General features: G+C 65.3%; 56 protein-coding genes (2 of these 56 cut by a window edge). 21 read left to right on the forward strand and 35 right to left on the reverse strand.

What is annotated here, in order from left to right:
* The 3 genes from NYR97_RS13620 to NYR97_RS13630 form a co-directional block, all read left to right on the forward strand.
* Positions 1-826, forward strand: the 3' portion of a protein-coding gene (locus NYR97_RS13620; protein ID WP_316693850.1) for a gallate dioxygenase. Its footprint begins 71 nt before the window's first position; only the last 826 of its 897 coding nucleotides appear in the window; its start codon lies off the left edge, out of view; its stop codon occupies positions 824-826.
* A gap of 10 nt (positions 827-836) precedes the next feature.
* Entirely contained in the window at positions 837-1196 is a 360-nt protein-coding gene (locus tag NYR97_RS13625; protein WP_023902950.1) for a protocatechuate 4,5-dioxygenase alpha chain, read from the forward strand.
* 66 nt (positions 1197-1262) lie between these two features.
* The gene (locus tag NYR97_RS13630; protein ID WP_316693855.1) at positions 1263-2264 is read left to right on the forward strand and encodes a LysR substrate-binding domain-containing protein; all 1002 of its coding nucleotides are present in this window, start codon (positions 1263-1265) and stop codon (positions 2262-2264) included.
* A 183-nt stretch (positions 2265-2447) separates the two neighbouring features.
* Here NYR97_RS13630 and NYR97_RS13635 read toward each other — a convergent pair whose 3' ends face one another.
* The 7 genes from NYR97_RS13635 to NYR97_RS13665 all read right to left on the reverse strand — a co-directional run bounded on the left by NYR97_RS13635 (position 2448) and on the right by NYR97_RS13665 (position 9814).
* Positions 2448-3926: an AMP-binding protein gene (locus tag NYR97_RS13635; RefSeq protein WP_316693857.1), complete on the reverse strand. Its 1479-nt coding sequence runs from the start codon at positions 3924-3926 to the stop codon at positions 2448-2450.
* Positions 3927-4073: 147 nt separating this feature from the next.
* Positions 4074-5543 (reverse strand): aldehyde dehydrogenase, encoded by a 1470-nt coding sequence (locus NYR97_RS13640; protein ID WP_316693859.1) that lies wholly within the window; start codon positions 5541-5543, stop codon positions 4074-4076.
* Between the two features lie 82 nt (positions 5544-5625).
* Positions 5626-6453 (reverse strand): p-hydroxycinnamoyl CoA hydratase/lyase, encoded by an 828-nt coding sequence (locus NYR97_RS13645; RefSeq protein WP_316693861.1) that lies wholly within the window; start codon positions 6451-6453, stop codon positions 5626-5628.
* A gap of 34 nt (positions 6454-6487) precedes the next feature.
* Positions 6488-6961 (reverse strand): MarR family winged helix-turn-helix transcriptional regulator, encoded by a 474-nt coding sequence (locus tag NYR97_RS13650; RefSeq protein ID WP_006449019.1) that lies wholly within the window; start codon positions 6959-6961, stop codon positions 6488-6490.
* A 602-nt stretch (positions 6962-7563) separates the two neighbouring features.
* Positions 7564-7962: an EF-hand domain-containing protein gene (locus tag NYR97_RS13655; protein ID WP_316693864.1), complete on the reverse strand. Its 399-nt coding sequence runs from the start codon at positions 7960-7962 to the stop codon at positions 7564-7566.
* Between the two features lie 144 nt (positions 7963-8106).
* Positions 8107-8829 (reverse strand): hypothetical protein, encoded by a 723-nt coding sequence (locus NYR97_RS13660; protein ID WP_316693866.1) that lies wholly within the window; start codon positions 8827-8829, stop codon positions 8107-8109.
* Positions 8830-8911: 82 nt separating this feature from the next.
* The gene (locus tag NYR97_RS13665) at positions 8912-9814 is read right to left on the reverse strand and encodes an SMP-30/gluconolactonase/LRE family protein (protein WP_316693868.1); all 903 of its coding nucleotides are present in this window, start codon (positions 9812-9814) and stop codon (positions 8912-8914) included.
* Between the two features lie 261 nt (positions 9815-10075).
* On the opposite strand from NYR97_RS13665, the gene NYR97_RS13670 reads away from it, so the two are divergent.
* On the forward strand, positions 10076-11185 hold the full coding sequence (locus NYR97_RS13670) for a Gfo/Idh/MocA family protein (protein WP_316693871.1): 1110 nt from the start codon (positions 10076-10078) through the stop codon (positions 11183-11185).
* 339 nt (positions 11186-11524) lie between these two features.
* On the opposite strand, the gene rlmM is transcribed toward NYR97_RS13670, so the two are convergent.
* From rlmM to NYR97_RS13695, 5 genes are all read right to left on the reverse strand, one after another.
* Positions 11525-12568: a 23S rRNA (cytidine(2498)-2'-O)-methyltransferase RlmM gene (rlmM, locus tag NYR97_RS13675; protein WP_316693873.1), complete on the reverse strand. Its 1044-nt coding sequence runs from the start codon at positions 12566-12568 to the stop codon at positions 11525-11527.
* Between the two features lie 36 nt (positions 12569-12604).
* A complete protein-coding gene (locus tag NYR97_RS13680) occupies positions 12605-13165 on the reverse strand; it encodes a nucleoside deaminase (RefSeq protein ID WP_316693875.1) in 561 nt (186 codons plus the stop codon).
* Positions 13165-13581, reverse strand: coding sequence for a hypothetical protein (locus NYR97_RS13685; RefSeq protein ID WP_316693878.1), 417 nt, complete (start codon positions 13579-13581; stop codon positions 13165-13167). The genes NYR97_RS13680 and NYR97_RS13685 overlap by 1 nt, the downstream gene beginning before the upstream one ends.
* Positions 13582-14066: 485 nt before the next feature.
* Positions 14067-14996, reverse strand: a complete 930-nt coding sequence (locus tag NYR97_RS13690; RefSeq protein ID WP_316693879.1) for a DMT family transporter — start codon at positions 14994-14996, stop codon at positions 14067-14069.
* 232 nt (positions 14997-15228) lie between these two features.
* Complete coding sequence (locus NYR97_RS13695; RefSeq protein ID WP_316693881.1) at positions 15229-16968, reverse strand: glutamine--tRNA ligase/YqeY domain fusion protein; 1740 nt, start codon at positions 16966-16968, stop codon at positions 15229-15231.
* A gap of 247 nt (positions 16969-17215) precedes the next feature.
* Here NYR97_RS13695 and NYR97_RS13700 point away from each other — a divergent pair, with 247 nt between their 5' ends.
* Both NYR97_RS13700 and NYR97_RS13705 read left to right on the forward strand, forming a co-directional pair.
* Positions 17216-17857 carry a glutathione S-transferase family protein gene (locus NYR97_RS13700; protein WP_205392329.1) on the forward strand — a complete coding sequence of 214 codons (642 nt, stop codon included), beginning with the start codon at positions 17216-17218 and terminating at the stop codon, positions 17855-17857.
* 1 nt (position 17858) lies between these two features.
* Positions 17859-18089, forward strand: coding sequence for a putative signal transducing protein (locus tag NYR97_RS13705; protein ID WP_006449566.1), 231 nt, complete (start codon positions 17859-17861; stop codon positions 18087-18089).
* A 334-nt stretch (positions 18090-18423) separates the two neighbouring features.
* Here the strand turns inward: NYR97_RS13705 and NYR97_RS13710 are convergent, their stop codons facing one another.
* Genes NYR97_RS13710 through NYR97_RS13720 form a run of 3 tightly spaced genes read right to left on the reverse strand, consistent with a single transcriptional unit; the run spans position 18424 to position 21499 of the window.
* Positions 18424-18888, reverse strand: a complete 465-nt coding sequence (locus NYR97_RS13710) for a response regulator (protein ID WP_006452452.1) — start codon at positions 18886-18888, stop codon at positions 18424-18426.
* Positions 18885-20795 carry an ATP-binding protein gene (locus NYR97_RS13715; RefSeq protein ID WP_316693888.1) on the reverse strand — a complete coding sequence of 637 codons (1911 nt, stop codon included), beginning with the start codon at positions 20793-20795 and terminating at the stop codon, positions 18885-18887. Before NYR97_RS13715 ends, NYR97_RS13710 begins: the two co-directional genes overlap by 4 nt.
* On the reverse strand, positions 20792-21499 hold the full coding sequence (locus NYR97_RS13720; RefSeq protein ID WP_316693890.1) for a helix-turn-helix transcriptional regulator: 708 nt from the start codon (positions 21497-21499) through the stop codon (positions 20792-20794). The genes NYR97_RS13715 and NYR97_RS13720 overlap by 4 nt, the downstream gene beginning before the upstream one ends.
* A 123-nt stretch (positions 21500-21622) precedes the next feature.
* Between NYR97_RS13720 and NYR97_RS13725 the strand changes: the two genes are divergently transcribed.
* Together NYR97_RS13725 and msrA are read left to right on the forward strand one after the other, a co-directional pair.
* Positions 21623-22138, forward strand: a complete 516-nt coding sequence (locus NYR97_RS13725; RefSeq protein ID WP_104550462.1) for an SgcJ/EcaC family oxidoreductase — start codon at positions 21623-21625, stop codon at positions 22136-22138.
* 83 nt (positions 22139-22221) lie between these two features.
* Positions 22222-22872, forward strand: a complete 651-nt coding sequence (gene msrA, locus NYR97_RS13730) for a peptide-methionine (S)-S-oxide reductase MsrA (protein ID WP_023902772.1) — start codon at positions 22222-22224, stop codon at positions 22870-22872.
* A gap of 262 nt (positions 22873-23134) precedes the next feature.
* On the opposite strand, the gene NYR97_RS13735 is transcribed toward msrA, so the two are convergent.
* The 6 genes from NYR97_RS13735 to ahpC form a co-directional block, all read right to left on the reverse strand.
* The gene (locus NYR97_RS13735; protein ID WP_210762169.1) at positions 23135-23704 is read right to left on the reverse strand and encodes a type 1 glutamine amidotransferase family protein; all 570 of its coding nucleotides are present in this window, start codon (positions 23702-23704) and stop codon (positions 23135-23137) included.
* Positions 23705-23861: 157 nt separating this feature from the next.
* The gene (gene tal / locus NYR97_RS13740; protein ID WP_316693895.1) at positions 23862-24830 is read right to left on the reverse strand and encodes a transaldolase; all 969 of its coding nucleotides are present in this window, start codon (positions 24828-24830) and stop codon (positions 23862-23864) included.
* 61 nt (positions 24831-24891) lie between these two features.
* Positions 24892-25323, reverse strand: coding sequence for a nucleoside diphosphate kinase regulator (rnk, locus tag NYR97_RS13745; protein ID WP_023902775.1), 432 nt, complete (start codon positions 25321-25323; stop codon positions 24892-24894).
* A 394-nt stretch (positions 25324-25717) separates the two neighbouring features.
* Positions 25718-26659 (reverse strand): LysR substrate-binding domain-containing protein, encoded by a 942-nt coding sequence (locus NYR97_RS13750; protein WP_168957007.1) that lies wholly within the window; start codon positions 26657-26659, stop codon positions 25718-25720.
* A gap of 91 nt (positions 26660-26750) precedes the next feature.
* Positions 26751-28343: an alkyl hydroperoxide reductase subunit F gene (gene ahpF, locus NYR97_RS13755; RefSeq protein WP_316693898.1), complete on the reverse strand. Its 1593-nt coding sequence runs from the start codon at positions 28341-28343 to the stop codon at positions 26751-26753.
* Between the two features lie 221 nt (positions 28344-28564).
* Positions 28565-29128, reverse strand: a complete 564-nt coding sequence (gene ahpC / locus NYR97_RS13760) for an alkyl hydroperoxide reductase subunit C (protein ID WP_055822789.1) — start codon at positions 29126-29128, stop codon at positions 28565-28567.
* 202 nt (positions 29129-29330) lie between these two features.
* On the opposite strand from ahpC, the gene prmC reads away from it, so the two are divergent.
* The gene (gene prmC / locus NYR97_RS13765) at positions 29331-30182 is read left to right on the forward strand and encodes a peptide chain release factor N(5)-glutamine methyltransferase (RefSeq protein ID WP_316693904.1); all 852 of its coding nucleotides are present in this window, start codon (positions 29331-29333) and stop codon (positions 30180-30182) included.
* A 90-nt stretch (positions 30183-30272) separates the two neighbouring features.
* Positions 30273-31214, forward strand: a complete 942-nt coding sequence (pip, locus tag NYR97_RS13770) for a prolyl aminopeptidase (protein WP_316693906.1) — start codon at positions 30273-30275, stop codon at positions 31212-31214.
* A gap of 137 nt (positions 31215-31351) precedes the next feature.
* Here pip and NYR97_RS13775 read toward each other — a convergent pair whose 3' ends face one another.
* The 4 genes from NYR97_RS13775 to NYR97_RS13790 are packed head-to-tail and all read right to left on the reverse strand — an operon-like array spanning position 31352 to position 34248.
* Entirely contained in the window at positions 31352-32149 is a 798-nt protein-coding gene (locus tag NYR97_RS13775) for an N-formylglutamate amidohydrolase (protein WP_316693908.1), read from the reverse strand.
* Positions 32142-32693, reverse strand: coding sequence for an NUDIX hydrolase (locus NYR97_RS13780; protein WP_205392319.1), 552 nt, complete (start codon positions 32691-32693; stop codon positions 32142-32144). The genes NYR97_RS13775 and NYR97_RS13780 overlap by 8 nt, the downstream gene beginning before the upstream one ends.
* Entirely contained in the window at positions 32690-33676 is a 987-nt protein-coding gene (locus NYR97_RS13785; RefSeq protein ID WP_316693912.1) for a 5'-3' exonuclease, read from the reverse strand. The genes NYR97_RS13780 and NYR97_RS13785 overlap by 4 nt, the downstream gene beginning before the upstream one ends.
* Positions 33673-34248, reverse strand: coding sequence for a nitroreductase family protein (locus NYR97_RS13790; protein ID WP_205392317.1), 576 nt, complete (start codon positions 34246-34248; stop codon positions 33673-33675). Before NYR97_RS13790 ends, NYR97_RS13785 begins: the two co-directional genes overlap by 4 nt.
* Positions 34249-34609: 361 nt before the next feature.
* Between NYR97_RS13790 and NYR97_RS13795 the strand changes: the two genes are divergently transcribed.
* Positions 34610-36973 (forward strand): DUF1631 domain-containing protein, encoded by a 2364-nt coding sequence (locus NYR97_RS13795; protein ID WP_316693915.1) that lies wholly within the window; start codon positions 34610-34612, stop codon positions 36971-36973.
* Between the two features lie 186 nt (positions 36974-37159).
* Here the strand turns inward: NYR97_RS13795 and NYR97_RS13800 are convergent, their stop codons facing one another.
* Positions 37160-38026, reverse strand: coding sequence for an alpha/beta hydrolase (locus NYR97_RS13800; protein WP_316693917.1), 867 nt, complete (start codon positions 38024-38026; stop codon positions 37160-37162).
* Between the two features lie 131 nt (positions 38027-38157).
* Here NYR97_RS13800 and NYR97_RS13805 point away from each other — a divergent pair, with 131 nt between their 5' ends.
* Entirely contained in the window at positions 38158-38757 is a 600-nt protein-coding gene (locus tag NYR97_RS13805) for a TetR/AcrR family transcriptional regulator (RefSeq protein WP_210762164.1), read from the forward strand.
* Between the two features lie 108 nt (positions 38758-38865).
* Here the strand turns inward: NYR97_RS13805 and NYR97_RS13810 are convergent, their stop codons facing one another.
* The 4 genes from NYR97_RS13810 to NYR97_RS13825 form a co-directional block, all read right to left on the reverse strand.
* Positions 38866-39357 carry a DUF3106 domain-containing protein gene (locus NYR97_RS13810; protein WP_205392313.1) on the reverse strand — a complete coding sequence of 164 codons (492 nt, stop codon included), beginning with the start codon at positions 39355-39357 and terminating at the stop codon, positions 38866-38868.
* A gap of 5 nt (positions 39358-39362) precedes the next feature.
* The gene (locus NYR97_RS13815; RefSeq protein WP_316693921.1) at positions 39363-39704 is read right to left on the reverse strand and encodes a hypothetical protein; all 342 of its coding nucleotides are present in this window, start codon (positions 39702-39704) and stop codon (positions 39363-39365) included.
* The gene (locus NYR97_RS13820; protein WP_316693923.1) at positions 39701-40264 is read right to left on the reverse strand and encodes an RNA polymerase sigma factor; all 564 of its coding nucleotides are present in this window, start codon (positions 40262-40264) and stop codon (positions 39701-39703) included. Before NYR97_RS13820 ends, NYR97_RS13815 begins: the two co-directional genes overlap by 4 nt.
* A gap of 245 nt (positions 40265-40509) precedes the next feature.
* Positions 40510-40929, reverse strand: a complete 420-nt coding sequence (locus tag NYR97_RS13825) for a hypothetical protein (RefSeq protein WP_316693925.1) — start codon at positions 40927-40929, stop codon at positions 40510-40512.
* A gap of 195 nt (positions 40930-41124) precedes the next feature.
* On the opposite strand from NYR97_RS13825, the gene sufT reads away from it, so the two are divergent.
* From sufT to NYR97_RS13850, 5 genes are all read left to right on the forward strand, one after another.
* Entirely contained in the window at positions 41125-41679 is a 555-nt protein-coding gene (gene sufT / locus NYR97_RS13830) for a putative Fe-S cluster assembly protein SufT (protein ID WP_316693927.1), read from the forward strand.
* Positions 41680-41743: 64 nt separating this feature from the next.
* The gene (locus NYR97_RS13835; protein WP_316693929.1) at positions 41744-42829 is read left to right on the forward strand and encodes a branched-chain amino acid aminotransferase; all 1086 of its coding nucleotides are present in this window, start codon (positions 41744-41746) and stop codon (positions 42827-42829) included.
* Positions 42830-43135: 306 nt separating this feature from the next.
* On the forward strand, positions 43136-44881 hold the full coding sequence (locus NYR97_RS13840) for a S8 family peptidase (RefSeq protein WP_316693932.1): 1746 nt from the start codon (positions 43136-43138) through the stop codon (positions 44879-44881).
* Between the two features lie 263 nt (positions 44882-45144).
* Entirely contained in the window at positions 45145-46554 is a 1410-nt protein-coding gene (locus NYR97_RS13845; protein ID WP_316693934.1) for a S8 family peptidase, read from the forward strand.
* A 340-nt stretch (positions 46555-46894) separates the two neighbouring features.
* Complete coding sequence (locus NYR97_RS13850) at positions 46895-48592, forward strand: S8 family peptidase (RefSeq protein WP_316693936.1); 1698 nt, start codon at positions 46895-46897, stop codon at positions 48590-48592.
* 199 nt (positions 48593-48791) lie between these two features.
* Here the strand turns inward: NYR97_RS13850 and ybaK are convergent, their stop codons facing one another.
* The 4 genes from ybaK to wrbA form a co-directional block, all read right to left on the reverse strand.
* Positions 48792-49265: a Cys-tRNA(Pro) deacylase gene (ybaK, locus tag NYR97_RS13855; RefSeq protein WP_316693938.1), complete on the reverse strand. Its 474-nt coding sequence runs from the start codon at positions 49263-49265 to the stop codon at positions 48792-48794.
* Between the two features lie 4 nt (positions 49266-49269).
* The gene (locus tag NYR97_RS13860) at positions 49270-49755 is read right to left on the reverse strand and encodes an asparaginase domain-containing protein (RefSeq protein WP_316693940.1); all 486 of its coding nucleotides are present in this window, start codon (positions 49753-49755) and stop codon (positions 49270-49272) included.
* A gap of 88 nt (positions 49756-49843) precedes the next feature.
* A complete protein-coding gene (locus NYR97_RS13865) occupies positions 49844-50188 on the reverse strand; it encodes a DUF2069 domain-containing protein (RefSeq protein WP_316693941.1) in 345 nt (114 codons plus the stop codon).
* The gene (gene wrbA, locus NYR97_RS13870; protein ID WP_316693943.1) at positions 50185-50781 is read right to left on the reverse strand and encodes an NAD(P)H:quinone oxidoreductase; all 597 of its coding nucleotides are present in this window, start codon (positions 50779-50781) and stop codon (positions 50185-50187) included. Before wrbA ends, NYR97_RS13865 begins: the two co-directional genes overlap by 4 nt.
* A gap of 111 nt (positions 50782-50892) precedes the next feature.
* Between wrbA and NYR97_RS13875 the strand changes: the two genes are divergently transcribed.
* The 4 genes from NYR97_RS13875 to NYR97_RS13890 all read left to right on the forward strand — a co-directional run bounded on the left by NYR97_RS13875 (position 50893) and on the right by NYR97_RS13890 (position 54362).
* The gene (locus NYR97_RS13875) at positions 50893-52170 is read left to right on the forward strand and encodes a YihY family inner membrane protein (RefSeq protein WP_115039888.1); all 1278 of its coding nucleotides are present in this window, start codon (positions 50893-50895) and stop codon (positions 52168-52170) included.
* Positions 52167-52778: a TlpA family protein disulfide reductase gene (locus NYR97_RS13880; RefSeq protein WP_316693948.1), complete on the forward strand. Its 612-nt coding sequence runs from the start codon at positions 52167-52169 to the stop codon at positions 52776-52778. Before NYR97_RS13875 ends, NYR97_RS13880 begins: the two co-directional genes overlap by 4 nt.
* On the forward strand, positions 52778-53044 hold the full coding sequence (locus tag NYR97_RS13885) for an acylphosphatase (RefSeq protein ID WP_316693950.1): 267 nt from the start codon (positions 52778-52780) through the stop codon (positions 53042-53044). Before NYR97_RS13880 ends, NYR97_RS13885 begins: the two co-directional genes overlap by 1 nt.
* An 85-nt stretch (positions 53045-53129) precedes the next feature.
* A complete protein-coding gene (locus NYR97_RS13890) occupies positions 53130-54362 on the forward strand; it encodes a hypothetical protein (RefSeq protein ID WP_316693952.1) in 1233 nt (410 codons plus the stop codon).
* Here the strand turns inward: NYR97_RS13890 and ppk2 are convergent.
* Positions 54344-55040, reverse strand: the 3' portion of a protein-coding gene (gene ppk2 / locus NYR97_RS13895) for a polyphosphate kinase 2 (protein WP_205392299.1). It continues 86 nt past the right edge of the window; only the last 697 of its 783 coding nucleotides appear in the window; the start codon falls outside the window, past its right edge; the stop codon is at positions 54344-54346. The genes NYR97_RS13890 and ppk2 overlap by 19 nt on opposite strands.

A 55040-nucleotide genomic window follows, 5' to 3' on the forward strand; every position in this document is an offset into this window, starting at 1 on the left:
GCAGCAGGATCCGCTCTGGAAGCCGCTGTTCGACGGTTACACACCGGTGGCCGCCTGGTTGGCCGAACAACAGGCCGACGTGCTGGTGTTCTTCTACAACGACCATTGCACGACCTTCTTCTTCGATCTGTACCCGACCTTCGCACTGGGCATCGGCGAGCGCTTTCCGGTCGCCGACGAAGGTGCGGGGCTGCGCAATCTGCCGCCGATCCGCGGCGATGTGCAGCTGCAGGCGCATATCGCCGAATGCCTGGTCAACGACGAATTCGACCTGGCCGTGTTCCAGGACAAGCCGATCGACCACGGCTGCGCGGCGCCATTGCCGCTGCTGTGGCCGCACGTGCCGGACTGGCCGGGCACGGTGGTGCCGATCGCCATCAACGTGCTGCAGTACCCGCTGCCGACCGCGCGCCGCTGCTACCGCCTGGGTCAGGCCGTGCGTCGCGCGATCGAATCCTATCCGCAAGATCTCAAGGTGGTGGTGGTGGGCACCGGCGGGCTCTCGCACCAGATCCATGGCGAACGCACCGGCTTCAACAACACCGAGTGGGACATGGAATTTCTGGATTGCTTCCAGCATGCGCCGGAAACGCTGACCGAGTTGACCCACACCGATTACGTGCGCCTGGGCGGTGCCGAGAGCGTGGAGCAGATCATGTGGCTGGCGATGCGCGGTGCTCTGGACGGGCCGATCCGCAAGCTGCATCAGAACTACTACCTGATGACCACCACCGCGATGACCGTGGTGCTGTACGAGCCTGGCGAAGAAGCCGCCGGCGCGCTGCGCTCGGCAGAGTTGCTCGCGCGCACCGCGAACGCGGCATGAGGACCTGACGATGAATCCGCAAGTACAGGGCATGGAGCAGATCGGCGGCACCTACGTGTTCGATCTGCGCACCAGCAACCGCGCGCTACGCATCAATCGTTTTTTCTGGCACATGATCCGCGCCCCTTGGCGCGATCGTTTTTTGCAGGATGCCGAAACGCTGATGCAGGAAGCCGAGCTCACCGAACAGGAAAAAGCGCTGATCCGTGCGCGCGACTGGCTAGGCCTGGTGCAGTATGGTGCCAATTTTTTTGTGATCGAGAAATTTGCACGCGTGGTGCGCATGACCAATCTGCAGGTTTACGCCATCATGCGCGGCGAATCTTTCGAAGACTTCATGCAGACGCGGCGTGTGCCCGATGCACGCTGATCTGCACGCGTCGGCCCTGTGCCGCAGCGCGGCTTCACCCGACTTCCCAAACGTAAGGTCCTCCCCATGACCATGTCCTCTGTGTTCTTCGAACACCGCATCAAGGTCCGGCATCTACGTGTCATCGAGGCGCTGGACCGGCAAAAAAGCCTGTTGCGCGCCTCACGCGTATTGAACGTCACCCAGCCCGCATTGACGCGCGCCCTGCAGGAGATCGAAGAGATCGTCGGCGCGCCGTTGTTCGAGCGCCATTCGCGCGGTGTGCGCCCCAATCCGATGGGCGAGGTGCTGGTACAGACCGCACATGTCGTTCTTGGCCAGCTACGGCGTGCGCAAGATACCTTCGAGGGTCTGTTGCAGGACGATGCGCTCACCATCACGGTGGGCGCGTTGCCGGTGGCGGCAAGCGGATTGTTGCCGGCCGTGCTGGCCGCGTTGTACCGCGCCGAGCCAACGTTGCGGGTGCGCCTGCTGCACGGCCGTACCGATGAGTTGCTGCCCAAGCTGGCCGGCAACGAGATCGACCTGGTCGTGGGTCGGCTGTATCCGCTGGCCCGTTACGATGCGCTGATCCGCAAGGTGCTGTACCAGGATCCGATCGCCTTGGTCGCACGCAGCGATCATCCCTTGTTTGCCAACGGCCCGGTGCGCATTGCCGAAGCCGCGGCCTACCGGCAGGTGTTGCCGACGTTGAGCCAGCATGTGGAGCGCGACGTGGCCCAGGTGATGCGCGAACACGGCCTGGCCACGCGCGATCAGTTGCGTTCCAGCTCGGCCAGTTTCACCCGCGAGATCTTGCTCGGCACCGACAGCATTGCGGTGATGCCGAGCATGATGGTGGCCGGCGATATCGCACGTGGCGAGCTGCGCGCGTTCCAGCTGCAGCAGCCCTCGCAGGCGCGGGCCGGCGGGGTGATCTATCGCGATGGCGCCGCGATCCATAAACCCGGCGTGCGCTTGCTGATGCGCGAGCTGGAGCACCAGTTGGGGGTGATGGCCGAGCAGGGTGCGGTGTGGGTGGATGAGCAGATCGACGAAGACGACATGCTGCTGGACGCGTCTGCGTAATCGACTGGTGGTGTCACGATAAGGGCTTGATGCCTGCTGTCGATCACTGCCGTGTGTGCCTGATGCAAGCGAACAACGGGTAGCCCAGGCTGCCCGTTTTGTTGTGTGCGGCCAAGTCGTCCGCGTCCGGCCGCTGAATTGATGGCTTGAAGATGGCTGGGCGCAGCACGCACCCAAGGCATGTCACGCCTCATTCGCCAATGCCTCTTTCAAACGCGCCTTCTGCAATTTGCCGGTGGCGGTGCGTGGCAGCGTCTCGACCACGCGCAGGTGCTTGGGCACCTTGTACTTGGCCAGGCGTTCGACCAGATAGGCGCGGATCTGTTCCAGATCCGGTGCCTCATCGGTGGGCACGATTGCCAGATAACCGACTTCGCCCCACTGCTGGTCGGCGATGCCCACCACCGCGCATTCGCGCACTTGCGGATGCTCGGCGAGCACGGCTTCGATTTCTGCCGGATAGACGTTCTCGCCGCCGGAAATGAACATGTCTTTCTTGCGGTCGACGACCCAGAAAAAACCATCCGCATCGCGTTGCACGATGTCGCCGCTGCGGAACCAACCCTGCTCATCGAGCGCTTCGGCGCTTGCCTGCGGGTCGCGCCAATAGCCGGGGCTGAGATTGGGCCCGCGCAGCAACAGCTCGCCGGGGACACCGGCCGGGCAGTCGTTGCCATCGCCATCGACCACGCGCGTTTGCACCGCCGGTGTCGAAATGCCGACCGCGCCGAGCTTGTTGCGGATCACTGCGCAGTCCACCGACATACCGAATACCGTGCCGGCCTCGCTCATGCCGAAACCGCACACCATCGGGATGCCGTCGTCCAACCAGCCGAGCAGATCCTCGCTGGCATGTGGCGCGCCGCCGCTGACCAGCGCGGTCAGGTGACGCAGCGAGGCCGCATCGAAACCGGGCTGGCTGCGGAAGGCCTGCATCATCTGCGGCACGCCGACGTAATGCGTGATTCCCAGCGATTGATCGCTCAGCCAGCCCAGGGTACGTTTTGGTTCGAAGCCGCTGGACACCTGGATCGAGCCGCCGACGGCCAATACCGGGCGCACATTGGTGACCAGACCGATGATATGGAACATCGGCGCCTCGCACAGAAAGCTGCTGGTCGCATCCACGCGGGTGGTGACGCCGAAGTTGTGCGCCACCTGCTGCAGATTCTGCTCGCTCAGCATCACGCCCTTGGGCTGGCCCGAGGTGCCGGAGGTGAACAAGATCAGGCTGACGCGATCGGGCGGAATCGGCGCTGTATCGGCGGGTTCGCGTGCGTTGGCCTCTTCGATGAAGTCGGTCAGCGGCACGACACCGGCGCGCCCGGCGGCGACGTCATCGCCTAAAAACAGACGCGGCTCCGCACGTTGTAACAAGGCATCCAACTCGCCCGCACTCAATCGCCAGTTGAGCGGCACATAGATCGCGCCGACCCGTCCGCAGGCAAAATGCAGCGCCACCTGCCAGACCGAATTGCGTGCCAGCACCGCCACGCGTTCGCCATCCACACAGCCGCGCGCTTGCAGCAACGCGGCGAAGCGGCCGATCAACGCATCGAGCTCGGCGTAGGTCCATTGCGCGCCGAGCAACAGGTCGCGTGCGGCGAGCGTGTGTGGCGCAAGACGGGCGTGAAAAGCGATCGAGTCGGTCGGCATGGTCATGGCGCGGTCTTCCGGAGTGCGGAGTTGGGGAGTGACTGGCGTGAGTGCGACTGCTGAGAGCTGAAGGTTGAACGTGGCTGACAGAGGTGGCCAACAGAACGTAACGAGCGTTTATGTAGCGGACGCGTCGTTGTGTCGATGGACGCTCTAACTGAGATAAATGGTCCTGGTTTCAAGAAATGCGTGCAGGCCTTCGATACCGCCTTCGCGGCCGATACCGGAATTTTTGAACCCACCGAATGGCATCTCGATATCCACCCACATGCCATTGATGCAATGGCTGCCGCTGCGCACACGGCGTGCGATGCGATACGCGCGCTCGGGATCTTCGCTGTAGACCGTGCCGTGCAGACCGAAGTCGCTGGCATTGACCTTGGCGATCAGGTCGGCGTCGTCGTGATAATCGATAAAGCTGACCACCGGGCCGAAGATCTCTTCGCGAGCGATGGTCATGTCCGGTGTCACCTCGGCAAATACCGTTGGCTCGATAAAGAAGCCGCGCGGCAAGTGCGCCGGACGACCGCCACCCATGACCAGGCGCGCACCCTCGGCGCTGCCTTGCGCGATGTAGGACTGCACGCGCTCGAGCTGGCGGCCAAGCGCCAACGGGCCCATGCCGGTATCGGCGGCGAACGGGTCGCCGAGCTTGAGCGCACTCAATGCCGCGCAATAGGCCTGCAGGATCTCTTCGCGCCGCTGCGCCGGCACCAGCACGCGAGTGAGCGCGAAGCACACCTGGCCGGTGATCGGCATGGAGTAGGGCACCAGGCTGGGCAGCACCTTGGCCAGATTGGCATCGTCGAGCACGATCGCTGCGGATTTGCCGCCCAGTTCCAGCCCGACCCGCGCTAACCGCTGCGCACAGGCAACGCCGATCGCTCGGCCGGCCTGGGTGGAACCGGTAAAGCTCACCTTGTCCACCTGCGGATGACCGATCAGTTGTTCGCCGACCTCGCGACCGGCCGGCAACAGATTGAACACGCCATCGGGGACACCGGCGGCGCTGATGCATTCGGCCAGGATGTAGGCATCGATCGGTGTTTCCGGGGAGGGCTTGGCCACCACCGTGCAACCGGCGGCCAATGCGGCGGCGACCTTGTAGCAGAGCAGCACCAATGGGGCGTTCCATGGCGTGATCGCTGCGACCACGCCGACCGGTTCCTGCACGACGTGCACGCGGCCACCGTTGGCGCGTGTACGCGGCTCCACGAACGGATGGGTGGCGATCAGGTCGCCGTAGTAATCGAACAGGCCGGGCGCTTGCTGCGAGGCGCGGCGGCTGAAGCCGATGGTGGCGCCGACCTGGCCGGTCCAGGCCTCAGCCAGTTCCGGCATGCGTGCACGCAGGTGTTCGGCAACGCGCTTGAGCACCATGCCACGTTCGGGCGGCGACAGTTGCGGCCAGGGGCCGGTGTCGAACGCGGCCCGCGCAGCAGCGACTGCCGCATCGGTATCGGCAGAGGAGGGTTCGGTGTAACGCAGCAGGCGCTCTTCGGTGTGCGGCGCGATCACATCGACATGGCGATCGCCGGTGCTGGCGCGCCACTGACCATCGATGAACAGACCCAACGGCCCACGCGCGGCGATCCCGCGCAGGGTTGCGGACAAGGCTTCCATACTGCCTCCTCGGTGCGAAAAACCACTGGCAGCGCCAGCGATGCGGTGCTGCACGCATCGCGTCAGACGCCGTAGGCGTTACTCAGGCGCTGTTTTTAGTGAGGTCGTATTCGCCCAGGCCGGGCTTGTAGCTCTTCTCGTCGATGAACTGACGGATGCCTTCCTTGCGGGCGTTGTTGTCGAACGAATTGGCTGCTTCCTGCATGCGCACCAGATAATCTTCGGCTTCGTCGTAGGTCATGGTGCCGACGCGACGGACCGCATCTTTTGCGTATTTCAGTGCGACCGGGTTTTTCTTGAGCAGCAGCTCGGCCACTTCGCGCGTACGCGTTTCCAACCGTTCCAGTGGCACGCTTTCGTTGACCAGGCGCCATTCGGCAGCTTTCTTGCCGTCCACCATTTCGCCGGTCAGCGTCATCCACATCGCATCGCGCATGGACAGCAATTCCACCGCGACCTTGGTGACGCCACCGCCGGGCAGGATGCCCCAGTTGATTTCCGACAGGCCGAACTGCGCCTCGTCGGCGGCAATCGCCAGATCGCAGGCGAACAGCGGGCCGAAACCGCCACCGAAGCACCAGCCGTTGACCATGGCGATGGTCGGCTTCTGGTACCAGCGTAGGCGGCGGAACCAGCCGTAGGATTCGCGCTGCGAGCGGCGTACGCCACGCAGGCCCTGGGCTTCGGTTTCGCGGAAGTATTCCTTCAGATCCATGCCGGCCGACCAGGCGGTGCCTTCGCCACCGAGCACCAGTACGCCGATGTTGTAGTCGAATTCCAGCTCGTCCAGCACATCCATCATGCGGCGATTGAGCGCCGGGCTCATCGCATTGCGCTTGTCGGGGCGTGCAAACTTCACCCAGGCAATGCGGTTTTCGATGCGGACCGATACCACGTCATGCTCGTTCAAGCGGCGTCTCCTTGGAGTCGTAATGGTGCGGGGATCAGAGTTCTTCGGTCAGCGCGGTGTCTGCCACGCCGGCCCGTTCCAGTGCGGCGCTGGCGTTCAATTTGCACAGCAGGCGCAGCAGTGTTTGTCGCTCGGAGGCCTGCAGATCGCTGCAGGTGCGCTCGACCGCGCGGGCCAGGCATGCCTGCGCCATGGCAAGCGTGCGTTCGCCCGATGGCGTGAGGTACAGGCCCTTGCTGCGCCGATCGCGACCGGCCAGACGTTCGATCAGGCCTTGCTCGGCCAGGAGGTTGGCGATCTTCATACCGGCGGCGCGATTGACCAGCAGGCGGTTACCGAGTTCGGTCTGGTCGCAGCCGGGCTGGTCGCGGATATGGATCAACGCGGTGACGCGCGCCGGGGTGAGCTGCAGCTCGGCCAGCTCCTGGCGCGCGGCATGGCTGGATGCCAATGCGGCCAGTTGCAGTTGGTAGCCAAGGTCAGCGGCAAGTGCCAGGCGAGCGGTCATCGATCCATCCAGATTGTATCCGTTAAATACAATCTAGCCGACTGAAGCGGGCGCCGCAAGAGCCAAATGCGACGACAAACTGAAGCGCGGTGCGCGATGGCGTAGCGCCGGTGTGTTGACACGTGTAGAGAAACTGATCTGCAGCTGCGGGCCCTTGCCCGCCCACCATCGCGGGACATGCTGCAGGTACGTCCATCTAGGCAAATGCGATGACAAACGAAGCGTGGTGCGCGCTCGCGTAGCCCCCGGGTGCGTTGACACGTGTAGAGCAGTCGATCTGCGGCCTGGCTGCAGGAGCCTTGCCCGCCCACCATCGCGGGACACGCCGCAAGTACGTCCTTGTAGGCTCTTACGCGGCATCCATGCCGCGTAAGGTCCAGCGATGGTGGGCGGGCAAGGACCAGTGGAGATGGTCGGTGGGCGTGGTTGCGAGCAGTGTGCGCTGTGCTTCCGTTCGATGAGGTACGGTCGATCGGCTCCTTTCGATCCGAAGAATGTCACTTCCGTGTCCGACAACGGGCCAGGCGTCAACGAAGGCGCGTGTGGCCAAACATTTGCAGCTATCGCTACGGCCTTTGGCAGGTTTTGTTGGTCGCTCTTGGTTACTGGATCAACCAGCCGGCAAGCTGTTCGCGGGTCAGGTGGCCGCTATGGCGCGTGTCTAGCGCATCGAATTCGTCGGCCAGCGCGGGGTTGGCCTGCGCTTCGGCGCGGCTGATGCTGCCGTCGCCATCGGCATCCATCGCCTGAAAGTCGATGCGGTAGCTGCCGACCACGCTGCTGGGTTGAATCGAACGCACGATCACGCTGGATTCGCCGCGCGGGCGCTCCAACTGAGTCTGGTGGGTCACGTCGCCGCTGGACAGCGGCTGGGTGCGAATGACGTTGGGAACGTCGACCAGCGGCATGCTGCTGGCGGGTGTGGGCGTCTGTTGCGCGAAAGCGTTGCTGCCTAAAAGCAGCAAGATGGTCGTTACGGCGATGCGGGTGGTGATGGTCATCAGATCCCCCTGATGTGGAACAGCCCGCAAGTCTAGAACGTGTGGCGCCCCTTGCGAGGATCTGCGTTGGTGATGAGCCATGATGCATGGCGCGTCGCCACGGTGATCGCACGCCACCGGGTGACACGCCACTGTGCGTCCTACTCAACCGGGAATGAACGGAAACACGATCTTCAACAATCCCTTCAAGCCGCCCTCGGCGGTGCTGGCCACGGCCTTGGCACCGAGACTGTTGAGTGCGCGCCGCACGTCCTCCCACCGCAGTTGCGCGATGTCCTTCTTCAACAGATCTCCCACTTCTTCAGCGGTGGGCGTGAGCTTTTGCAGTTCACGCACGGTGGCCTGCGGATCCGGCTGCAGATAGCCCCAGCGTTCGGCGATCTTCAGCAGCGTGTCGAAGCGCACCGCCACCACTTCGCGATTGCGCTCGTACACCGGCAGGGCGCCGACATCGAGAATGGCCTGCTCGAATTGCTGCGCATCATCCGGGTGTTCGATGCGCACGGCCAGAAATCCTTCCTTGCGGCTGCGTTCGCTGACGTGCTTGGCACCGGAGCGCAGATTGTCTTCGGTGAGCACATTGGCGACGATGCGCTGCATCGCCGCGTCGCCCTCTTCGGGCACCAGCGAGCGCCAACGTGCATAGCCGTCGCGACGCAAGGCCTTGACCTTGGCCGAGGTCACCCGCAGCTGCAGCGCGACCATCGCGTTGGAGCTGTTGCGCGAGATGGCGCCGTCGCGTTCGAGCAGCACGAAGATTAGCAATTCCAGATCGCGCTTGGTCAGCGACTGGAATCCCTGCAGCAGGGTCAGGCGCAGGAATTCGTTGCCGAAGGCGGCTGCGTCCTTGAGTTCGATCGGTTGCATGGGGGAGTCCTCTACAGGTGATCTGCAGGATGCCAGGACGCTGTTGCGCGACCTGAGAACCAATGCGACGCGGGCAGCAGTTTCAGCGTCCGGTTTCGCGCCCAGGGCGATCGGATCTGAACGTTTCAATTGCGCCGCGATCCTGCAAGGTGACGAACACCTGTTTGCCGTCCTTGCCGCCGAACGCGACATTGCTGGCCTTGCGGCCTTTCAGTGCGACCGTACGCAGCAACTTGCCCTGTGGCGAGACCACTGCAATCTGCCCGGCGTCGTAGCGGCCGATGTAGAGATTGCCGTCGGCATCGCAGCGCATGCCGTCCATGCCGAAGTCGGGGAATTGGATCAGCAGGCGTTTGTTGCGCAATGCGCCGTCGACGCGGTCGTACACCCACACCTTGCGCGACATGCTTTCGTTGACGTAGAGATGCTTGCCGTCGGGGCTGACGTCCAGCCCGTTGGGCGTGGTCATGCCGGCTTCCAGCAATTGCACGACGCCCTCGCGACTGATCTGCCACAGGCGCCCGCTGTTGTCCTTCCAGTTCGGGTCGCTTGCATAGAAGCTGCCGTCGGGTGCGAGTGCCAGATCATTGGGGCCATCGGCATCGGGCAGCGCGGCGAAGGTGCTCACTGCGCGCGTATGCATGTTCACGCGCAGAATCTTATGGCCGGTGTAATCGGCCACATACATCACGCCGTCGCGGAAGCGGATGCCGTTGCCGGTGCTGCCTTCGGGCAAGGTCACAAAGACCTCGGCTTTTGCGCTGCCATCGGCGTGCAAGACGATGCGTGCGATGGTGCCGTCCTTGCCCAGATTCACCGCATAGAGCGTGCCATCTGGCCCGGCTGCTGGGCCCTCGGCGTTATGCGTAAAGGCGCCATCGCCGATCAGGTCGCGTGCAACGAAGGGCGCATCGGCAGCAACCGCCAGCGAGCTGGACAACAGCAATACCAAGGGAAGGAAACGACGGCGTGCGACAGCGATCATGCGGCATGCTCCGGATGGGATCACTGGCAGTGTGCCAGAACGTGCGCCGCGACCATGGCGGTGATCACGCACGATCAAGTAAGGTGCCCGGGCAGCATTGGCCGAAGAGCGACCAGAACACCTGCGCTGACCCAACACACGGGCGCGATTGGGACTCGACGCGGCATGTCCACTGACACTCCGGTTTGAGTGCGTCGTTGCAAGCACCAGACGACCGCGCGATGGTATGTCAGCCGCTCTCATCTTGCGAAGGAGGTTTGCATGTCCGTGGAATCGATCACACGTCGCCGCTTGCTCGCTGCCTTCGGCGGTGCAGGCATTCTACTCGCCGCGCCCGGCTGGGCACTGCCGAAGAAAAAGCCTGGCAAGCCGCTGAATGTGGCGTTGGCCGGCCTGGGCAGTTATGCCAGCGAACAACTCGCGCCGGGCCTGGCCCTGACCAAACATTGCAAGCTGGTGGGCATCGTCACCGGCACACCCGCGAAGATTCCTCAGTGGCAGGCCAAGTACGGCATCGCCGATCGCAACGTCTACAACTACGAGAACTTCGATCGCATCGCCGACAACGACGACATCGACGTGGTGTACATCGTCACGCCAACCCATCTGCATGCGCCGCTGACCTTGCGCGCCGCGGCGGCCGGCAAGCATGTGTGGTGCGAAAAGCCGATGGCGATGCATGCCGGCGAATGCGAGGCGATGATCAAGGCCTGCAAGCGCAACAAGGTGGCGCTGACGATCGGCTACCGCATGCAGCACGAGCCCAATACGCGTCGTTTGATTGCGATGGCTGGCGAAAAGCCGTTCGGCGCGATGCAGCGTTTGCGTGCCGAGGCCGGTTACAACGGTTATCACGATGCGACCAAGGCCGATCGTCCATGGCGGTTGCGTTCGCAATTCGGTGGCGGTGCGATGTACGACATGGGCGTGTATCCGCTCAATGCCGCGCGCTACACGGTGGGCACCGAGCCACTGGCGGTGACGGCCAAGCGCTGGACCGATCGTCCCGACCTGTTCGATGAGGTCGACGAGCATATGGACTTCACCCTGGAATTCCCCAACGCGGTACGTGCCGAGTGCAAGACCAGTTTCGGCAAAAACATGAATGTGCTGCGTGCCGAGTGCGAGCGCGGCTGGTACGAGCTGTCGCCGTTCCAGAGCTACCAGGGCGTGACCGGCAAGGCCAGCGACGGACGCGTGTTCGACGCCAAGGTGCCGCATCAGCAGGCACTGCAGATGGACGAGGACGCGTTGGCGATCATCAACGGCACCCCGCTGCGTGCGCCCGGTGAAGAAGGCCTGCGCGACATCCGCATCGTCGATGCGATCTACCGCTCGGCCCGCGAGGGCAGCAAGCGGATCGTGTTGTGAGCTTGCCTGGCTGCGTCGATCGATGCGGCGGGCAGGGCCTGATCTGAGAGAGCAGGCTGGCTCAAGCCAGCTTGCCGCCATCAAGAGCTAAAAAGGCCTTCGCGTACGAGGAGGCCTTTCAATCCGACCGTAGAGCACATGCCGTGCCACCGCGCGGGACCGGCCGCTGCTGCGAACCACGCGCCGACTCAGGTGCTCTGCATGGCCGCCCTGGAGTGGTGTCATGCACATCAGCACGCTGCCACTGGCCAGCACCCACAGCAATTCTGCCGCCAATCACCCGCTTTTACGAATCCCGAATCCCGGCTCTTACGATTACCCAATCCTGATTCCCGACCCTCAGTCCCGCATCGCCAACACCGTGATCTCTTCGCGATCGTGATACAGCTGCTTGGCGCGCACGATCAGCGATTTCTCGGATTGCTGCTCGAACAGGTCCAGGCACAGGCGGGTTTCGTCCCAGCGCTTTTTCATCGGCAGCTTGAGGTTGAAGATGGTGTTGCGGCACCAGCCTTCGCGGATCCAGGTGGCCATGCGTTCTGCGACGTGACGCGGTTGCTCGACCATGTCGCAGACCATCCAGTCCAGCGGCTGCGCAGGCTTCCAATGAAACCCGTCGGCGCGCAGATGCTCGACCAGACCCGTTTCAAGGACATGCTCGCGTAACGGGCCGTTGTCGACGCTGGTGACATGCACGTGCTGGCGGGTGAGCACCCAGGTCCAGCCGCCCGGCGCCGCGCCCAGATCGGCCGCGCGCATGCCTGGCTTGACCAGCGCTTCGCGTTCTTCGGGCGTGAGCAGGGTGAGCAGTGCTTCGTCGAGTTTGAGCGCCGAGCGCGATGGCGCCTCCGGCAACAGCTTCAAGCGTGGAATGCCCAGAAGCCACGGCGCGCTGTCGGCGCTGTCGGCCACTGCCAGCAAGGCGTGGTCGCCATCGAGAAAGCAGATGTGCAGGCGTGCCTGGCGCGGCTGCGGTTTGTCGGTGAGCAGGCCGGCCTTGCGCAAGGCCGGACGCAGCGCATTGCCGAAGCTGCGTGCCAGTCCTGCCAGCGGCTTGCCCGCGTCCGAATCCGGATGCTCCACCCACAGATCACCGAACCGTTGTTGCCCTTCCAGAGCGGCAAGAATCGGCGTGATGCGGTCCTTGGGGTCGATGCCTTTCAGCTCGGCAATGACTATCAGCTTCTGGCGCGCGAAGATCAGCTCGCGCCAGTGCAACTTAGTGGCCAGTTGTGCGGCTTCGTCGCAGACAAACAGCACATAGCCATCGTTGCGCTGGGTACGCGCATAGCCGGCGATGCCGACGAAGGCGGCGCGTGCGCTCAACTCGGCAGCCAGCTCCGGCTCGAAGCCCTGGCGGCAATAACACAGCAGTCCGCTCATCGCAGTGCCTGGCGTGCGCGATCGCTGCGTGGCAGATCAATAATGGTCACCGCCGCCCTCGCCATAGTTGCGTAGCACGGCGCAGGCCTGCTCGCGATGCACGTCGCGCATCACCTCGATGCCGCGGCGGGTGAGCTCGCCCACCCAATCGGCAGGCAGCGGGCCTTCGTCGAATTCGGTCAGTGCCATCACGTCTTCGGCGCGTGCGCCGATCAGCAGCCGGTCGATACCGGCCCACACGGTGGCGCCGTAGCACTGGCAGCACGGCTGCGCGGAGGTGGCCAGCGTCACCGGCGAGAGCGCATCGTTCAGGCGCGGCGTCCGCAGGCGCTGCTGGGCGAGCATGTAGGCCATGTTTTCGGCATGCGCCAGCGAAGTGGTCTGCGGCACCACGCGGTTCACTGCCGCGGCGATGATGTGGTGATCCGGGCCGAACACGACCGCACCGAACGGGCCGCCGCTGCGCTCTTGCACATTCATCCGCGACAGGTCGATTGCCAGCGCCACCTTGTCCTCGTCGCTGGGATAGGCACGGCTGTCGTCGACATGCGCGTGGATCCAGTCGGGCAGCGTGAGGTGGACTTGCGCGTAAAGCATCAGTGGACCATTTCTGTAGAGGGGGGAGCGGGGCGCAGTGTATCGGCCTGGGCCTCTTTTGCGGCACATTGCCCGGCTACGCACTGGCAGGCGCTGATCTCGCGGAAGCCGCACACGCTCATCATGCCGCTGGCCTGGCACTGTGCCTGCACGCCCTTGGGGTCGGTGGCACTGTTGACGTTGACGCAGGCCGGAAACGCGCCGCAGCAGTTGCCGACATTCTTCACCGTGCAATCGGCATCGCTGCGGCAGGTGGTCGTCACGGTGATCGGCTTGCCGCTTGCCGGACTGGTTGCCGAGCCGGTCGCTGGAGGCGGCGTGGCCGTATCGGCCGGCGGTGCGGCCACGCAGCCGACCGACACCAGACAGGCCAGCAACAACATCGAGCTCAGACACCGGGACAAAAGACGGGACATGCGGCCGCTCCGATCAGGACAGGTGCGGCCATGGTAAGCCCCGGATGTGTGGAATGTGGCGAGCGCTGGATCACCTGCGGAAAATCCGGGGGATTCAGGTCCTGCACGCGTTGCGGCTGATGGCGCTGGGCAGGGCCCGGGTGTGCCGATCCCCGCTGTCACTGCGTTGCAGTCAGCGGTGTCTGCGTAGCGCCACGTTGCAGCGCGTGGCAAGGTCCAGCTGCTGCAGGCTTTCATCGCGGCGATCGGTGGGCAAGTCGTCAACGTGCGGACCCGGAAGCAGCGTGCAGAACGCTTCGGCCGGGGTCACCGCGTTTGAGCTCGGTGGCTGCGGCGAGCAGGCCGCCAGACCGATCGACAGCGAAACCACCGCGCTGCGCAGCGTGTGTGCAGGAGGGTGTGAACGTGGTTGTGGCAGGCACATGGCGGCTTTCCTAAACGACACTGCCCGCAATCTAGGCGGATGCGCGGGTCAGGCGTCGCCGTCATTTCGCTTCCGCATGCAGCGCTGCGCACCACAACACGCCGACCAATAAACAGGCAATAGCAGCCAGCTCCAGTAGCGTGGGCAGGCGCATTTCCCAGGCAAAGCCGTACAGCAGCGCAAAGATCGTTTCGAACACGATCATCTGGCCGACCAGGGTCAGTGGCAACACGCGGCTGGCCCGGTTCCACAATGCGTTGCCGATCACCGAGGCCAGGATGCCCAGCAATAGCGAAATGCCCCAAAAACTCGCCCATTCGATCGGCGCGTGCGTCGCGCTGCCGATCAGCGTGGCCGGTGCCAGCACCAGCGCCAGTGCACCGGTGACCACGCCCGTCAGCAGCGACCAGTCGCCGCCGGACAGGTCCGGGCGTCGCCGCAGCCAGCGCGCATTGACGATCGAATAGGCCGACCACGATGCCAACGCACCGAATGCGCACAGCAGGCCGGCGATGCGCGTGGCGCGATCGCTGGCCTGCTGGCCGGAATCGTGTTGCAAGGTGTCCAGTGCTACCAGCGCCACGCCAATGACGCACAACAGGCACGGCGCAGCCAGGCGCCGCAATTGCACTGCGCCGGCGGCCCGCGTGCCGATCACGGTGACCACCACCGGCAACAGGCCGATGATCAGCGCGGTGGCCGCACTGCCGGCCCATTGCACTGCGCTGCCGAGCAGCACGTAATAAATCAGATTGCCCAACAAGCTCAGACGCACCAGCGCCCACCATTCGGCACGCCCCATCCGCGCAGCGGTCTGGCGCGCGCGCGGCGCCAGCACCAAGGCCGCCACCGCTCCGTACGACAGATAGCGTGCCACGGCCAGTTGCAACGGCGTAAACGCCGCCAGCAATTGCGGCGCCAGGAATACCAATCCCCACAACGCGCCTGCACCGATCCCGCAGGCGACACCCACCATCAAGCGCTCACGCATCGTGCTGCTCCTTTATGCCGTGCAGCATGCAATGAAGTGCAGTACGCAGGCTCCATTGCGCTTGTTCAATTGTTCATTAGCTCAGAAGACAACGCTCTGAGGTGGCGTCACGCGGGCAGGGTGCGTGACGCGCGTGGCAGCATCAGTGCGCCGCTAACCGGATGCCACGCGCCGCCCGCGGCTGTCACTACCGCAGCCGCACCGGATGGCTGCCATCCGGTGCGGAGTTGACTCACTTGGCCCAGGTGTCGCGCAGGGTCACGCTGCGATTGAACACCGGCGTGGCCACGCTGTGGTCGCGGCGATCGGCCACGAAGTAGCCGGTACGCTCGAACTGGAACGACTGCTCGGGCGCAGCGTGCGCGGCGCTCGGCTCCACATAGCCACGCACGCTGCGCTTGGACTCGGGGTTGAGATAGTCGCGGTAGGTCTTGCCCTCGGATTCGTCGTCGGGCTTTTCGACCGAGAACAGACGGTCGTACAGACGGATTTCCGCTTCCACCGCATGCGCGGCGCTGACCCAATGGATGGTGCCCTTGATCTTGCGGTTGGCGCCTTCCATGCCCGGACGCGATTCCGGATCCAGCCAGCCGCGCAGCTCGACGATCTCGCCCGCGGCGTTCTTGATCACCTCGTCCACGCGCGCAATGCCGGCGCCGCGCAGGCGGATCTCGCCACCGGGCACCAGGCGCTTCCAGCCCTTGGGCGGGACTTCGGCAAAATCCTCGCGCTCGATCCAGAGCTCACGCGAGAACGGCACCTCACGCGTGCCGAAGCTCTCGTCCTTGGGGTGATTGGAAAAAGTCAGCGTCTCGGTGTGGCCTTCCGGCAGATTGGTCAGCACCAGCTTGAGCGGGTCGACCACCGCCATGCGGCGCGCCGCGGCCGTGTCCAGATCCTCGCGCAGGCAGCCTTCCAGTACCGAGAAATCGATCAGCGAATTCTGCTTGCTGATGCCGACCCGATCCACGAACAGGCGCATCGCCGCCGGCGTGTAGCCGCGCCGCCGCAGGCCTTGCAGCGTGTACATGCGCGGGTCGTCCCAGCCGTCCACCAGCTGTTCTTCCACCAGCGCGGTGAGTTTGCGTTTGCTCATCACCGTGTAGTTGATGTTCAGGCGCGAGAACTCGATCTGGCGCGGCTTGGCTGCCTCGCGTGGCAGGCCCTTGTCCAGCAGCGGCTGCAGCAACTCCGGATGCGCGGCCAGATCCACCTTGTCAACGCACCAGTCGTACAGCGGGCGGTGGTCTTCGAATTCCAGCGTGCACAGCGAATGGGTGATGCCTTCCACCGCATCGCCCAGCGAATGCGCGAAGTCGTACATCGGGTAGATCGGCCATGCATTGCCGGTGTTCTGGTGCTCGACGTGCTTGATGCGGTACAACGCCGGATCGCGCAGGTTGATGTTGCCGCTGCCCATGTCGATCCTGGCGCGCAGCGTGCGCGCGCCATCGGGGAATTCGCCGGCGCGCATGCGCCGGAACAGTTCCAGGTTCTCCTCGACGCTGCGCTCGCGGAACGGCGAATTGCGGCCGGGCTCGGTCAGCGTGCCGCGGTATTCGCGCACCTGTTCGGCAGACAGATCGCAGACGAAGGCATGGCCGTCGCGGATCAGTTTTTCCGCAGCCAGGTAATACACCTCGAAATAGTCGGAGGCGTGGCGCAGCTGCGCCCATTCGAAGCCCAGCCAACGCACGTCGTCCTGGATGGCGACCACGAACTCGGGGTCTTCCTTGGCCGGGTTGGTGTCGTCCAGGCGCAGATTGCACAGCCCGCCGAACTCGGCCGCCAGGCCGAAATCCAGGCAGATCGCCTTGGCGTGGCCGATATGCAGGTAGCCGTTGGGCTCGGGCGGGAAGCGGGTGCGGATGACCGTGTGCTTGCCGCTGGCCAGATCCTCGCGGACGATCTGGCGGATGAAGTCTTTCTTCTCCGCCGGGGCGGTGGCGTCGGTGGCTAGGGTCTCGGACATGCGCGCATCAGCAATAGGTAAACCGCAAGTTTAGGCGGTGGCACCGGGTTAGGGGTAGGACGCGTGTCGGTAGCCGGGAAGTTGGCGGCGATCGCGCGCCTTCGCTAACTGCGGGCAAGCACCGGGCTGGCAAGGTCTCCGCGTGGTCGACCCCAGGCAGGACCAGTTGCATCGGCGAGCGATAACCAGGCTGGCCGTCATCGCCGCCGACGCGTACGCTGCGCCGATCCTTCGGAGTGCCCCACGCATGTCATTGCCCCGCCTGGTGATCGGCGACAAGAGCCTGTCCTCCTGGTCGCTGCGCCCGTGGCTGCTGCTGCGGCACTTCCAGGTGCCGTTCGAGGAAATCGCGCTGCGGCTGGATACGCCCGAGTTCCAGGCCCGCATCGCCGGCTATTCGCCGACCCGGCAGGTGCCGGTGTTGTGGGACGACACCCTGCATGTCTGGGATTCGCTGGCGATCTGCGAATACGTCAACGAGCGCTGGCTCGCTGGGCGCGGCTGGCCGGCCGACCTGGCCGTGCGGGCGCAGGCGCGCGCCGCCGCCGCGGAAATGCATTCAGGCTTCGCCGCCCTGCGTACCCAACTGCCGATGAATCTGGCCCGCGCGCCCGGCCCCGCGCACTGGGACGCGGCCGCCGAGCGTGACATCACCCGCATCCAGGCGTTGTGGGCCAGCCTGCGCGCCGACCACGGCCATGCCGGGCAGTTCTTGTGTGGTGAGTTCGGCATCGTCGATGCGATGTTCGCCCCGGTCGCACTGCGCTTTGCCAGCTACGGCGTAGCGCTGTTCGAAGCCGCTGGCGACTATCTGGCCGCACTCGATGCCTTGCCGGCACTGCGCGAGTGGAAGCAGGGCGCCGAGCGCGAACGTCTGGGGCGTGGCTGACATGCAGATCGCGTATCGCGCCAGCCACATCATCGACGCGCATCTGGCCAAGCACGCGCTGGAAGACGCGGGCATCACCGCGTTTGTGTTCGGCGAGTCGCTATTGGGCGGCGCCGGCGAACTACCCGCATTCGGCGTGCTGCAGGTCTGCGTGGCCGACCTTCATCTGAGTCAGGCGCAGGCGGTGCTGGCTCAGATCGGGTTGTGCGGCGAGGTCACGCGGGCGGTGTAAGGTTTAGCCGCTCAAGCGCGTTGGTCGAGGGCGCGGTGCCCTCGCCGCTAGCGGGACACGCCGCAAGTACGTCCATGTAGGCTCGGTGGCGGCATCCATGCCGCCACACGGTCCCGCAAGCGGCAAGGACACCACGCCAGAAAGTGAGTCGGTTGCTTTGTTAAAAACCACACACACCGATTATCTCGACTGGTCCTTGCCCGCTCACCGTCGCGGGACCTTACGCGGCATGGATGCCGCGTAAGAGCCTACAAGGATGTACTTGCGGCGTGTCCCGCGATGGTGGGCGGGCAAGGGCCCTGCAGCCAAGCCGCAGATCATCCGCCCTAAAAACTTAACTCTGCTGACGCCACCCCGGCGGCGCCGCATCCGGCGCGGCGAGAGCACGCAGACGCTTGAACAGCACCGTAGTTTCGGCCACGTTCCAGACCCGCAGCGCGACCTCGAAGGTGTCCAGGGGCTTGGTCAAAAAATCCTTCGCGCCTAGGCCTAACGCACGGTGGCGCGCGCTGCGGCTGGGGTCGGCGGTGAGCACGATCACCGGCAAAAAGTGCCCGGGATCGGACAGCCGTGCCAGTTGTTCCAGCAGTGCATAGCCGTCCAGCTCGGGCATTTTCAGATCCAGCAAAATCAGGTCCGGCGCGAATGCAGACACCAGCCCCATCACCCGCAATGGGTCGGTGGTGGCGATCACCTGCTGAAAGCCTTCGCGCTGCAGCAGGTCTTCGAGCAACCGCACATTGGCCGGCTCGTCGTCGACGATGAGGATGCGGGAACCCAGGATTTCGTCGCGTGTCATGCCAGCAGCCCGTCGATCACAGTGAAGAATTCCGCCACATCGAGCGGTTTGGTCAGATACGCGCGTACGCCCTGATTGCCCACACGTGCCAACGTGGCAGTCGTGGCATCGGCGCTGATCACCACCACCGGCACCTCCGCAGTGGTCGGCTGGCTTTGCAACTCGCGCAACAATTCTTCGCCGTTGCCGTCGCTCAAATGCAGATCCAGCAGGATCAGATCCGGCAGGCCGTGCTGCAGCAGCTCGCGCGCCTGCGCCAGGCTGGCCGCTTCGAGCAGTTGCCATTGCGGGCGACGCTCGCTGAGGGTGCGGATCAAGGCCTGGTTGGAGGGGTTGTCTTCGATGCTCAGCAACCGGCACACACCGCTGCCGACGCTGCTCGGCGGCGCGATGGTGCGCGCCGGCTTGCCACGTTGCGGGTCACCCTGCGGTAGCGCGATCCAGAAGCGCGCGCCATCGCGGCTGCTGTCCACACCGATGCGCCCGCCCATTGCCTCGATCAGGCGCTTGCTCAACGCCAGGCCCAGGCCGGTGCCTTCCACCGCCGAACGCTCCGCACCCAACCGCTCGAACGGTGTGAACAGGCGTTCGATCTGCGCCGGTGTCAGCCCCGCGCCCTGGTCGGCGACCGTGATCCGCACCTGCTCGTCATCCGGCTGCGCGCTCACCTGCACCTGGCCGCCGGTGCGATTGAACTTGACCGCGTTCGACAGCAGATTGAGCAGCACCTGACGCAGCCGCTGCGCATCGGCGCGCACTGTCCACGGCCCGTCGATGGCGGCCGGTTGCAGCGCGATGCCGTACCTGTCCGCGTCCGGGGCGATCAGGCCCAAGGCTTCGTGCACGGCGGCACGCACCGAGATCGGTTCCGGGCTCAGATCCAGCTGATCGGCTTCGATACGCGCGATATCCAGCAGCTCGGTGATCAGTCCCAGCAGATGCCGGCCGGCACCGAGAATGTGCTGCAGATGGCGTCGGTGCGCAGGTTCGGGCAGATCCATTTCCAGCACCTGCGCGTAGCCCAGAATCGCATTGAGCGGCGTGCGCAATTCGTGGCTGCTGCGCGAGAGGAATTCGGTTTTTGCGCGGTTGGCGGTTTCCGCCTCGCGACGTGCCAGTTGGGCTTCGGCCGCGCGCGCGGCGAGCAGTTCGCTGGCCTGCGCCAGGCGCTGACCGACCTGGCCCAGTTCATCGCCTGCACGCGGCTGCGGTGCCAGCGGCAAGCCTTCGCCCAGCCGATCCGCATTGGCCGCCAACGTGCGCAGGCGCCCGGACAACGCCGAGGCGAACCACGCCACCGCAAATACCGCACCCAGGCCACCGAGCATCGCCGCGCTCAAGGTGATGATGAGATTGCGCTGGCGCAGCCCCTGCGCCTTGGCGGTGCGTACCTGCAACTGCGCGGTTTCGTAGTTGCGCAATTCACGCAATTCGGCGCGCAGGATGTCGAGTTTGTACTTGCCGTCCCACAGCTGGCGGATCTCTTCTTCGCGGCTCAGATCCGGTGCCAGCAAACGGCGCCAGCCCTGCATTTTTTCGGCAAATAACGGTTTGATACGCGCAAACCGCTGCGCTTGCCCGGGGTCGGTGATGCGTTGCGACAGCCGCTCTGCCACGCGTTGCAGACGCGGTTCGGCATCGCGATACGGGGTGAGGAATTCATCGCGGCGCACCAGGCGATAACCGCGCACGCCGGCTGCGGTTTCTGCCAAGAGTGCGTGCGCTTCGTATAGATCGCTCAGCACTTCCAGCGTCTGCCGCACATCGTTTTCGGCGGCGATGTTCTGCCGTTCCACGCTGTAGATCGCCATCAGTGCAACCGCCAGCAGGAGCAGCGGCAAGGTCACCACCGCCAGGCTCTTGCGGGTGATCGGCCAATCGTTCCAACGCACCGCCAAAGCATTCATAGCGCGAGTCCGGCATGGACCGCGTACACTGCGGCCTGGGTGCGATCTTTTACCTCAAGTTTCTGCAGGATTCGCTCCACATGCACTTTTACCGTGCCGGGAGAAATCCCCAGTTCAGCTGCGAGCGTGGCGTTGGTGAGCCCGCGCGGGAGCAGCGAGAGCACCTGTTTCTCGCGTTTGCTCAGCGCGCTGAGGCGATCGTCCTGCACTGGTTTGCGCCGGCGCGTGGCGAGCGGTTTGGCCGGTTCGGCCACCATTGCCGGCAACAATAGCGCGAACGCTTGCAGCGCCTGTACATCGTCGCTGCCGGGTGCGGGGCGGCTGTCGTTCCAGGCCACGCACAGCATGCCGTGGGTGCTGCCCAGCGCATGGATCGGGACCTTGGCTTCGCGCATATCGGCCGGGCGCGGTGGCATCAACCAGGCCGCTTCATGGCTGTCGCCGGCAGCGCTGGCGCCGGGCGGCAGTGCGCGGCCGCGGCTGGCGAGCACCTGCGCACGCGGACCGCGTTGCGCCAGCACCGCGCCGTGTTCCAGGCCCAGCAACAGCAACACGCGTCCCAGCACCGCATCGCAGGCCTGCTCCGGGGTCTGTGCCTGCCGCAGCGCCACAGCGGTCTCCCAGAGCGCTTGCCAACGTGCGCTGTCGGAGGCGTCGCGCCGTAGCGCAAGGCGCCAATCGCCAGCATTGGTGGGGGTTTCCATGTCTTGCCTCTAGGCCGATCAGCATATTTGAGTATATGCCACTCGGCAGAATTTTCGAGGCCGGGCGATTTCGATACTGAGCCTGCCCGATGAGGCACCCCCATCAACTACACGGAGATTCCCATGCGTCGCACCTTTATCTCTCTGGTTCTGGCTCTGGCTGCCACCCCGGCGCTGGCTGGCGGCGTGATGCACTACACCGACAAGGCCAAGCTGCCTGCCGATGGCGAAGAGCGCGAAGTGGCGGCGTTGTTCGACACCTGGAACGCGGCGCTGGCCACCGGCAACCCGCACAAGGTTGCCGACCTGTACGCACCGGACGGCGTGCTGCTGCCGACCGTCTCCAATGAAGTGCGCGCCTCGCGGGCGCAGATCGAAAAGTACTTCGAGATGTTCCTGACCAAGAAGCCGCAGGGCGTCGTCAACTACCGCACCGTGCGCGTACTCGATGAAGACAGCGCGGTGGACGCCGGTGTCTATACCTTCACGCTGACCGACAAGGACGGCAAGAAGAGCAAGGTGCAGGCGCGCTACACCTTCGTGTACGAAAAGCGCGACGACAAGTGGCTGATCATCAACCACCACAGCTCGGCGATGCCGGAAGTGGACACCGCCACTGCCTCGTTGACCAAGAAGTAATGCCGTATTGGCCGTAGCGGCTTGAAAGCCGCTACGGCCGGCGCCATCCAGCAGGCAACCCTTACATACGCGGGAGTTGCACCATGCTGGGAATCGGCGCCTTCAAGCAACGCATGCCACGTCCAGGCGAAGCACTACCGGGACGCGAGCAAGCGCTGCCGCTGCACAACACGCACCTGATCAACGGCCATCCGTTGCGCGGGGAGTTCACCGGCCTGGCCCAGGTGCAATTCGGGCTTGGCTGCTTCTGGGGCGCAGAACGCAAGTTCTGGAACGTGCCAGGGGTGTACAGCACGGCAGTGGGTTACGCCGGTGGCGAAACGCCCAACGCCACTTACGGCGAAGTGTGTTCCGGGCAGACCGGCCACACCGAAGCGGTGCTGGTGGTCTATGACGCACAGGCGGTGTCGTTTGCGCAATTGCTGCGCACCTTCTGGGAAAGCCACGACCCCACCCAGGGCATGCAGCAAGGCAATGACGTCGGCACGCAATACCGCTCGGCGATCTATTGCACGACACAGCAGCAATACGACGCTGCGCTGGCCAGCCGCGATGCGTACCAGCAACAACTGGACGCAGCCGGGTATGGCGCGATCACCACGGAGATCCGTTTCCCGGCACCCACGTTCTATTACGCCGAAGACGATCACCAGCAATATCTCGCCAAGCATCCCAATGGTTATTGCGGGCTTGGCGGAACGGGAGTGAGCTGCCCGATCGGGCTGGATGCCTGACGGAAAGGCGGGTCGGATTGAGCGCTGTCATCCATTGTGGTGACGTGCCGATGGCCAACAGTGACCGGCAGCGTTATCACGATCAGGCAGCGCATGGGAGTGCATGCCAGGCAACTTGAATGGCTACGTTGGAGACAACGTGGCCATCTTTTTTGCGGCGGTCGCAAGGCGATATGCCTGCGACGCGGCGGCGGAGCAGCGATGCAATGCGTGCAGCCAATCAGCTGTGCCGGTTCGGATCCGCCGGCTCACATCTTCCAGGTCAGACGAACTCACCGGCGAACATGCCGCGCAATTGCGCGAGCATATCGGTGCGTTCCGGATGCAGCAGTCGCATGCAGGCCAGCGCGAAACCGACCGGGCTGGTGCCGGGCGCGGTGATCACACCGTCGGCAGCGACGACTTTTTCGTGGCGATAGTGTGCAGCGCCTGCATATGGCACCACGTGTTCCTGCAGGAAGGCCAGCGCGTTGCTGGTATGCGCGCGGTCGTCGAGCAAACCGGCATAGGCCAATGCGATGGTGGCGCCGCAGATTGCAGCGATCGGGCGCTGCTGTTGCACGCGTTCCACCAACAGGCCGCTCAATCCGGGAATCTCGCCGGCCTGCCAGCGTTCGCTGCCGGGCAGTATCCAGAGATCGGCCTCCAGCGGTGCCAGATCGGAAAGCGCGAAGTCCGGTGTGATGCGCAAGCCGCCAATCGACTGCACCGGCTGGCCGTCGATACTGGCGATGGCAACCTGATCGCCGAACCATTCGCGCGCTGCGGGCAACACCACGCCGATTTCCCAATCGGCCACGCCATCGACCATTACCACTGCAATGTTTGCCATTGTCCGCTGTGCCCGTTGAGGAAACTGGATTCTAGGCAGTGCGCGCGCGGCGGTTGTAAGCGTTATGTGGAGGACGGCGCTGAACGCAATGCCAGAAACGACAACGCCCGCAGCCAGAAAGCTGCAGGCTTTGTCGTCATGCGCTGAAGTGCTGCGATCAACCGGCGAGCTTGTCGGCGATGGTCTTGCGTAGTGCCTGCAGATCCTTGGCGAAGGTGTCGATGCCGCTGGCCAGCTTGTCGGTGGCCATCGGGTCGGCGGCCAGATCGGTGGCGAAGCTGTCGCTGTCGATCGGGGTGATCTGTGCGTTGTCCGCTTGCGCAGGCGAGAGCTTGCGCGGCAACTCGCCGTGTTCGGCGTCGAGCTTTTCCAACAGCTCCGGCGAGATGGTCAAACGATCGCAACCGGCCAGCGCTTCGATCTGCGCGGTGGAGCGGAACGAAGCGCCCATCACCACCGTGGACGAGCCACGCTGTTTGAATTCGTTGTACACCGTGCGCACGAACACCACGCCCGGATCTTCGTCGATGCTGGCCGGGGTCTGCCCCTGGGCGACGTAGTAATCCAGGATGCGGCCAACGAACGGGGAGATCAGGAACACGCCGGCCTCTGCGCAGGCAAGCGCCTGCGAGCGGTTGAAGATCAGCGTGAGGTTGCAGTCGATGCCTTCCAGCTGCAGCTGGCGCGCCGCTTCGATGCCTTCCCAGGTCGCTGCGATCTTGATCAGGATCTTGTCCTTGGACACGCCGCGCTCGGCATACATCGCGATGAACTTGCGCGCCTTGGCGATGGTGGCTTGGGTGTCGTGCGCCAGGTCGGCATCGACCTCGGTGGAGACGCGCCCTGGCACCAATTCGGACAGCTTGGTGCCCACGCCGATGGTGAGACGGTCGGCGACTTCGTTGACGGTGGCCGTGCGATCGTCGCCGCCGTGTTCGCGGCCCCAGGCCAGTTCCTGCTCGATCAACTCCGCATAGACCGGCAGGTCCAGCGCTTTCTTGACCAGCGTGGGATTGGTGGTGCAGTCGACCGGCTTCAGGCGCTTGATGGCGTCGTAGTCGCCGGTATCGGCAACGACGACAGACAGCTCACGCAGTTGAGCAAGCTTGGAGGGGGATGCAGTCATGCGGGTTCTCTCGAATCGTGGACGGGTCGTGGATAGGACGCAGCGCGTTACGTTAGCGCGCTCAGCGTTGTAAGTCGTCGGCCAATGCATGTTGGTCGTGCACGGCAGTCACACGCAGGCGCAGGTCGCGCCCGTCGGGCGTGCGCCAGTCGATGCTCTGGCCGACCGACAGGCCCAGCAGCGCACTGCCAACCGGCGCGAGCACCGAAATGCGGCCGTGCTGTACATCGGCCTCGTGCGGATACACCAGGGTGAGCGTATGTCGTTCGCCATGGAGCTCATCTTCGCAGTCGATGCGGGAGTACATGGTGACGACATCGCCGGGAATCTGATCGGCTGGCACAACGCGTGCGCGGCCCAGTTCGTCGCTCAGCGCAGTGGCGGCGGGATGCTTGTTGAACGCGGGCGAATCGAGCAATGCCTCGAGACGGGCGAGGTCATGGCTGGAAACAAGAATGGACGGCGGCAAGCCGCTGTGGTGTTGCGAAGGCATGGCAATCTCCTGACGACGACTCGCCAACACGGTGAGCGTCATTCACAAGATGAGGGCGCGGTTGGTCGATCGCAATGCGCGGCCAGGTAGCGCAAGGCATCGTGCTTGCTGAGTGAGGCAGACGCGGTTTTGCGGGTTGCCGACATTGGCCAAAGGGTCAGGCAAGCGCGCCGATGCGTCAGCCCGTGGTCGCAAGCAACCGGGTTGGAGTCTGCCGCATGCCAATGACGCAGAGGCCGCCGCGTGTTTTCGGATGCCTCGCGCAGTAATCAAAAGCTAAGCAAAAACGACGCTCGCGCGTCGCTTATGTCCGGTGGCAGGTGAGAAAGCATCGCGCGAAGCGACCGCAGCCGTGAAACAATTTCCCGAATCCCGACTCCCGACTCCCGAATCCTCAGGCAGCGACCGCCTTGGGGCCGCTGGTCGGCTGGTCCAGGGTGAACAGGCTTTCAGGCAATTCCTTGAACAACTGCGACAGCTGCTCCAGAAATGCGGTCATCGCCGAGCTGCGGCGCCAGACCATTGCGATACGCCGGCTGGGCTGCTTGTCTTCGCGGAAGCGGATCAGGCGGATGTTTTCCGAACGTGCCACCGGAGGTTTGACTGCCAGCAGTGGCAACAAGGTGACGCCCACATTGGCGGCCACCATCTGGCGCAGGGTTTCCAGGCTGGTGGCCTGGAACTCGGATTTTTCCAGCGCGCCGGCAAGATGGCACACGTCCAGGGCCTGTTCGCGCAGGCAATGGCCATCTTCCAGCAACAACAGGCGCTGCTCGGACAAGTCGTCCAGCGTCATGCTGTCGTGACGCGTCAGCGGATGGCCTTCCGGCACCGCCAGCACGAAGGGTTCTTCGAACAGGAATTCTGCGTGCAGCTGATCGTCCTGCACTGGCAGTGCGAGTAGCGCGGCATCCAGACGCCCTTCGCGCAACTGATGGATGAGCTGGTCGCTTTTTTCTTCGATCAGCAGCAGTTCCAGGCGTGGGAAACGCTGGCGAATGCCCGGAACCACATGCGGCAACAGATACGGTGCAAGCGTGGGAAAAATGCCCAGCCGCACGGTACCCGCTTCCGGGTCCTGACTACGTCGTGCGGCCTCTTTCATCTGTTCCACTTCGGCCACGATGCTGCGTGCGCGCACCGCTGCTTCGCGGCCGGCAGGCGTCAACATCACCTTCCGCGGCGCGCGCTCCACCAACGAGACGCCGAGTTCGTCTTCGAGTTTCTTGATCTGGGTGGACAGGGTTGGCTGACTGACGAAACACGCCGTTGCAGCACGACCAAAATGCTTGTGGTCGGCCAGGGCTACCAGATACTTCAAGTCACGCAGATTCATTTGCAGCAGCCCTTGTTGCGTTGACGGGAAACGACGTGAGCACTTGGCGAGCTTAACGCCCGGCGGTGCCGGGCGCTGTGTTGTGCGGCGGTTATGCGGCCTCAGCCACAACCTCGGCGCTGACCGGTGCACTGGAGCGGATCAGGTAATCGAACGCGCTCAGTGCAGCCTTGGAACCTTCGCCCATCGCGATCACGATCTGCTTGTAAGGCACCGTGGTGGCGTCGCCGGCAGCGAACACGCCGGGGAGATTGGTCTGGCCACGGTCGTCGACGATGATCTCGCCGCGCGGCGACAACGCCACCGAACCCTTGAGGAACTCGGTATTGGGCAGCAAGCCGATCTGTACGAACACGCCTTCCAGATCGACATGCTGGATGTCGCCGCCGGTGCGGTCCTTGTAGACCAGGCCGGTGACCTTCTGGCCATCGCCCAGCACTTCGGTGGTCTGCGCGCTGGTGATGATGCGTACGTTGTGCAGGCTGCGCAGCTTGCGCTGCAGCACTTCGTCGGCGCGCAGCTTGTCGTCGAATTCCACCAGCGTGACATGCGCCACGATGCCGGCCAGATCGATCGCCGCTTCAACGCCCGAATTGCCGCCACCGATCACCGCCACGCGCTTGCCCTTGAACAAGGGGCCATCGCAGTGCGGGCAATAGGCAACGCCCTTGTTCTTGTACTGGTCTTCGCCCGGCACGTTCATCTGCCTCCAGCGAGCGCCCGTTGACAGGATCACGGTCTTGCTCTTGAGCGAGGCGCCATTGGCGAGCTTGATTTCGATCAGGCCATCGGCACCGGCCGGGATCACCTGCTCGGCACGCTGCAGATTCATGATGTCCACATCGTACTGGCGCACGTGCTGCTCGAGCGCGGCGGCCATTTTCGGGCCTTCGGTTTCCGGCACCGAGATGAAGTTTTCGATCGACATGGTGTCCAGCACCTGACCACCGAAACGCTCGGCGGCCACGCCGGTGCGGATGCCCTTGCGTGCGGCATACACCGCCGCTGCCGAACCGGCCGGGCCACCGCCGATCACCAGCACGTCGAAGGCGTCCTTGGCCGCAATCTTGACCGCGTCGCGCTTTGCAGCGTTGGTGTCGAGCTTGGCGACGATCTGCTCCAGCGTCATGCGGCCCTGGTCGAACAATTCGCCGTTCAAGTAGACGGTGGGCACCGACATGATCTGGCGGGTTTCGACTTCTTCCTGGAACAGCGAGCCGTCGATGGCGACGTGCTTGATGCGCGGGTTGAGCACGGCGGCAAGATTCAGCGCCTGCACCACGTCCGGGCAGTTCTGGCACGACAGCGAGAAATAGGTTTCGAACTGGTAGTCGCCATCCAGGTGCTGCACCTGCTCGATCAGCTCGGCGGTGGCCTTGGAGGGGTGACCGCCGACCTGCAGAAGTGCGAGCACCAGGGAGGTGAACTCGTGGCCCATCGGCAGACCGGCGAAGCGCAGCGAGATGTCCTGGCCGGGCGTGGTCAGCGCAAACGAAGGCTTGCGCTGGTTGTCGTCGCGGTGGATGTCCAGGCTGATCTTGTCCGACAGCAGCACCAGGTCTTCGAGCAGGTCGAGCATGTCGCGCGAGCCGGCGCTCTCGTCGATCGAGGCATTGATCTGAATCGGCCGCGTGACCCGTTCCAGGTAGGCGGTCAGCTGGGTCTTGAGATTGGCATCCAACATGGAAAACTCCTGGGAATGGGCAAGGGGAGGGCGTGGCGTCGCTGCGATGAGGCAGGGCGCCGGGGGAGGAGGGGATGAACCGCAGCCGGCGCAATGCTCGGGAATGCGTGCTGGCGATGGCTGGCGAACAGCCCGGCACCGGCTCCGGTTCACCCCCGGCCCATCGCTGGGCCGGAGATGTCCCTCCGGCCTGGCGACAGGCCGAAGGGAATAACGTCGACTTAGATCTTGCCGACCAGGTCCAGCGACGGAGCCAGGGTCTTGGCGCCTTCCTTCCACTTGGCCGGGCAGACCTGGCCAGGATTGTTGGCGACGAACTGGGCAGCGGTGAGCTTGCGCAGGGTTTCGGTGACGTCGCGGGCGATCGAGTTGTCGTGGATCTCCAGCGTCTTGATCACGCCTTCCGGGTTGATGATGAAGGTGCCGCGCAGTGCCAGGCCTTCTTCTTCGATGTGCACGCCAAACGCGCGGGTCAGCTGGTGGGTCGGGTCGCCGATCAGCGGGAACTGCGACTTGCCAACCGCCGGGGAAGTTTCGTGCCACACCTTGTGCGAGAAATGCGTGTCGGTGGTGACGATGTACACCTCGGCGCCTGCCTTCTGGAACGCGGCATAGTTGTCGGCGGCGTCTTCCACTTCGGTCGGGCAATTGAAGGTGAAAGCGGCCGGCATGAAGATCAGCACCGACCACTTGCCCTTCAGGCTGGCTTCGGTGACTTCGATGAAATTGCCGTTGTGGTACGCGTTCGCCTTGAAGGGCTTGACCTGGGTGTTGATGAGAGACATTGAGTTTCCTCGAGCGATGAAAGGGGGGCGGGGGATGGAACAGTCGCCATGGTAGGGAGGATCGATAGATTTCTCAAATCGATTAATGGGATTGCATAGATAGTCTTAGGCTATCGGCTTTGCAGGCTGTCTCTGCCGCTGCAGGGGGCCATTCCATCTCCGATAATGGTCAGCCGATGTTTCGCAGGAGTGAATGATCCGTATGAGCGACGACCCAGCCGGCCTAGCTGCCGACCAGCTGCTGCGGCAGGCAGCCGAGCGGATCGAGCGCAGCGATGCCGAACCGTTGCTGCTGCATGCGCTGGGGCGCGACCGCGCCTGGTTGTTTGCGCACGGCCGCGATGCGGTTGCCGATGCTGTCGCGCAGGCGTTCGAGGTGCTGGTGCAGCGGCGTCAGGCCGGCGAACCGGTCGCGTATCTGACTGGTACGCGTGGATTCTGGACGCTGGATCTGGCGGTCTCGACTGCCACCTTGATCCCACGCGCCGATACCGAAGCGCTGGTCGAGCTCGCCCTTGAGCGCCTCGACAACATGCCAGGCCGCTGTGCTGCCGATCTGGGCACCGGGAGCGGTGCGATTGCGCTGGCCATCGCCAGTGAGCGGCCACACGCACAGGTGATCGCTACCGATGCCAGTGCCGCAGCGCTTGCTGTCGCCCAGCAAAACGCCAACCGCCATCAGCTACGCAACGTCGAATGCCGGCTGGGTCACTGGTTTGCACCGCTGGGGGGCCAGCGCTTCGATCTGATCGCCAGCAACCCGCCGTATATCGCAACGCACGATCCGCATCTGAGTGAAGGCGATCTGCGCCACGAGCCGGCCAGCGCGCTCGCCTCCGGCCCCGATGGACTGGACGACATCCGGCTGATCGTCGCCGATGCGCCCATGCATCTGTTGCCGGGCGGATGGCTGCTGCTCGAACACGGCTGGGACCAGGGCACGGCGGTGGCCGACCTGCTGCGCACGCGCGGTTTCGAGGCGGTGGCGACGCATCAGGATCTGGAGCAGCGCGATCGGGTCACGTTGGGGCGCTGGGTACACGCTGCGGGCTAAGCGTGCGCCAATCGCGTTGCGCGTGTCGTCGGTTGCCCGTGGGTACGCGCCGGCTGCCGATACACTAGCGGTTTCCCGCAGGACCGACGCATGCGCACGCTCTATCCCGAGATCACGCCGTACGACCACGGCACCCTCCAGGTCGACGACCGCCACACCCTGTATTTCGAGCAGTGCGGCAACCCGCAGGGCAAGCCGGTGGTGATCCTGCACGGCGGCCCCGGCGGCGGCTGCAACACCAAGATGCGGCGCTTCCACGACCCGGCCAAGTACCGCATCGTGCTGTTCGATCAGCGTGGCGCCGGCCGTTCCACCCCGCATGCCGATCTGGTGAACAACACCACCTGGGACCTGGTCGCCGATATCGAGCGCTTGCGCGAGCACCTGGGCATCGCACGCTGGCAGGTATTCGGCGGCAGCTGGGGCTCGACGCTGGCGCTGGCCTACGCGCAGACCCACCCGCAGCAGGTCACCGAGCTGGTGCTGCGCGGCATCTTCCTGCTGCGTCGGTTCGAGCTGGAATGGTTCTATCAGCAAGGTGCCAGCCGGCTGTTTCCGGATGCCTGGGAGCATTACGTCAGCGCGATTCCGCCGGTGGAGCGCGCCGATCTGATGTCCGCCTTCCATCGTCGCCTGACCAGCGACGACGAAGCCACGCGCCTGGCCGCAGCCAAGGCGTGGAGTGTGTGGGAAGGTGCCACCAGCTTCCTGCATGTGGACGAGGATTTCGTCACCGGGCATGAGGACGCGCACTTCGCACTGGCGTTTGCGCGCATCGAAAACCATTACTTCGTCAATGGCGGTTTCTTCGAAGTCGAAGATCAGCTGCTGCGCGACGCGCACCGCATCGCCGACATCCCCGGCGTGATCGTGCACGGCCGCTACGACGTGGTGTGCCCGCTGCAAAGCGCATGGGATCTGCACAAGGTATGGCCGAAGTCGACACTGCAGATCAGCCCGGCGTCCGGCCATTCGGGCTTCGAGCCGGAAAACGTCGATGCGCTGGTGCGTGCGACCGACGGGTTTGCCTGAGCGACGACGTCGATCGCCGCCGAGGCATACGCTTAACGCAATCAGCGCATTGCCTGTAGGAGCGCGCTCGCGCGCGATGAGGCGTTACCGGTAAAACCTCGTCGCGCGCAAGCGCGCTCCTACAGTGATTGCCGGTTTTAACGCGGCAGCAGCGCATCCGCCAATGGCGGCAGAAGGCGCGCCAATCGATCTGCCCAGGCACGTTGCCCAGCCGCATCGGCGATCAGATCCTGGCGCAACTCCAGCTCCACATGCAGCAGGCCGCGGCCTTCGCCGTAGACCGGAATCGCGTAGTCGCTGGTGTCGCTGACCGCGTAGGGCTGGTTGTCGCCGACCACCAGATCCGGTTCGCTGCGCAAGGCTTGCAACACGCGGTGTGCCAGCCGTGTGTCGCGGTGGTACAGCACGCCGGCATGCCAGGGCCGTGCGTTGCCGGCCATCGCCGGTGTGAAGCTGTGCATCGAGACCAGTAGCGTGGGCTGACCGCGCGCCTGGCGTGCATCGAGTTCTGCAGCGATACGCGCGTGGTACGGCGTGAAGATCTCATCGATGCGCTGTTGCCGATCGGTTGCCGTCAGCGCCAGATTGCCTGGAATCGGCGTACCGTCGCTGACCTCGGGCATCAGCGTGGCCGAACCGTGCGGACGATTGCAGTCGATCACCAGCCGCGAATAGGTCTGGGCAATGGCGAACGCATCCAGCGCATCGGCCAACAAACGGGTGACTTCGGCAATGCCGATATCCCAGCCGATATGGCGGTCCAGCGCATGCTGCGGCAAACCCAGGTTGGCCAGCCGCGCCGGCACGCGCTGACCGGCGTGATCGGCGATCAGCAACCATGGCGAGGCCGCCTGCGGATTGATCACGGTAAATGTTTTGGGATCGTCGGCGCCCAGCAAGCGGGCAGGGGTGACTTCAGTCGTCGCTTCAACCACGCGGGGTGCCGTCCAGTGCGTGATCGACCAGATACAGCCCGGCCCACAATTTGGGATCCATCTGATAACCCTCGGCCATCTTCTGCACCAGCCAGGCGCCAACCTGTGCACGCGGGATTTCGTGCACGGTGATGTCTTCGCTGGCATCGCCGCCGCCTTCGCCGACCTTGCGCAGGCCGGTGGCGCGCACGAAGGCGATCTTCTCGCTGCTGGCGCCGGCCGAGGTCGGGCCGATCATCAGCACTTCGGCGTGCGCGGCGGTCCAGCCGGTTTCTTCTTCGAGTTCACGAATCGCCGACAGCTCGATCGATTCATCGGCATGCACATCGCCGACCAGGCCGGCCGGCATTTCGATGGTGCGCGCCTGCAGCGGCACGCGGAACTGTTCGACGAACAACATCGCATCGTCCGGCGTCACCGCCACGATGATCGCGGCCAGGCCGCCGGCATGCACGCGCTCGGAATATTCCCAGGTACCGCGCACGACCATGCGCTGGTACTTGCCTTCGTAGACCACGGTGGGCGGGGTGTCGTGTCGGTTCATGGGTGCAGACCTTGTTCCAGGGAAACGGTGGAAAGCGCTGCGGGTGCGCCGGTGCACGCGGCCAGCAGCCGGCGCCGGGTGAGCGGGCCGAAGCGCAGGCTCTCGCACAATCCGGTCAGCATGTCCGCGTCGGCCTGCGCACGCGTGAAACCCGTTGCGGTCAGCGCCAACGGCGCATCGAGCGCAATGGCGCTGAGCTGGCGCCACAGCAAGGCGTGTTCGCGTTGTTCACGCAGCCGCACCGCCATTTGCGCGGCGCCCCGCAGGCGCAAAAATGGGAGTTCGTCCACGCGCTCCAGCAAGGCATCCAGGCTGCCGAAATGCGCCAGCAATATTGCGGCGGACTTGGCGCCGATGCCGGTGACGCCGGGAATGTTGTCGATGGCATCGCCGCACAGCGCCAGATAATCGGCAATCTGATGCGCATGCACGCCATAACGGGCCTTGACGCCGTGCATGTCCCAGCGTTGGTTGCGTGCGTAATCCCATTGTTCGTCGTGTTCGAACAACAGCTGCGACAGATCCTTGTCGGCCGAGACGATCACCCCGCGCAAGCCCTGCGCACGTGCGCTGTGCAAGGCGCTGCCGATCAGATCGTCGGCCTCGTAGTCGCGGTGGGCCAGCACGCTCAAGCCCAATGCCGCGCACAGCGCCTTGCAATGCGCGAATTGGCGCCGCAGCGCGTCCGGTGCGGGCGTGCGATTGCCTTTGTAGGCGGGGTACAGCGCATGGCGAAAACAGCTGTCCAGCGCTTCGTCGAAGGCGATGGTGATGTGTTCGGGGTCTTCGCGTTCGAGCAGGTCGAGCAGAAAGCGCGCGAAGCCGTGCACCGCATTGGTCGGCCAGCCCTGCGCATCCTGGAATTCGTCCGGGATGGAATGCCAGGCGCGGAACACGTACAGGCTGGCATCGACCAGGTACAGCGAGGTCGGGCGCGCGCTGGTGGGCGGCGCGCCGTCGATCGTGGTGGTGTGCGAGGTCACGGTGTCCAGTCGCGCAGCAACGCACGCGGATCCGGGCGCTCGCGTTCGGGCACCTGCATGCGTGGCGTGCCGATGTGGATGAAGCCGGCGATCCGCTCGTTTTCCTCCAGGCCCAGATAGCCGGTCACCGCCGGGTCGTAGGCCATCCACGCGCTCAGCCACTGCGCGCCGAAACCATGCGCCTGCGCCGCCTGTAGCAGTGCAAAGCACACGCAGCCGGCGGTCAGCAATTGTTCCTGTTCGGGCACCTTGTGTCCGGGGCGCAGCGAAGCGATCACCACGATCGCCAATGGCGCATCGTCGAAGCGCCCGCGTTCTTTCGCGATCGCCGCAGCCGATGCCAGCGGGTCGGCGGCCTGGGTGCGTTCGGCCAGGAAATCGCCCAGTGCCTGGCGCGCGTCGCCGCTGATGCGCAGGAAGCGGAACGGCACCAGCTTGCCGTGATCGGGCACGCGCACCGCCGAGGTGAGCATGCGCAGCAGGGTGTCCTCATCCGGCCCGGGCTCGCCGAGCTGCTTGGAGGGGACCGAACGGCGCGCGTCCAGCGCCTGGAGCGAATACGGTGCGTGCATAGTTCCGGATCGAGGCAGCCAAACGGCAATTATAGACGGGCCCTTCCCAACGCCCGCCGCATCGTGCCCGGCCGGGCACCTGCAGGTGCAACCGGGCCAGGGCCGACGGCGTGGGCGGGCCTGCCAAGCGCAAGGCTTAACCCTCGCCAGCGTATAAAGGGCTTGGCAAGCTCCACAGCGGCGCTGCAAGCTACGATGTTCACTTGACACGCAAACCACGGGCGGTCACGAATAAAGTGAGAGATTCATCACATTTAATGGATGAGCGAAACGCCTACCATGCAATAGCGGAATTTGGGGCCGCGTCCGTTTTTTCTTGTTTGAATATTTTCACGCCTGCAGGGGCGGGGAGCCTTTGCGCATGACTTTTCAGCCCAGTCCGTCGGGACACCCGGGCCGTGACCAACGCTTGCTTGAACAGGCGCATGCCGCGTTCGTGCCGGCAATCGCGCAGGTATTTGCCGCTGCAGTCGCACATTTCGACGATGTGCTGTTCGATCGCGCCGAATCTGCGGGCACCTCGCAGTTGCTGTTTCTCGATGGCATGCGCGAGCTGCGTCGCAAACGCGACGATGTGGCCGACCGCTTCCGCCAACAGCTGGAAGACGGCTGGCAGGCGCTGGTACTGGGCATGCCGCTGTCGGCCGAAGTGGTGCTGGCTGGCGAAATCGGCACCGGCCCGCTGAGCCTGGTGCCCGAACATGTGCTGGAATCGCGGCTGGCAGTGCGCAATCTGGCCACCGTGCTGCTGCGCGACTTCAAACAGGTCCTGGCGCGGGTGGACCGCCGCCTTGGCTGGATCGCCGGCGGCCTGGAACTGGTGGCCGATACCAACCCGATCGGCCCGGAACACCTGGGCGTGGCCATCCACGAAGCCTTCGCCATCTGCGACCTGGCGCCGGAAGTGCGCCTGGTGCTGATCAAGCTCTGCGAGCGCGACCTGGCCGAGCCGATCGGCAAGTTGTACGCGCGCCTGGACGACACCCTGCTCAAGGCCGGCGTCATGCCGGAAATGTCGCCACCCAAGCGTCAGCCGCCCCGCGCGCAGCCGCGCGGCGAGACGCCCGAAGAGCGCGCGCGGCTCGATGGCCAGGGGCAGGGCGCGGCTGCCGAGATGGGCGGCGACGATCAGAACGACCACTACGCACCGGCCTGGGCCAACCGTTTTCTGGACCGCTGGGCGCATAGCCGCGGCCGCATGCAGGCTGCCACCCAGCGTGGTCATACCGATGGCGGCGGCAGTGCAGGTGGGATGGACGGCGACGGCGATCATCCCGGCGGTAGCCAGGGCATGTTGCTCGAAGCGCTGCACGAACTCCTGCAGCAGACCCGCAGCGTGCGCGACAGCGCCGCGTCTGCGGCAACGGTGGCAGTGGGCCAGCAACGCCCCCTGAGCCAGCGCGAAATGATGTCGGTGCTGTCGCTGCTGCAGGCCACGCCGAGCGGGACGCTGGGCGCGTCCATGGGCGATGACAACGAATCGCTGGCGCAGCGATTGAAGAACGAAGTGCTGTCCAGCGCCACGCGGCTGGGCGTGGACCCGGCCACCGCAAAACTCGACCCGATGGACGAAGATGCGATCGATCTGGTCGGCATGCTGTTCGATGTGATGCTGGACGAGCGCGATCTGGAAAATCGCTCGCGCGAGATGATCGGCCGGCTGGTGGTGCCGTTCGTCAAGGTCGCGCTGCTGGATCGCAAGATGTTCGTGCAGAAGACCCACCCCGCGCGGCGCCTGCTCAACTCCCTGGCCGAGGCCTGCGAAGGCAATAACGGCGACAGCGCGGCCGAGCGCGTGCTGATGGGCAAGGTCGAGGAAATCGTCGACCGCCTGGTCGCCGAATTCAACGAGAACCTGGCGATCTTTCAGACCCTGGAAGAAGAATTCCGCGACTTCCTGTCGCAGCACCGGCGCCGGGTGGAGATCGCCGAGCGTCGTGCCACCGAAACCCAGCGTGGCCAGGAGAAACTCGAACTGGCACGCAGCCGCGCGTTGTTCGAACTGGAGCAACGGGTGCTGGCCGGCGCGCCATTGCCCAAGGCGGTGGAAGATTTCCTGCGCCAGCCCTGGCTGCATCATCTGACCATGGCGATCCTGCGCGACGGCGACGAAGGTCCCGGCACCGTCGAAGCGCTGGCGCTGGCTGATGGCGTGCTGGAAGAACTGGCCGAGGCGCGTCGCCATATCGTCGGCAAGCCGTGGCTGCAGGTCTGGCAGCCGGCGCTGTATCGGGTGTTCGCCAGCATCGGCCTGCATGGCGATGCGGTGGTGGTGGCGATCAGTGCGCTGCACGACACCTTGCAGGCGATTGCCGAAGCGCGCCCTGAACTGGAAAAGTCGCTGCCCGACTTGCCGCAGGTCAACCTGCCGCCGCCGGCCGCCGAAAGCATCAATGTGGTGCTGGGCGCCGAAGCGGTGGCGCAGAGCATCGACAGCGCCGACGCCACGCGTTTTCGCGCGATGGATATCGGCACCTGGCTGGACTTTGTCGACAAGGACGGCAAGGTGCAGGCCGGCAAGCTGTCCTGGGTGAGTCCGATCTCGCAACGCCTGCTGTTCGTCAACCGCCGCGGCGTGCGTTTTTGCGTCGCCTCGCCGGAAGAACTGGCGGTGATGGTGCGGCTGGGGCGCCTACGCGAACATATCAACGACGGCGCCTTCGACAGCGCGATGCAGGGCGTAATCGACCGCCTGGATCCGCTGCATAACGGCACCGTGCACTGAGAGCCGCGATCAAGGCACCTGCGCGCGCCGCCAGGTGTGCGCGGCCATTACGCGATGCGGCAAGGCCACCCGTACGCGGCGGTTCCAAGCGTTCCATCCGCATCCACCTGGCGACTGATCGCCAGGTGGTTCAGTCAATCCAAACAGGCCGGCACGCCCGCGATGTGCGTGCCCTTGCAGTCTGGATCAGGGCGATGCCGGGCCGATGAACTGCAACGCCTGATCGATCACCGAAGCGTGGTCGACCATGCGGTTGTGGCCCAGTCCTTCGGTACTGACCAGTTGCGCGCCCGGCCAGAGCGCCGCAAAACGTGCGCCTTCTTCCCAGGGGGTTTCGCGGTCGCGGCGGTCGTGAATGATCAGCGCCGGGCGGTCACCGAAGTGCGGCAGGCGTGGCGTTGCGTCGAAATCGGCGAAGCGCTTCCCGGTCAGCTGATGCAACCAGTTTTCAAACGGTGCGAACGTGCCGGGCGCGATGCCGAATGCGCGGAACTGGCGCTGCGCACTCTGCGCCGGTGCCAGCAGCGGGGCGATCAGGACATAGCGTGCCGGCCGCCACGCGGGGTCGTCGGCAAAGACCGCCGCTGCCGCGCCCAGGGAATGGCCGATCAAGGCGGCCGGACGACCGTGGCGGCCGCCGAGGTCGCGCAAAATCCGCACGAAATGCGGCATGTTGCTGATCCTGCCGCCGCTCAAGCCATGCGCGGCCTGATCGAACGCCACCACCGCATAGCCGAGCGCCCGCAGCTGCGGCACCCATGCCGCAAAGCGCAGCCCGTAACTGGCCCAGCCATGCGACAGCAGTACATACGGCTGCTGCGCCGGGTCGCCCCACCGGTAAACGGCAATGTCGACGCCATCGATGCGCAGATTCTGGCGATGCGCATCGGGCAACTGGGCGGCGAGTCCGGCGGCCTGCCGGCGGCCGGCCGCTGCCGGGGTCACGAAGCGGCGAGCCAGAAACCGACCGGTCGGGCCGGGGGTCAGCCGACTGGCGCTGGCCAGCACGCCGCGCAGCAGGCGCGCACGCAATTTGGCGATGGACGAGGACATGGCGGGATCCTTGGAGTATGCGACGTCGTATTGAATCTTGTCGGCGACAAGATGTAGATGAGTCTGCCCAGTCCATCTTGTCAACGTCAAGATGATCTGCTCCACTGAGGTCTCTGCAAACGAAGTTGCCCATGTCGCAATCGTCCGTGCCTGCTGCGTATCACCATGGCGATCTGCCGGCCGCGTTGCGGCGTGCGGGGTGGGAACTGTTGGGCGAGGCCGGTGCGCGCGGGTTGACCTTGCGCGCGTGCGCGCGCCGCGCCGGTGTCTCGCATGCCGCGCCGGCGCATCATTTCGGCTCGCTCGACGGGCTGCTGTCGGAACTGGCCGCCGATGGCTACGAGCGCATGCTCGATCAGATTCTCGCGACCCAGCAGGAACTGGCCGATCCGCTATTGGGGTGCGGGCTGGGCTATATCCGCTTCGCCAGCGCGTTTCCGCAGCACTTCCGGCTGATGCTGGGGCTGGATCTGCGCTCGCGCAGCTTGCCCAGACTGTTGCATGCCAGTGAAGCGGCGATGGCCTGCCTGCGCGAGACGCTGCGGATGCAGTGGATCGCGCGGCACGGCAGCGCCCCGAGTGCCGACGTGCTGGAGCAACGCACGCTGCTGGCCTGGAGCGCGGTGCACGGTTATGCCTCGCTGGCGATCGACCGCAAGCACGCCGGGCTGCTCGCATTTGCGCCCGAACAGGTGCTGGCTCCGCTGCTGCAAGCGGTGCTGATGCCCTGAATGCGTGCGATTGGCTCCCTCATGAGCCGATCACATCGTTGATCCGCTGGACCGCCCGGCACGTGAATCAGTCGGCACGATGACATGCAGGATGGCCTGCGATATCGCTCAATCGTCTACCGGCGGATGCTCGCGCAGCCAGGCGCTGCGTTCGGCCGGGCTCATCTTCTGCCAGCGTTGCTGCAGCGCATTGCGTTCTTGCTGGTTGAGCGTGCGCATGCGTTCGAACAAGGCCTTGGCTTCGCGGCGCTGCTCGGGACTCATGTTGCGGAAACGGTCCATGCCGGCCTTGGCCTGCTTGCGCTGTTCGGGGGTCATGTCCAGCCAGCGGCGTGCGTGGCGATACATGCGCGGGCGCTCTTCGGGCACCTCGTTCCAGCGTTCGCGCAGCGCATCGATCAGCACTTGGCGCTGCTGCTGGGTCAGTTTTTCCCACTCGGGCATCGGCGTCTCCGCCTCGCGCGGTCCCGGACCACGCGGGCCGGGGCCATCGGAGGGTGGCGGCCCCGGCGGGCCCGGCGGAGGTGCCTGGGCCAACAGCGACGCGCAGGGCCCGGCGCACAGCAGCAGGGTCAATAGCAGGCGGGTGGTGCGGGTCATCGTGCTTATTCCATGGCCAAGGCGGTGTCGGATCCGAGCCAGACGTACAGGTCCGGGTTCTGGGTCAGCATGTCGTCGGTATCGGTGGTGCTGGCGATCGTCTGGGTCCCGGCGGTGCCTGAGGGTGCCGATTCGCCCGGACGCAACTGCAGGCCGATGCCGATCGCCAGCAACCCCGAACACGCGGTCGCCAATAACCAGTAACCGCGACGGTTGCGCGAGGGCGCAGTTGCGTGACGTGCCTGGCGCAGGCGTGCCAGCGTCTGCGGCGGCAGGCTGGTGAGCGCGGCGGTGTGCAGTTGACGCAGCTGCGCGTCGAACCGGGCCGGATCGTGGGAGCGGTTCACAGGAAATCCTCGAACTGTTTTTGCAACGCGTCGCGTGCGCGCGACAGGTGGGTTTTGACCGAGCCTTCGGAGCAGCCCATCGCCTTGGCGGTGGTGGCCACGTCCAGCTCTTCCAGCACGCGCAGCGTGAACGCTTCACGCTGGCGCGCCGGCAGGCTGCGCAGGGCCTCGACCAGGCGCTGGTAGGCCTGTTGGTGTTGCCGTTCGTCGACCGGACCGGTGCCGGGGTCGGCCCAGTCGATGGTGCCTTCGTCGTCGGAACGTTCGGCCGGTGCCCAGAATTTCAGGCGGAAGGTGCGCCGCCGCTGCAGGTCGATGATGCGGCTGCGCAGGATTCTCCAGAACAGCGGCGTCCATTCGGCGGCCGGACGCTCGCGGTAACCGAGCAGCTTCACCATGGCGTCCTGCACCGCATCCAGCGCGTCTTCGCGGTGACGCAGGCCGGCCTCGGCAAAACGGAACGCACGCGGACCGATGCCGGCCAGAAAAGCGTCCAGCGACACGGGCGCAGTGACGGCCGGTGGAGCGAGCTGCGGATCGAAAGGGGTTCCCACCAGCACAGCGTAGCTTCCGCGGAGACGATACAACGTCAACGGGCGAGGGTGAATTCGGTTGACACGCCTGCGCGCTGTCGCCGCGCGGATGGACGGCCGTGCGCGCGCCGTGCGCCAGACGATGCGAAGAGGCGATCAGCCGTGTGCTGTCTTTCACCGGCCGTGACGGCGCGGGCGGAGATCGGCGGCCGCGTCGCCGCTGGCGAGCGCTGCCGTCGATCCGGCGGTCAAGACCCGCTGATCTCAGCTGCTCAGCGCGCTGCCCACCAGCCCAGCACCAGCGCCGCGAGATAACAGGCCAGGTCGAAACCGCTATTGGCCAGCTGCAACAAGGTCCAGGCCAGGCCGGCACCCATCTTCTGCGCCGAGGTCCACGGGTCCAGTCCCAGCGAGCCGCCAAGCTGTGCGGACGCAATGCCCCAGTTGGCACCGACGATCACCAGGACCGTGGCCACCAAGGTAATGCCGATGCGCACGCTGCCGGCGCGCAACGTGCCCAGGCGCAGCATCCAGGCTACTTCCAGGGCGACCAGCAGCGCCATCCAGCCGGCCTGATGACCAAGCGAAAGGGCGATGAGCATCCAGGCGATGAGGGCGGTGACGCATCCCAGCAGCAGGAGCGGGGGCCAGAGCCAGTGGGCGGTTCTGGCGGACGCGGTGGTGGGCGGCATTGGAGCTCCTGACAGTGCGCACATGATAGAGCGCGTGGCGCGTTTTGCGCTGCACTGCCGGTGTGAGCCACGGTGGCTGCAGACGACTGTGTGTCAGATGGAATGCAGCGTCGGCGGCACGACCGGCAGCGGCATCGCCGTGGTCGGCTAGAATGGCCGACTTGCGCGCATCCGGCGCGGCCCCATATCCAGCCCATGTATTCCCGTAGCAGCGAACCCGTCCAGTTCGAACGCGATTGCGATGCCGTCATGGTGCCGCAGGGCGATTCGGTGACCCTGCCCGCAGGCAGTTACGGCTATATCACCCAGGCGCTGGGCGGCAGCTATACCGTCTTTGTCGAAGGCAATCTGTTCCGCATTGCCGGCAAGGATGGCGATGCGATCGGCAAGGAGGCCCCGCCGGGGCTGGAATTGCCCGCCAATGCCAGCGATGAAGAGGTGGAGGCGCTGGTGTGGCAGCAGCTGCGCACCTGCTTCGACCCGGAAATTCCGTTCAATATCGTCGATCTGGGCCTGGTCTACGAGGCGGTGATCAGCCATCGCGAACAAGACGATCAGCGCCGGGTCGACGTCAAGATGACCCTCACCGCGCCCGGTTGCGGCATGGGCGAGATCCTGGTCGACGACGTGCGCAGCAAGGTGGAAATGATTCCGACCATTGCCGAGGCCGATGTCGAGCTGGTCTTCGACCCGCCGTGGGGCCGGCATATGATGTCCGAAGCGGCCCGTCTCGAGACCGGCATGCTCTGATCGCCAGGCGCCATGTCGAAGAGGTGGCGCCGCGTCCTTTCGCCCGCCATACAGGAATCTTCCGGTGTCCGTGTCCTTCGCTTCCACCCGTTCCCCGTCGCCGCGCAGTGCCGACGAGCTGTCCGTGATCCTGGCCGCGCCCGGCTTCGGGCTGCACTTCACCGACCACATGGTCGCCATTTCCTGGACCAACGAGCTGGGCTGGCACGACGCGCAGGTGCGCGCGTATGGCCCGCTGCAGCTGGATCCGGCCGCCTCGGTGCTGCATTACGGCCAGGAGATCTTCGAAGGCATCAAGGCCTACCGGCATGCCGACGGCTCGATCTGGACCTTCCGTCCGCAGTCCAATGGCGAACGTCTGCAGCGCTCGGCGCGTCGACTGGCGCTGCCGGAACTGCCGGTCGACCTGTTTGTCGAATCGCTGCGCCAGCTGGTGGCAGTGGATGCAAGCTGGGTCCCCTCGGCGGCGGAAACCAGCCTGTATTTCCGCCCGTTCATGATCGCCGACGAGGCGTTTCTGGGCGTGCGTGCGGCGCACAAGGCCTCGTACTACGTCATCGCAAGTCCCGCCGGTCCGTATTTCGCCAAGGGCGTGGCGCCGGTGTCGATCTGGTTGTCCACCGAGTACGCGCGTGCGGCCAAGGGCGGCACCGGTGCGGCCAAGTGCGGCGGCAACTACGCCGCCTCGCTGCTGCCGCAGCAGAAGGCCTATGCGCAGGGCTGCTCGCAGGTGCTGTTCCTGGACCCGGTGGAAGGCAAATACATCGAAGAACTGGGTGGCATGAACGTGTTCCTGGTCTACAAGGACGGCACGTTGGTGACGCCGGAATTGTCCGGCAGCATCCTGGAAGGCATTACCCGGGACAGCATCCTGCAGCTGGCCCGCGACCGCGGCATGCAGGTGATCGAGCGCAAGGTAGCCGTCGAGGAGTGGAAGCAGGGCGTGGCGTCGGGCGAGATCACCGAGGTGTTCGCCTGCGGCACTGCGGCGGTGGTCACCCCGATCGGCGAGCTGAAGGGCGATGGCTTTGCGGTCGGCGATCTGTCCGCGCCGGCCGGCGAGGTGACCATGTCGCTGCGCCAGGAACTCACCGATATCCAGTACGGGCGTGTCCCTGACCGCCATGGGTGGTTGGTGCGTTTGTCGTAAGTCGACACATTTCGTCAAAAAGGGCCCCCGCATGTCAGTGCGGGGGCTTTTTTGTTTGCGAGACAACAAAAAGGAGGATTTCGACAGGAATCGGGTCGAATTCAGTATGAATTACCTGTGATTAATGTCACAGAAACGTAATTTTATTTCTAAAATTACCAACTGCGTATTGTCCAGTCCGGTTTAGTTGGTATAGGTTCGCTGAACGGATCGATAACAGGGGCGATCCGGGACTCCGGATCTTCGCTCAAGGCGGCGTTTCCGGAAACACCGCTTCGGCGGTTCTCTTGACTGGAAGGGAATTCAATGCTCAACGAGACGTTTCGTCTGCGTCACCATGCGCTCCGCATCCTGGGTGTGTCGGCACTCACCTCGCTGCTGCTGGCAACGCCGGCCTTCGCAGGCGAGGTCTACTTAGACGGCCTGGCCACCGCACAGACGCATCAGAAATTCATCGTGACCTACAAGGACGGCAGCACCGCGCTGGCCAGCCCCACCGCCTTGAGCAATTCGCTGCGAGACGCTGCACGCGCGGTTCCGGCCAAGGCCGGCAAGGCACTGGGCTTGAACTCGGTGCGCCGCCTGGCGCTGGGGCCGGAGCTGGTCCAATCCACCCGCGCGCTGGATCGTCAGGAAGCAGAAACCCTGATGCGCCAGCTGGCCGCCGACCCCAACGTGCAGAGCGTGGAAGTCGATCAGATCCTGCATGCCACGCTGACCCCGAACGATGCCCGCCTGTCCGAGCAGTGGGGCTTTGGCACCACCAACGCCGGCCTCAACATCCGCCCGGCCTGGGACAAGGCCACTGGCACCGGCGTGGTGGTGGCAGTGATCGACACCGGCATCACCACCCATGCCGACCTCAACGCCAACATTCTGCCTGGCTACGACTTCGTCAGCGACGCGACCGCTGCGCGTGACGGCAATGGCCGCGACAGCAACCCGGCCGACGAAGGCGACTGGTATGCCGCCAACGAATGCGGCACCGGCATTCCGGCCTCCAATTCCAGCTGGCACGGGACCCATGTGGCCGGCACGGTCGCAGCGGTGACCAACAACAGCACCGGCGTGGCCGGCACGGCCTTCAACGCCAAGGTGGTACCGGTACGCGTACTGGCCAAGTGCGGCGGCTCGTTGTCGGACATCTCCGACGGCATCGTCTGGGCCTCGGGCGGCACGGTCAGCGGCGTACCCGCCAACGCCAATCCGGCCGAAGTCATCAACATGTCGCTGGGCGGCGGCGGCGCCTGTTCGTCCACCCTGCAGAACGCGATCAACGGTGCGGTCTCGCGCGGCACCACCGTGGTCGTGGCGGCCGGCAACGATTCGGCCAACGTCTCCGGCTCGTTGCCGGCCAACTGCGCCAATGTGATCGCGGTGGCCGCCACGACCTCGGCCGGTGCCAAGGCCAGCTTCTCCAATTTCGGTGCCGGCATCGATGTGTCGGGGCCGGGTCAGGCGATCCTGTCCACGCTCAATAGCGGTACCACCACTCCGGGCAGTGCCAGCTACGCCTCTTATAACGGCACCTCGATGGCGGCGCCGCATGTGGCCGGCGTGGTCGCGCTGGTGCAGTCTGTTGCGCCGACCGCGTTGACGCCGGCAGCGGTGGAGACCTTGCTGAAGAACACCGCACGTGCGCTGCCTGGTGCCTGTTCGGGCGGTTGCGGTGCCGGCATCGTCAATGCCGATGCCGCAGTGACGGCAGCCATCAGTGGCAGCAACGGTGGTGGCGGTGGCGGAACCGGCAACACGCTGACCAACGGCACCCCGGTCACCGGCCTGGGCGCTTCCACCGGCGCGGAGCTCAACTACACCATCGCGGTTCCGGCCGGCAGCGGCACGCTGACCGTGGCGATCAGCGGCGGCAGCGGCGATGCGGACCTGTACGTGCGTGCCGGCAGTGCGCCGACCGACAGCACCTACACCTGCCGCCCGTACCGCAGCGGCAATGCCGAGACCTGCACCATCAGCGCGCCCTCGGGCACCTACTACGTGCGCGTCAAGGCTTACAGCACGTTCTCCGGTTTGACTCTGAGCGCCAGTTACTGAGGTCCGCGTCGGCACTGCCTGGCCGTTTCAGGCAGTGCCGGCCCGCCGCCCCGTAGCCGCGTTACCCCATCAGCGATGTATCGCCCACGTCTGCCATATCGGCAGGCGCAGGGGATGTGTTGCCGCTCGGCCGGAATGGACATCGGCCAATCGTCTCAGCGGGTGTACGCGCCCGTGCAGTTCCCGACCCGATCCGCAGTGCGCGGTGAGGGTCTGGCCATCTCGCCGCAGCTGCGGCACCTCTCATAATTAAGGAACGATCGATGTCCAATGTGTCGCAACGTCGTGCGCCTACGCGCGCGCTGGTGGTTCTGGGTGTTTCCGCGCTGACCTCGCTGCTGGCCGTGCCGGCGTTCGCCGGTCAGGTGAATCTGTCCGGGCTGGATTCGCAGCCCACGCTGGACCGTTTCATCGTCAAATACCGGGATGGCAGCAGTGCGTCGGTGAGCCCGACCTCGATGCGCGCATCGCTCAATTCCGTTGCCAGTGCGGTGCCGGCACGCGCCGGCCGTACGCTGGGCCTTAACCATGTGCGTCGTACCGCGCTGGGGTCGGAAGTGCTCAAGACCACCCGTGGCCTGGACCGCGCCGAAGCCGAGACGCTGATGCGCCGGATCGCTGCCGACCCGGGCGTGGAGTACGTGGAAGTCGACCAGATCATGTATCCGACGCTGACCCCGAACGACACGCGTTTATCCGAGCAATGGGGCTTCGGCACCACCGCATCCAGCATCAACGTACGTCCGGCCTGGGACACCGCCACCGGTACCGGCGTGGTGGTCGCAGTGATCGACACCGGCATCACCAGCCATCCGGACCTCAACGCGAACGTGCTGCCGGGTTACGACTTCATCAGCGACGCGGCGCGTGCGCGCGACAACAACGGCCGTGACAACAATGCCGCCGACCAGGGCGACTGGCGCGCTGCCAACCAGTGCGGGACCGGCGTGGCGGCCGCCAATTCCAGCTGGCACGGCACCCACGTGGCCGGCACCATCGCTGCGGTGACCAACAACAGCACCGGCGTGGCCGGCACCGCGTTCAATGCGCGCATCGTGCCGATCCGTGCGCTGGGCCTGTGTGGCGGCACCACCTCCGATATCGCCGATGCGATCGTCTGGGCTTCCGGCGGCACGGTCTCGGGCGTTCCGGCCAATGCCAATCCGGCTGAAGTGATCAACATGTCGCTGGGCGGCAACGGCACGTGTTCCAGCACCTACCAGAACGCCATCAACGGTGCGGTCTCGCGCGGCACCACCGTGGTGGTGGCGGCCGGCAACAGCAACGCCAACGTGGCCAACTTCACCCCGGCCAGCTGCGCCAACGTGATCTCGGTGGCGTCCATCACCTCGGCTGGCGCACGTTCCAGCTTCTCCAATTTCGGCACCACCATCGACATCTCCGGCCCGGGCTCGGCGATCCTGTCCACGCTCAACACCGGCACCACCACGCCGGGCAGCGCCAGCTACGCCTCCTACAACGGCACCTCGATGGCGGCCCCGCATGTGGCCGGCGTGGTGGCGCTGGTGCAGTCGGCAGCGACCCGTCCGTTGACCCCGGCGGCGGTGGAGACCTTGCTGAAGAACACCGCGCGTCCGCTGCCTGGCGCCTGCTCGGGCGGCTGCGGTGCGGGCATCGTCAACGCGGCTGGCGCGGTCAGCCAGACCCCGTAACGCTGCGCTGACGACGCCGATGCCGGTGCTGTTGCCGGCATCGCGTCGGGTCTGCCCCGACTGCACTGTCGGTGTTTTGAAACCTGCACTGCCCCGCTTCGGCGGGGCAGTGTGCGTTCGGGCATCGGCGATTGCCCGGCTGCGAGGAAGCGCCGACGGCAATGGCTGAACGAAGCGTTCGCCAGTGCAGGTTGGCCGCTTCAGTGCCGCGTGCGGCACGCCGATAGCCACCCCACGTGAGGCACGGCGGTATGCATGCCCACGCATGGGGCAGGGCGCATTGCAGTGGCGTTAGCGCGTTGCCATCCGGGTTGCCAGATCTTTGGGGAGGGATGGATTCATGTCGTATCACTCAGTTGGCGCACTGCGCCGCGCGGCGTTCGTCTGCGCATTGTCATGCACGTTTCATGCCGCCGCTGGCGAGGTCAATCTGCAAGGGTTGAGCTCCAGCAGCACCCATCAGCGCTTCATCGTCAGCTACAAGGACCGCGTCGGCAGCAGCCGGGCGACCGGCCTGTCTGCGCCCTGGCGCGACATCGCGCGCGCCGTACCGGAAGCGCGCGGACGTGCGCTAGGTCTGTCGGCCACGCGCCGGCTCAGTACCGGCCCGATGCTGCTGGTGGCCGACCGCAAGCTGGACCGCGTGGATTCGGAAAGCCTGATGCGGCGCCTTGCCGCCGACCCGGCCGTTAAACGCGTGGAAGTAGACATCCTGATGCGGCCGTTGCTGGTGCCCAACGACCCGGGCGTACCGCAGCAGTGGGCGATGGGCGCGACCGCCGCCAGCCTCAACGTGCGCCCGGCCTGGGACCGTTCCACCGGCAAGGGCATCGTGGTGGCGGTGATCGACACCGGCATCACCAACCATCCGGACCTCGCGGCCAACGTGTTGCCCGGTTACGACTTCATTATCGACCCTGCAATCGCGCGCGACGGCAATGCGCGCGATGCGACTGCCGCCGACCAGGGCGACTGGGCGGCGGCCAACGAATGCGGGCCCGGCGCATCGCCCTCCAATTCCAGCTGGCATGGCACGCATGTGGCGGGCATCGTGGCGGCGGTGGGCAACAACGCGGTGGGCGTTGTCGGCACTGCCTTCAATGCCAAGATCCTGCCGCTGCGTGTGCTGGGGCGATGCGGCGGCTACATGTCCGATATCGCCGATGCGATCGTGTGGGCGTCGGGCGGCAAGGTGAACGGTGTGCAGAACAATCCGAATCCGGCCACGGTGATCAATCTGTCGCTGGGCGGCTCCGGCACGTGCTCGACGACGTTGAGCAATGCCATCACCGCTGCGGTGACGCGCGGCAGCGCGGTGGTGGTGGCCGCCGGCAACAGCAATATGGATGTCTCCACCAGCGTACCGGCCAATTGCCCGAACGTGATCGCGGTGGCGGCCACCACCTCGTCCGGCGCCAAGGCCAGCTTCTCCAACTTCGGTAAGGGCGTGGATATCGCCGCGCCCGGGCAATCGATCGTGTCCACGCTCAATACCGGCACCACGGTACCGGGCAACGCGGCGTACGCGGTATACAGCGGCACCTCGATGGCGGCGCCGCATGTGGCAGGCGTGGTGGCGTTGATGCAGTCGGTGGCACTGAATCCGCTTACCCCTGCAACGGTGAAGGCCCTGCTCAAGAGCAGCGCACGGCCCCTGCCGGTCGCCTGCACCCAGGGCTGCGGGGCAGGGCTGGTGAATGCCGATGGCGCGGTGACGGCGGTGATCGATTCGACCACCTTGACCAGGAATGTGGCACGCACCGGGCTGAGCGCGGCGCTCTCCGATTCGTTGTATTACAAGGTCAACGTGCCGGCCGGCACGCGCTCGCTCAAAGTGACGCTTGCCGGTGGCAGCGGCAATGCCGACCTCTCCGTGCGTGCGGGTGCGCTGCCCACCGATGCAGCCTACAGCTGTCGCAGCATGCTGCCGGGCAATGGCGACAGCTGCACGCTGGTCGCGCCCGCGGCGGGCATCTATTACGTGCGCTTGAAGGCGACGCTGGGCTTTTCTGCGGTCAGCGTCACTGCGGCGTATTGAGCGATCCGGCGCGGTGGTGTTGCCGCGCCGGGCAGATGCTGAAACCTCTGGATCGCGAGCACTGGTCAGCGCCCGCGGAAGTGCGTTGCGACGTCGGTCAGTGGTAGCAGTGGTCGACTGCGATGCACACGGTAGGCCCCGGGTTCTCAGTGTCGGACGCGCGCACCGACCGGTGCGTGCGGCATCGTGGTGTATGCGCTCACTCGCACAGCAGGCAGGCGCGCCCAGCCAGTGCGTGCAACAGCTGGTCGCCCGGCAATTCCAACAGCAAACCGCGTTGCCCGGCGTTGATCCACAGCGACGGTGCATCCAGTGCGGTGGCTTCGATCAGCACAGGCGCCGGGCGTTGTTGCCCGAGCGGACTGATGCCGCCGACCTTGTAACCGGTGCGACGTTGCGCATCGGCCACCTCCATCATGCGCGCCGACTTGCCGCCATATGCGCGGGCCAATTTCTTCAACGACACCCGGCGATCGCATGGGATCACCACGCACACGGCCTGGTCGTCGACCCAGGCCATCAGCGTTTTCAGCACCGTATGCGGCGCCAGCCCCAGCGCGTTGGCCGCTTGCAATCCCTTCGCGTCGGCATCGGCCTGGTACGCGTAGGGATGCAGCACATAGGCCACACCGGCTGCGTCCAACACGCCGGTTGCACGAGTGGCCTTGCTCACTGCTTCAGACCGGCTCGAAGCGGTTGGCGGCGACGTTCTTGCGCACCTTTTCCGGGTTCCAGATCTGCCCGTTCATGGCGATATACACGCCGGCCGGCAGCGACTGCACCGCGCCGACTGCGCAGCCGATATTGAATTCGGCATCCGAGCCGCGAAAGCGCGCCGGGTTGAGCGCGCCGGTCATCACGATGGTCTTGTCGGCGATCGATTGCAGCACCTTGCCGGTTTCCACCATCGAATCGGTGCCGTGGGTAATCAGCACATGGCGCGTCGGCTGGGCGGCGATGGTGGCGCGCACCAGCTCGCGGTCGGCAGCGTTGATGTGCAGCGAATCCTTGCGGATGATCGGGATCACCGAGAAGCGGAAGGTCACGCCCAGTTCCTTGAGGATCTGGCCGATCTGCGGGTCGCCGATCTGGTAGTCCGATTTGTCGTCGAAGTAGATCTTGTCGATCGTGCCACCGGTGGTGACGATCAGGAGGTCTTCCATTGCTGCGAGTCCTTACAAACGTGCGCAGTGCAGGCCGCGCGAGGGTCGCCATGATACGACCCCGGCGCGCGCGCTGCAGGGCGCCGGGCTAGCGCGCCGCGCGCCGCTTGCCGAACCGTGCCGCCACGCCGGGGCCGCTGACCAGCGCCACCACCAGCAGGGCCAGCAGCAATTCCAGCCACGCCAGCCCACGCGCTTGCGGCTGGCTCCAGGCCGCCATCACGCCATGGCTGAACCAGCCCAGCGCGAACACCCCGGCCCAGAATCGCGCGCGCGCACTGCGCAGCGCCAGCGCGGCCATCAATGCTGGCGGCAACGCGAACACCAGCAGCGCCGCGGTGCGATGGCGGTCGTCGTGAAACCAGACCACGAACACCACCACCAGCGCCAGCAGTGCGGTGGTCAGCAACCAATGCAGGGTGCGCAGGCTCACGAGCTGGCCAGCCGCCGCGCGATATCGGCCACCCGGCGGCCGAGCGCACGCGCCAGCAGGGCTTCGTCGTCGCTGGGTTGCGGGTCGCCGCCGGCGCCGGAGACATGGCTGGCGCCATAAGGCGTGCCGCCGCTGGTGGTATGGCTCAGCGCAGCTTCGGTAAACGGAATGCCGACGATCAGGCAGCCGTGATGCAACAGCGGCAACTGCATCGACAACAGCGTGGACTCCTGGCCACCGTGCATCGAGGCGGTGGAGGTGAACACGCCTGCCGGTTTGCCGGCCAGGGTGCCGCTGGCCCATTCGGCGCCCAGGCTGTCGAGAAAGTGCTTCATCGGCGCGGCCATGTTGCCGAAGCGGGTCGGGCTGCCCAGCAACAAGCCGGTGCAATCGGCCAGATCGGCCTTGTCCACATAGGGCGCGCCATCGTCCGGCACCGGCGGGGCGCTGGTCTGGGTCACCGCTGCCACCGGCGGCACTGTGCGCAGCCGCACGCTCATGCCGGGCACTTCGCCGATGCCGCGCGCGATCTGCCGCGCCAGCCGCGCCACCGAACCGCCACGGCTGTAATACAGCACCAGAATCTCCGCCATCGCGCATCTACCGCTTGTGTGAGTTGCCGCAGTATCGGCGATGGCGTGGTCGGGCTGCACGCCGCAGGTGCGACAAGGCCGCGATGACGGCGCATCGGGTACCCTTGCGCGATGTCGCGTGTGAACAAACTCCACCAATGGAAAGAACGTCTGCGCGACCGCGCGCGGACGGTCAGTTTCGGCCGCTTCCTGTGGCGCCGTTTTCTCGATGACCGCCTGTTCCAGGCCGCCGCCTCGCTCGCCTACACCACGGTGTTTGCGCTGGTGCCGCTGGCGATCGTGGTGTTCGGGGTGCTGTCGGCGTTTCCGGCCTTCAACGAATGGAAGGACGCGCTGACCGATTTCATCTTCAACAACTTCGTGCCCGGTGCGGCGCGCTCGGTACAGAACTACCTCAATCGGTCGCTGGAAGATCTGGGCAAGTTCACCGTGGCCGGTATGGTCGCGCTGGTGGCCTCGTTGCTGATCACCCTGCACAGCATCGAGCAGACCTTCAACAGCATCTGGCGCGTGGCCGCCGCGCGGCCCAAGGTGACGCGTTTTTTGATTTATTGGACCGTGCTGACCCTGGGCACGATGCTGGCGGCCGCCTCGATGGCGATGGCCGCCTACGTGTTCGCGCTGCCGCTGTTCCGCACCACCGAAGGCCAGTGGCTGGCCGAGTTCGCCTGGCGGCTGGCGCCGATGGCGGTGGAATTCGTCTGCATCGTGCTGATCTACCGTGTGGTGCCGCAGCATGCGGTGCGGCTGCGGCATGCGCTGCCGGGCGCGCTGCTGGCGGTGATCCTGATGGAGATCGTCAAGTGGGGCTTCGGTTTCTATCTGGGCAATTTCCAGACCTATCAGCGCATCTACGGCGCGCTGTCGGCGCTGCCGATCCTGCTGTTGTGGATCTATCTGAGCTGGGTGTCGGTGTTGCTGGGCGCGTCGTTGGCCTCGTCGATGGCCGCGTTCCGTTATCAGCCCGAAGCCATGCGCCTGCCACCGGGCTTCGAGATCTATGGTCTGTTGCGTTTGCTCGGCCGTTTTCGGCAGGCGCGCATCCACGGCAACGGGCTCGACGAAGACCGCATCCTGGCGCTGGAGCCCATGCTCACCGACACGCTGATGCAGGAACTGCTGTGCGAGCTCAAACGCATCCGCCTGCTGCGCCGCGACGAGCGCGGGCATTGGTTGCTGGCGCGCGATCTGGATGTGGTGCCGCTGGCCGAACTCTACGAAAGCTGCCAACTGCGCGTGCCGATCGAAGACCGCCCGTTGCCCTGTCGCGACGATGCCTACGGCCAGGCCGCCGCCGCTGCGCTGGAACAATTGCGTCAACCGCTGCGTAGCGTGCTGGCGCAACCGGTCGGCGACCTCTATACCCATCTTCCCGGAGATCTTCCATGACCCTGCGCCTTGTGCGCGGCGCCTGTGCGCTGCTGTTGCCGCTGTTGTTGATGACCGCCTGCAAGCCCACCGGCGAGGGCGCCCCCGCTGCCGACACCAGCACCGCGCCTGCAGCGGCCCCCCAGACGCTGGACAAACCTGCCGCAGCCGCCGACCCGGCAACTGCGCCGGATACCTCGGTGGTGCAGCAGACCGCCGAGATGCCGAAGTTGTCGCTACCCACCGTCACTGGCGAGGCCTACGACCTGGCCGCGCATCGCGGCAAGTGGGTAGTGGTCAATTTCTGGGCCACCTGGTGCGCACCCTGCCTGAAGGAGATGCCGGAGCTGTCGGCGCTGCACACCATGCGCGACAGCATCGAAGTGGTGGGCCTGGCCTACGAAGACATCACCAGCGCCGACATGCAGGCGTTTCTGAAAGATCACCCGGTGTCGTATCCGGTGGCCATACTCGACCCCTACCAGCCGCCACAGGACTTCGCCACGCCGCGCGGCTTGCCGATGACCTATCTGATCGGCCCGGATGGCAAGGTCGCCAAGCAGTTCCTCGGCCCGGTCACCGCGCGCGATATCGAAACCGCCGTGGGCATCACCGGCAAGGCCGGCTGATGCAGGCGGCGCGCTTCGTCGTCACCGGCGTGGTGCAGGGCGTGTGGTTCCGCGCCTCCACCCGCGAGCGTGCCGTTGCACTGGGCGTGCACGGACATGCGCGCAATCAGGCGGACGGCAGCGTGGAAGTGATCGCCGCCGGTACCGATGCTGCGTTGAGCGCGCTGGAAACCTGGCTCTGGCAGGGTCCGCCAGCGGCCCAGGTCGCGACCGTGACGCGCACGCCTTGCGCGATGCCGCCGACTGAAGACTTTGTAACTGGCTGAGCATTCGCCGTTGGAGCAGGGCAACAGACTTGCATGGCCTCGCCGATAACCCTCTCAACGCGATCACAGCGTGCAGGGGGAATGTATGGCCGCTCCATCTCAAGACCGCAATGACAGGCACGTGTTGCCTGCACACCGCAGCAATCGTCAGCTGACGCAGCTCGCGCCGTGGTTGTATCTCGGCGTGCTGCTGGGCAGCGGCTGGTTGTTGTTCCTGCAACCGCAGACCCGCGTGCTGCAACCCGAGCAAGCGGCTACGAGCTGGCTGCTGGCCTGGATCTTCGGCGGCATCGTGATTGGTGCGGTGCTGTGGAGCCTGCGGCTGGCGCGCGACGGCCTGGGTCAGGCGTCTTCGGCGACCTATCCCATGTCTGCACGCCTGCCCGATTCGTGGACGGACGCCTACGCCGCCTTGCTGCGCCCGGCCAACGCTGCGCCGCTCTCCGCGCCCAAGCCCGACCCGGCCGATACCCAGCGCGGCGCGGCTTGGCACCGGTTCGGCGGCGGCATGCTCAGCGTGGAAAACTTCGATCCCAACGACGCCACCCGCGCGCCCTGGGACAACCTGGACGCGCAGACCTGCATCGCCCGTCTGGACGATGTACGCCCGGCCTGGCAGAACGCCAGCGCCAACCGCGCGCTGCAGCAGGAGCGTCGCTACTGGCTGGATGTGGTGCTGTCCCTGCTCGATCACGGTGTCACCCGCCCGCTGCAGGACGGCTATCTGCCCGATACCGCCACGCTGCGTACCGAGCGCTTCCTGCTAGGCGCCGACGCCGGCCCGATCGTGCTGGCCGATGTGCCGGCGTTGTTCGCACGCCGATTGGCGCTGGCCATCGAGACCATGCCGACGCCGCAGCGCGAGACCGCTGGCGTGCAGTGGCGTTTGCTACAGCAATTGCATGGTCTGGTCGCTGAAAGCCGCATGCTGGACGAGCGTTCGCAGGTCATCCAGGTGCTGGCGTGGAATCCGGACGTGGACCTGGATCAGGTCGAAGTGGCCTACATCCTGGCTGCCGAATACCGCCAGGGCATGCGCGACTGGTTGCGTCGCGCCGCACTGGTGCGTCTGCCGGACAGCGCGCTACGCCTGGACGAAGTCTTGCTGTCCTCATGCAGCCCGCTCGGGACACAGGCCGATGATGTGGATTACATCGAAGCGATGCGTCCGCTGCACCGCGGTTTCATGCAGCTGTTCAGTCAGCGCCTGAGCCAGTTGGTGCTGCAGGCCGAGCAGGCCGAGCGTCAGGCCGGCCTGTATCCGTTGCCGCGGACCACCGCTGCCAGCGACGAACTCTCTCAGGACTGGCCGGCGTAATCGTCGATCGGTTCCAGCACGCCATAACGTTCCTTGTGCGGTTTGCCGTCCAACGGCGGCAGCTGCACTTTTTCTTCGGGCACCGCGGTGTCCGGGAGCCGATCCAGCAGGTCGCGGATCAGGCTCAATCGGCCCAGCTTCTGGTCGTTGAACTCCACCAGCGTCCACGGTGCCTCCGGCGTATGCGTCACTTCGAGCATGCGCTCGCGTGCAGCGGTGTAGTCGTCGTACTTGCTGCGTGACTGCAGATCCACCGGCGACAGTTTCCAGCCCTTGAGCGGATCTTCGTGGCGTTCGGCGAAGCGCTGTTCCTGCTCGGCCTGATCCACGCACAGCCAATACTTGAACAGCAACATGCCGTCGTCGACCAGCAGTTGTTCGAAGCGCGGCGCCTGTTCAAGAAACGCCTCGTATTGGGCGTCGGTGCAGTAACCCATCACCCGTTCCACACCGGCGCGGTTGTACCAGCTGCGATCCATCAGCACCAACTCGCCGGCCGCCGGCAGATGCGCCACATAGCGCTGGAAATACCATTGCGTGCTTTCGCGATCGTTGGGTGTCGGCAGCGCCACCACCCGGCATTGGCGCGGATTGAGGTGGCTGGCGATGGTCTGGATCACACCGCCCTTGCCGGCGGTATCGCGGCCTTCCACCAGCACCAGTGCGCGCTGGTTGGTA

Source organism: Xanthomonas hydrangeae, from assembly GCF_032697525.1.
GTDB classification, from domain to species: Bacteria; Pseudomonadota; Gammaproteobacteria; order Xanthomonadales; family Xanthomonadaceae; genus Xanthomonas; species Xanthomonas hydrangeae.

What these genes read in the sequence shown, in the direction of transcription:
- NYR97_RS13625 (WP_023902950.1), top strand. Translation starts at nt 837, where the DNA reads ATGAATCCGCAAGTACAGGGCATGGAGCAGATCGGCGGCACCTACGTG.
- NYR97_RS13630 (WP_316693855.1), top strand. Translation starts at nt 1,263, where the DNA reads ATGACCATGTCCTCTGTGTTCTTCGAACACCGCATCAAGGTCCGGCAT.
- NYR97_RS13635 (WP_316693857.1), bottom strand. Translation starts at nt 3,926, where the DNA reads ATGACCATGCCGACCGACTCGATCGCTTTTCACGCCCGTCTTGCGCCA.
- NYR97_RS13640 (WP_316693859.1), bottom strand. Translation starts at nt 5,543, where the DNA reads ATGGAAGCCTTGTCCGCAACCCTGCGCGGGATCGCCGCGCGTGGGCCG.
- NYR97_RS13650 (WP_006449019.1), bottom strand. Translation starts at nt 6,961, where the DNA reads ATGACCGCTCGCCTGGCACTTGCCGCTGACCTTGGCTACCAACTGCAA.
- NYR97_RS13655 (WP_316693864.1), bottom strand. Translation starts at nt 7,962, where the DNA reads ATGACCATCACCACCCGCATCGCCGTAACGACCATCTTGCTGCTTTTA.
- NYR97_RS13660 (WP_316693866.1), bottom strand. Translation starts at nt 8,829, where the DNA reads ATGCAACCGATCGAACTCAAGGACGCAGCCGCCTTCGGCAACGAATTC.
- NYR97_RS13665 (WP_316693868.1), bottom strand. Translation starts at nt 9,814, where the DNA reads ATGATCGCTGTCGCACGCCGTCGTTTCCTTCCCTTGGTATTGCTGTTG.
- NYR97_RS13670 (WP_316693871.1), top strand. Translation starts at nt 10,076, where the DNA reads ATGTCCGTGGAATCGATCACACGTCGCCGCTTGCTCGCTGCCTTCGGC.
- rlmM (WP_316693873.1), bottom strand. Translation starts at nt 12,568, where the DNA reads ATGAGCGGACTGCTGTGTTATTGCCGCCAGGGCTTCGAGCCGGAGCTG.
- NYR97_RS13680 (WP_316693875.1), bottom strand. Translation starts at nt 13,165, where the DNA reads ATGCTTTACGCGCAAGTCCACCTCACGCTGCCCGACTGGATCCACGCG.
- NYR97_RS13685 (WP_316693878.1), bottom strand. Translation starts at nt 13,581, where the DNA reads ATGTCCCGTCTTTTGTCCCGGTGTCTGAGCTCGATGTTGTTGCTGGCC.
- NYR97_RS13690 (WP_316693879.1), bottom strand. Translation starts at nt 14,996, where the DNA reads ATGCGTGAGCGCTTGATGGTGGGTGTCGCCTGCGGGATCGGTGCAGGC.
- NYR97_RS13695 (WP_316693881.1), bottom strand. Translation starts at nt 16,968, where the DNA reads ATGTCCGAGACCCTAGCCACCGACGCCACCGCCCCGGCGGAGAAGAAA.
- NYR97_RS13700 (WP_205392329.1), top strand. Translation starts at nt 17,216, where the DNA reads ATGTCATTGCCCCGCCTGGTGATCGGCGACAAGAGCCTGTCCTCCTGG.
- NYR97_RS13705 (WP_006449566.1), top strand. Translation starts at nt 17,859, where the DNA reads ATGCAGATCGCGTATCGCGCCAGCCACATCATCGACGCGCATCTGGCC.
- NYR97_RS13710 (WP_006452452.1), bottom strand. Translation starts at nt 18,888, where the DNA reads ATGACACGCGACGAAATCCTGGGTTCCCGCATCCTCATCGTCGACGAC.
- NYR97_RS13715 (WP_316693888.1), bottom strand. Translation starts at nt 20,795, where the DNA reads ATGAATGCTTTGGCGGTGCGTTGGAACGATTGGCCGATCACCCGCAAG.
- NYR97_RS13720 (WP_316693890.1), bottom strand. Translation starts at nt 21,499, where the DNA reads ATGGAAACCCCCACCAATGCTGGCGATTGGCGCCTTGCGCTACGGCGC.
- NYR97_RS13725 (WP_104550462.1), top strand. Translation starts at nt 21,623, where the DNA reads ATGCGTCGCACCTTTATCTCTCTGGTTCTGGCTCTGGCTGCCACCCCG.
- msrA (WP_023902772.1), top strand. Translation starts at nt 22,222, where the DNA reads ATGCTGGGAATCGGCGCCTTCAAGCAACGCATGCCACGTCCAGGCGAA.
- NYR97_RS13735 (WP_210762169.1), bottom strand. Translation starts at nt 23,704, where the DNA reads ATGGCAAACATTGCAGTGGTAATGGTCGATGGCGTGGCCGATTGGGAA.
- tal (WP_316693895.1), bottom strand. Translation starts at nt 24,830, where the DNA reads ATGACTGCATCCCCCTCCAAGCTTGCTCAACTGCGTGAGCTGTCTGTC.
- rnk (WP_023902775.1), bottom strand. Translation starts at nt 25,323, where the DNA reads ATGCCTTCGCAACACCACAGCGGCTTGCCGCCGTCCATTCTTGTTTCC.
- NYR97_RS13750 (WP_168957007.1), bottom strand. Translation starts at nt 26,659, where the DNA reads ATGAATCTGCGTGACTTGAAGTATCTGGTAGCCCTGGCCGACCACAAG.
- ahpF (WP_316693898.1), bottom strand. Translation starts at nt 28,343, where the DNA reads ATGTTGGATGCCAATCTCAAGACCCAGCTGACCGCCTACCTGGAACGG.
- ahpC (WP_055822789.1), bottom strand. Translation starts at nt 29,128, where the DNA reads ATGTCTCTCATCAACACCCAGGTCAAGCCCTTCAAGGCGAACGCGTAC.
- prmC (WP_316693904.1), top strand. Translation starts at nt 29,331, where the DNA reads ATGAGCGACGACCCAGCCGGCCTAGCTGCCGACCAGCTGCTGCGGCAG.
- pip (WP_316693906.1), top strand. Translation starts at nt 30,273, where the DNA reads ATGCGCACGCTCTATCCCGAGATCACGCCGTACGACCACGGCACCCTC.
- NYR97_RS13780 (WP_205392319.1), bottom strand. Translation starts at nt 32,693, where the DNA reads ATGAACCGACACGACACCCCGCCCACCGTGGTCTACGAAGGCAAGTAC.
- NYR97_RS13790 (WP_205392317.1), bottom strand. Translation starts at nt 34,248, where the DNA reads ATGCACGCACCGTATTCGCTCCAGGCGCTGGACGCGCGCCGTTCGGTC.
- NYR97_RS13795 (WP_316693915.1), top strand. Translation starts at nt 34,610, where the DNA reads ATGACTTTTCAGCCCAGTCCGTCGGGACACCCGGGCCGTGACCAACGC.
- NYR97_RS13800 (WP_316693917.1), bottom strand. Translation starts at nt 38,026, where the DNA reads ATGTCCTCGTCCATCGCCAAATTGCGTGCGCGCCTGCTGCGCGGCGTG.
- NYR97_RS13805 (WP_210762164.1), top strand. Translation starts at nt 38,158, where the DNA reads ATGTCGCAATCGTCCGTGCCTGCTGCGTATCACCATGGCGATCTGCCG.
- NYR97_RS13810 (WP_205392313.1), bottom strand. Translation starts at nt 39,357, where the DNA reads ATGACCCGCACCACCCGCCTGCTATTGACCCTGCTGCTGTGCGCCGGG.
- NYR97_RS13825 (WP_316693925.1), bottom strand. Translation starts at nt 40,929, where the DNA reads ATGCCGCCCACCACCGCGTCCGCCAGAACCGCCCACTGGCTCTGGCCC.
- sufT (WP_316693927.1), top strand. Translation starts at nt 41,125, where the DNA reads ATGTATTCCCGTAGCAGCGAACCCGTCCAGTTCGAACGCGATTGCGAT.
- NYR97_RS13840 (WP_316693932.1), top strand. Translation starts at nt 43,136, where the DNA reads ATGCTCAACGAGACGTTTCGTCTGCGTCACCATGCGCTCCGCATCCTG.
- NYR97_RS13845 (WP_316693934.1), top strand. Translation starts at nt 45,145, where the DNA reads ATGTCCAATGTGTCGCAACGTCGTGCGCCTACGCGCGCGCTGGTGGTT.
- NYR97_RS13850 (WP_316693936.1), top strand. Translation starts at nt 46,895, where the DNA reads ATGTCGTATCACTCAGTTGGCGCACTGCGCCGCGCGGCGTTCGTCTGC.
- NYR97_RS13860 (WP_316693940.1), bottom strand. Translation starts at nt 49,755, where the DNA reads ATGGAAGACCTCCTGATCGTCACCACCGGTGGCACGATCGACAAGATC.
- wrbA (WP_316693943.1), bottom strand. Translation starts at nt 50,781, where the DNA reads ATGGCGGAGATTCTGGTGCTGTATTACAGCCGTGGCGGTTCGGTGGCG.
- NYR97_RS13875 (WP_115039888.1), top strand. Translation starts at nt 50,893, where the DNA reads ATGTCGCGTGTGAACAAACTCCACCAATGGAAAGAACGTCTGCGCGAC.
- NYR97_RS13880 (WP_316693948.1), top strand. Translation starts at nt 52,167, where the DNA reads ATGACCCTGCGCCTTGTGCGCGGCGCCTGTGCGCTGCTGTTGCCGCTG.
- NYR97_RS13885 (WP_316693950.1), top strand. Translation starts at nt 52,778, where the DNA reads ATGCAGGCGGCGCGCTTCGTCGTCACCGGCGTGGTGCAGGGCGTGTGG.
- NYR97_RS13890 (WP_316693952.1), top strand. Translation starts at nt 53,130, where the DNA reads ATGGCCGCTCCATCTCAAGACCGCAATGACAGGCACGTGTTGCCTGCA.